Origin of the sequence: Tropicibacter naphthalenivorans (genome assembly GCF_900176475.1) — a bacterium.
GTDB classification, from domain to species: domain Bacteria; phylum Pseudomonadota; class Alphaproteobacteria; order Rhodobacterales; family Rhodobacteraceae; genus Tropicibacter; species Tropicibacter naphthalenivorans.
This window is the reverse complement of the sequence record NZ_FWXX01000018.1, coordinates 1-40,805: the sequence shown is the minus strand read 5'-3', so window position 1 is coordinate 40,805 and position 40,805 is coordinate 1. Positions and strand designations below refer to the sequence as shown.

Sequence of the window (40,805 nt, the reverse complement as noted above, 5' to 3'; positions counted from 1 at the left end):
GGGCAAAGTCCTTTTGTCGTCATCTTTAAAACGTTTTAACGGGTGGTCTCTGGGGCTTGTTGCAGCGCGTCCCCGGCCTCAGGCACGATCAGCGCCCCATTGCGGACGGGGCTGCGGCTTTCCCAGACGACCAGCGACAGCGCGCCCGCCTCGAGAAAGTCCTGCCCCACCGGGATGCGAAAACCGTGGTTTTCCAGACCCGGCGTGCGCCGCCCCAGCGCGGGCATATGCGTATCAGCCGTGACCATGAAAATCGGCACCCCGTCCCGCAGCACCGCCACATGCAGGGTGCGCTCGGGGTCGGTGCGGTCCCACGCCCAGCCGATCAACCAGCCGTTGTGCGCCCAGGCCTCGGCGGACTTGGCCGGGTTCAGGAAAGAGCGGATGTCGCCCTGATCCGAGGGCGCCGCGCCGGCATGTTTGTCGATCAAGGCGCTCGACCGGCTGCGCAGGCTTTGACGTTCCAGCCCGGCGCGGCCGGTGACTTGGGCCAGCGACAGCAGGTCGTCCAGATCGGTGCCCTTGTCCAGATCGGCCTTTTTCAGCGGCTTGGGCCGGGTCTCTTGCGGGGCCGGGTCAGAGCCTGTCATGGCCAAAAGCGCATCGATATCGGTGCTTTCGCTGGGCTGAGAGGTGGCCCCTGCGGCGTCGAGCACCGCCTGGGCCTGCGCGCCAAGCGCCGCTTCGATGCGGGCTGCTTCGCGTTGGCGGGCGATGATCTCTTGCAGCGCGCCCTTGGTCAGGATCGGGTTGCGAGCCGCCAGCGCAAAGGTGTTCTCGGAGATCTTGTTGATCCGCAGGAACTGGTTGCGCAGCTTGTGGTCGTTTTCATACAAGCCCCAGCTGATCGGATAAGAGGTGCCGACCTCCCACGCTGCGGGCAGCTCGTAACTGGAAAGGGTGACATGGTTCTCATCCTCGGGCGCGCCGTGGCTTTCGACCAGCGCGATGGTTTGCGCGGTATCGCGCAGCGACAGGCGGCGATCGCCTGCCCCGCGCGCATACAGCCACAGCGTATTGCTTGCCTCGTCCAGCGCCACGATCAGCGCGCGTTTCGACGGCTGGGTGATGTCGGTGCGGTTCCAGTCGACGGGCATCAGCCACAGCGGCTCTTCTTCGTCGCGGCCGCCATCGCGCAGCACTTTGTCGCCCAAGGCACCGCCCGAGCTGCGCACGTGGTGCAGCGCCGCGAGGGTGATTTTCCGCTGGGACAGAGACGATTTGTCGATCAAGGGCTTGGCCTTGAGGTAGGCGTAGACCGTGTCATCGGCCAACTCGCGCGCCTCGTCAAAGGCTTGCGGCCAGCTGAGCAATTCCTCGGGGTAGACCAGCAGATCGTCGGGCCCGGCTTCCACCGCGCGGGTGACGTATTCGTGCAGGATGCCCTGACGCACGTCATAGGGTTCAAAGGAGCCGATCCGCTCGTAGGTCTCGGTGCGCATGGCGAACAGCTCGGGGCCATAGGCGCGCGAGCTTAGGAAATGGCTCGCCACATCGCCGCCCATGGGCATCCCCAGCACGTCGTCCTGCGCCTCGAAGAAGGTGGTGAACAGACAGCCCGGGCGGTGGGTCAGCGCGGCGCGCGCGGCGGCGAAAAAGCCGGGCCGGGGCAGGGTGCCCGCGCCATGGGCAATCACCAGCGCATCCTCGCCATGGGCGCGCGCCAGCATGTTCAGCGCATCCCCCGCCGCCTGACCGATACAATCGAGCGTTACAGTCTCTATTCCGTGGGAACGCAGCGCATCTTCGGCGGTCTGGACGTCGGCGCGCAGGGCCGCTTCGGTAAAGCCCAGCACCACGCGGTCGGGGGCCTCGGCGCGCAACGCCGCGACCAGATCGGCCAGGGAATCGCCGCGGCGCACCAGCACCGCGAAAGAGATGGTTTTGACCGGCGTGCCCGGATGATCCATCCCGGCGGTGATCTGGGTGATGGCCTCGCGCCGGCCCAGCTGCGCAATCCGCTCGCCCACATGGGCGTGGAACCCGTACCAGACGCGCAGGTTTTCATCGTTGGAAAAGCTGGAATGCGCGATGGGTTGCCCCTCTTCCAGAGCGCGCTGAAGCTGGTCGGCCAGCGCCGTCGCCTTCGGCGCCACCAGACAGCGGTCGTGGTCGATGGGGTCGATCAGCTCGGGCGTGCCGCCCACGGCCGTCGCGATAAAGGGAATGTTGTTTTCCAGCGTCTCGTACACCGCCATGGTCGAGTTCTCGATCAAGGACGGCATCACCGCGATCATGTCGCGCGAACACATGTGGGACAGCGCCTCGGGCTGGTTCTTGTCGGTGATGTACTCGACCGGGAAATCCCAGTTCTCGGCCTTGGCGTTCAGGTAGTCTTCGACCTTCATGCCGCCTTGGGTGGCCAGCGGCGCGCCCCATTTGCCCATAAAGGTCATCCGAGACGGCGCGACCCCGCGTTCCTTGAGGATGTCGAGCGCGTTGCACATCAGCTCCACGCCCTTGCGCCCTTCGAGGCGGCCGAAAAAGATCACTTCCTGGGTGTGCATCACCTCGCCCGGGCCACGCGGCTGGCGTTGATCGGTGACGATCACCTTGGAGAAGTCGACGATGTTGGGCTGCACAAAGACGTTGGTGCCGGGCACCTTGTAGCCGATCTGCTCCATGAAGGTGATCAGATGGGCGCTGCCGCCGATCACCGCATCGGCCAGTTCGACACATTTCTGTTCGGCATAGGCGGCCAGCACCAGCTCGCGCCGCTCAATCGGCTGCATCTGGTAATGGCGGTTCCAGATGTGCGGCGACGAGGTTTTGACCAGAAACAGGGTCTCTTGGAACGCCAGACCCAGCCGTTTGGCCATAAGCGCATAGACCATGCCGCCGCGCCATTCCGAGGTGTGCACCACGTCGAACGTCTCTTGATCGCGCAGCCATTGATAGGCGGCGGCAAAGCGTTCCTGCCATTCGGTGGCCGCCGACCAGATCGGGCGCTCTGGCACCTGCAGGTAATGCAGCGTCACGCCGAACTCGGCAAAGTGTTGCACCCAATGCTCGGGCGTTTCGTCCTGCACCACCGGACCCTTGAGGAACAGCACATGCACGTCGTGGCCATGCGCGGCCAGCCCCTTGGACAGGTGATAATAGGTCGAGGCAATGCCGCCATTGCGCACCGGACCGATGATTTCCTCGGTCACGATGCAAACCCTCAGACGATGATCGGCGGTTGAAAGCCCCACCGTGTCAATGGCGGGAAAGGTCTTCACGTCGAAATCGTCTAATTGCATTCCGGTCTCCGGTTGCAGCCACGGGGGGCGCAAGTCTTGTCGTTATGCCGAGGCTGACACGCTCTCGCGGTGGCTGCAAGGGCGCAAACAAATCTCCTTTGGCAGGAAACTGCCTTGCCCCGAGATCCTTAACAATGTGTTAAAATTCGTTAACGCCACGATGAAATCTTGAGCTTGTAGATCCTGTGACAAAGATCACGAGGCTTGCCACAATTTTTGCACATTTCGCGAAAAACCCTCTATAATCCATGCGCAAGAGACGCTTTGTTGCGCAGGCGGAGATTGAGCAGCCAGAATGCACACCGTTTTTCCGACGGGACACAAGGGTAAACGTCGCTGATTTCCAGACGCTCCCCGCGCCCCGCCGCAGTCTTTGAAAGAGATCTGATATGCCAGTACCAACCCCTTTGGACGATATCCTGATTGGCACCCCCTTGGACGACGTGATCGAGCTGCTGGAAGGTGACGACATCTTTCAGGCGCTGGACGGCGATGACAGCGTTTCGGGCGATGCCGGGAACGACAATCTGACCGGCGGCACGGGGTATGACACGCTGCTGGGCGGCGCGGGCGAAGACACGCTGTACGGCCAAGCCGGCAATGACCTGCTCGAAGCGGGCGAGGACGACGACTTTTTGTCCGGTGGGGCGGGCCATGACAGCCTGCGCGGCGGCGCGGGTCAGGACGCCATGTACGGCAACGAAGGCCGCGACGAGATGTGCGGCGACGATGGCGACGATCTGCTGATGGCGGGCGACGATCATGACGTGGCCTGGGGCGGCAATGGCAACGACAGCATTTTCGGCGGCGACGGCAACGACACGCTGGGCGGCAACGCGGGCGACGACCTGATCCTGGGCGAGTTCGGCCATGACAGTCTCTATGGTGGCGACGGGAATGACACCATCGACGCGGGCAACGGGCACGACCGGGTCTATGGCGGCGCGGGCGACGACTGGCTCAAGGGCAGCTGGGGCTCGGATCACATCATGGGCGGCGAAGGGCACGACCGGATGCTGGGCGGCACGGGGCTGGACACGCTCTATGGCGGGACGGGCAACGACTCGCTCTTTGGCGACAGCAACGAAGACAGCCTGTCCGGCGGCGCGGGCAATGATTTCCTCAACGGCGGCGCAGGGGATGACACCGTGCTGGGCGGCGCGGGCAATGACCGCGGCCTTGGGGCCAACGGCAATGACCTGCTGCTGGGGGATGACGGCGACGACACGCTGATCGGCGGGCAGGGTGACGACACCGTGCGCGGCGGCACCGGCGCAGACCGGGTGATCGGCGGCTCTGGCCATGACACCGTGTCGGGGGGCGACGGCGATGACCGCGCCTTTGGCAACTCTGGAAATGACCTGCTTTTGGGCGGTTTGGGCAATGATAGTCTCTATGGCGGGATCGGCGACGACACGCTGGTGGCCAATGAGGGCGACGACCAGCTGCACGGCGGCGCGGGCGCGGATCTGTTCCGCATCACCGGCGGGGCGGACAACTGCATTCAGGATTTCGACCCCGAGATGGACGTGCTGAGCCTGTTTGGCCAAGGCGAAGTCACCCTGACCCAGGACGGCGCGCATCTGCTGGTTTCGGCGGCCTCTGGCGTCGCGGTTCTGGTCAAGAACACCGACATGGGCGACCTGATCCTTGGCGGCAACCTTGTGGCCGATAGCCTCTATGATCCGCCCAGCGGGCCGACCGAAGGCGACGACGACCTGACCGGCACGCCGCTGGACGACGTGATCGACGGGCTTGGCGGCAATGACACGATGTCGGGCGGCGACGGCGAAGACAGCCTGATCGGTGGGCTGGGCGACGACCTTATCTTTGGCGAGGCGCATAACGACACGCTCAGCGGCGGGGCCGGGGCCGATACCCTGGACGGCGGCACGGAAAACGACGTGCTCTATGGCGAAGACGGCGCTGACAGCTTGATCGGCGGAGAAGGCGAAGACAGCCTCGACGGCGGTCTGGGCAATGACACGCTCGAAGGCGGCGTTGGCGCGGATACGCTGTTCGGCGGCGAGGGCGACGATTCCCTGTCTGGCGGCGACACCGAAGACGCGCTGTTTGGCGATGAAGGCAACGACACGCTGGACGGCGGCGTCGGCGGCGACGTTCTGACCGGGGGCGCGGGCGACGATCTGCTGACCGGCGGCGATGACGCGGACACCTTTGTCTTTGCGCCCGGCGGCGGCATCGACACGATCACCGACTATGAGGACGGTCTGGACCAGTTCGACCTGACCGGCTTTGGGATCATCTCTTCGATCACCGTGAGCCTATCTGGCACCGGGGTGACGCTCAGCACCTTGGGCGAGACCTTTGCCTATGTCGAAGATATCGGCGTCGGGGCCTTCGACCTAAGCGACTTTATCGCGGACTTCGACTGACGCGGCATAAGCTTTGTTATGGTAAGAGCCGCGCGCCGGGAACCTTGGCGCGCGGCTTTTTCAAGCCGGACAGAGACGGTTTTCTTTGCACGTCAAAGGTTTAAACTACCCCGGTCTGTTCATCTTATAGTGAGTCGCGCCCATGAGTGCTTTGCTTTTGTTGTCCCTGCTGTTCGGTATGCCCTTTGTCATGGCCGGGATGGACACCTCGACGGGCAGTGACGACACCGAGACAGAGCCGGAACCCCAAGACAGCCTGATCGGCACCGACGGGGATGACACCATCGACGGCACCGAGGGCGATGATCTTATTCAGGCGCTTGGCGGCTTTGACATGGCCTTTGGCAATGGCGGGAACGACACCGTTCTGGGCGGCGCCGATGATGACCTTCTGGGCGGCGGCGAGGGCGACGATCAGGTCGATGGCGAGGATGGCTGGGACACCGTCTATGGCTGGACCGGCGATGATACCCTTGATGGCGGGGCGGACCAAGATCTGCTGTATGGCGATGACGGCGACGATCTGCTGTCGGGCGGCACGGGGAACGACACGCTCTACGGGGATGACGGGATCGACACGCTGCTGGGCGGCGACGGGGACGACCTGATGTATGATGCCAGCACCGCCTTTGACGATGGCCCCTATCACAGCGTGATGGACGGCGGCGCGGGCGATGACACGCTGTCTGCCCTTGGGGCCAGCACGCTGACCGGCGGCACGGGGGCGGATGTGCTCCGCTGGGAAAGCGTGCCGGGCGCGGGCCCGCTGGTGATCACCGACTTTGACCCCGCCGAGGACAGGCTTGATCTGGCGATCACGGTCGAGCCGGGCGAGACAGGCACCCTAAGCCTGACCGACTGGGACAACGGGCTTGGCGCGGATCTGTACCTTGGGGACACGCTGATGGCGCAGATCACCGGCGCGCAGGGTCTGAGCATCGACGATCTGGGCGTGACGCTGCTGCTGCAAGAAGACGGCGGCGACATGAGCTATACCGACGGCGACAGTGGCGTCACGATCCTTGGGAACTATGACGACAACACCATCAACGGTGGGGGCGGCGACGACCGGATCACCGTCGGCGAAAGCCTCTTTTATACCGCCACCTATCAGGACGGCGAGAACCTCGCGCAGGGGGGGGATGGCAACGATACGCTGATCGGCACCGGCGGCACAGAGTACAACTACACGCTGGGCGACGAAGATTTTTACGAGATGGACATCCATATCGACACGCTCGAGGGCGGTGCGGGCGATGATGTGCTCTTGTCGGTGAATCGCAACGTGATGACCGGCGGCACCGGGGCCGATACCTTTGGCCTGATCCACGAAGAGGCCGACGGCGAGCTGGGCTTTGAGGCGGCGGTCATCACCGACTTTGACCCCACTGAGGATCAGATCGCGGTGCAGGTCGGCCCGGTGGGCAACTACGCCGAGGTGACAAGCATCACCATCGAAGTCTGGGAAGACGGCCTCGGCGCCAATGTGCTGGTCGACGGGATGGTCGCCGCCGAGGTTGCGGGCGGGCAGGATTTGCAGGTCTCGGACATCGTGCAGGTGCAATGGCTGGGCGATCTGCTCGCCGCTTAACGGCGGTCACAGCTCGGTTCATCTTTCGTTAACCTTGCTTGCCAGCGCACGGTGGTCCCACCGCGCGTTAACCCCGGCCCGATACCCCATCGCTAAACCCCTGTTTGCGATGGAGCCGCCCTCATGTCCGATCTCTCTGCCCGGCTGTCCCTGCCCTATCTTGCGCCGTCCCAGGCGCAAAAGCACGTCACCCACAACGAAGCGCTGCAAATGCTCGATGCGCTGGTCCAGAGCGGGATCACCGAATTCGGCTCTAACACACCGCCACTCACGGCAACAGACGGCGCGATCTATGCGCTTGGCGCGGTGCCCACCGGCGAGTGGGCGGGACAGGCGGGCAAGCTGGCGCTGCGCGTGCCGAACGCCTGGATCTTTATCACGCCGCAGCCGGGCTGGCGGGCGTGGGACTTGGGCAACTCGCGGCTGATGGTCTTTGAGAACGATCTGTGGGGGCCGGTGCTGCCCGATCTGGACAACCTCGACGGGGTCGGTATCGGCACCAGCCATGACACCACCAACCGCCTTGCGGTCGCCGCCCCCGCCACCCTACTCACCCACGAAGGCGCGGGCCATCAGGTCAAGGTGAACAAGGCCGCCAGCGGCGATACCGCATCGCTTCTGTTCCAGACCAACTGGAGCGGGCGCGCGGAAATGGGCCTGAACGGGGACGATGACTTTGGCATCAAGGTCAGCGACGGCAGCACCTGGACCGAGGCGCTGAAGTTCGACGCCGCCACTGGCATCGCGCAGGGCGCGGCCATCCAGCAAAGCGCCACCGACGCGACGCCGGGCCGCCTGATGCGTGCCGATTACGGCTATGGGCCGGCGACGCTTCTGGGCGCGGTCAGCCAATCGGGCGGCACCCCCACCGGCGCTGTGATCGAGCGCGGCAGCAACGCCAACGGCAGCTATGTCCGCTGGGCCGACGGCACGCAGCTGTGCCTGAAAAAGGATTTCACCATCACCGCCGCCACCGCCGTGGTCTGCTACGAAGGCTGGACCTATCCGGCGGCCTTTGTCGAAGAGCCTGATTTCGTCGACATCAGCCTGTCGCTGAATTCCGCCGACTGGAGCAACGCCGGCCTGCGCGACGACGTCTCGACCACCGGGGTGATCGGCACGCTGACCGCCAGCCTCGCCAACCTTGGGTTCTATTCCTCGGCGGGCGCAGTGACCGTCACCGTCACCAATTGCCGCTGCATGGCCATCGGTCGGTGGTTCTGATGCGGCTGATCCTGTCGCCCACCCGCTCTGACGCCAAGCTGCGGCTGAAACGCCAAGGCGACAGCCTGATCGTCAATGGCAAGGCGCATGACTTTGCCGATCTGGCCATCGGGCAAAGCCGCCCTGCGGCGGGCTTGGGCGACTGGTGCGCCGCCGATCCCTACCGCGATGCGGATGGCACATTGGTGCTGACAGTGCGCCTGCCGCATGGGGCCAAGGCCAGCAAAAAGCGGCTCTATCCCAGCCCAATCGAGGTGACCAAGGACGGCGCGATCCGCCTGCCCCGATAGACCTACAGCACAGACGACAAGAAGGCGGGCATGGACCCGCCTTTTTCACGCGCCTCCAAAAAGGCGGCGGCGGCGTCCAAGGCTTCGCGGATGCACACATCCATATCGAGATAGCGATAGGTGCCAAGCCGCCCCACGAACGTCACGCCGCTCAACGCTTCGGCGGCGCGCACGTAATCGGACAGCAGCGCTTTTTCATCCACCAGACGGATCGGGTAATAGGGCGTGTCACCGTCGGCGGCGAGACGCGAATACTCGCGGCTGACCAGCGTCGCCTCATGGCTTTCCCACGGCGCGAAGTGCTTGTGCTCGGTGATGCGCGTCCAAGGCGTGTCCACATCACCATAGTTCATCACCGGACAGCCCTGGAAATCGCCCTGCCCGCGCAGGTGTTCGAAATCAAGCGTCCGGTACCCCAGCCGCCCCAGCTTCATCCCGAAGTACGCGTCCAAGGGGCCGGACCAGAACAGCTGTGCGCCGCTGGGAACCTGCGCCGGATCCAGCGGCGTCGACAGATGCACGGTAATGCCGGGGTGATCCAGCATCGCCGCGACCATCGGCGTGTAGCCGTCCTCGGGCATCCCCTGGAACGGGTGGTTGAAATAGCTGTCCTCGTAGGAAAACCGCAGCGGCAAACGCTTGAGGATCGAGGCCGGCAGATCGCGCGGCGAGCGCCCCCATTGTTTCTCTGTATAACCGCGAAAGAAGGCTTCATACAGCTCGCGCCCGATCATCGCCAGCGCCTGCTCTTCGAAATTGGCGGGCTCGGGGATGGACACCGCGCGGTCGGCCACAAAGGCGCGCGCCTGCGCAGGGGTCAGCGCCTGGCCAAAGAACTGATTGATCGTCGCCAGCGTGACTGGCATCGGGTAGACCTTGCCGCCCACCGTGGTCCAGACCCGGTGGCGATAGCTGTGAAAGCGCGTAAAGCGGTTCACGTAATCCCAGACCTGCGTATCGCCGGTGTGAAAGATATGCGGGCCGTAGTGATGCAGCATCACCCCGGTTTCCTCGTCGCGGGCGGTATAGCAGTTGCCCGCCACGTGATCGCGCGCCTCATAGACCTCGACGCGGTGGCCCGCTTCGGCCAACTCGCGCGCAATCACCGCACCTGACAGACCGGCACCGGCAACGAAAACAGTCTCTGTCACGGCCTTATCCTGCGTAATAGGCGTGGGTCGCCCGGATGCCATCCACCAAGGATGTGCGGTTCTCACCCAGCAGAACCGCCACATCGTCGGCATTGGCGATCACGTCGCGCGGCTCTGTTTTCAGCAGCTCTTCGGCGGGGACCTTGGTGTAGTTCAGCGACTTGCCCGAGGCCTCTTCGATCGCGGCCACCACATCCATCAGCGAGGTCGAGACCCCGGCCCCGATCATGTTGACCTTGTTCCAGTCCTCGCCCGCACGCACCCGGCGGGCTTGCTCGGCAATAGCGCGGCCCACATCCCCGGAAAAAATGAAATCGCGGCTCTGCTTGCCGTCCCCGTTGATGAACACATCGCCGTCTTCGATGATGGCACGGGTAAAGGCGTGGATCGCGCTTTTCTTCTTGTCGGAATAGACGCCGTAGACGTTGGTCATGCGAATGACGCTAAAGGTGCCGCCGCGCAGTTCCACCAGCTTTTCAAGGATCATCTCTTCGGCGGCCTTGGTCGCGCCGTAAAAGTTCTTGGGGCAATAGGCGCTGTCGGTGCGCACCTCGAAGGTGCCGTCAAACAGCGCCCCCGCGGTGGAAATCAGCAGGAAGTGGTCACCTTCACGCACGTTCTTCATCACGAAATCGGAGGGGGCGGTGATGTTCGCCTCGATGAAATCAAGCGGGCGGTCCTTGGATTCGGCCACCCGCGTCTCACCGGCGAGAAAGACAAAAATCCGCCCCCCGGTGTCTTCGATCTCTTCCAGAAAGCTGCCTGCGCCCTCTTCCTCGTAGCCCCCCTGATAGGACGGCACGTCCAGCGCCTCATAGCCTGGGGCTGCGTTGGACAGGTTGTCGATGACCGCAGGGGCCAGACCTTCGAAGGCGTCGTTTGTCCGAATGGCTTCAAGAATGTTCCGCCCGACGAAACCGAAACCGCCCACAAGTACCAAGGCCGATGAATTCTTCATAGCTGTCTGTCCCATGATCTGCATGTCGCTGACCTCTGGATAGCGAGGTAAGCGGGGGAATTCAAATCGCCTTAAACGGGCACCAAGCGGGATTGCCGCGTTGAAGACAGCCTGTTTTTATTGCAAGCAGTTTGCGACCGGTTTGAAACCAGAAAAGGCAGCAGTCGTTGAAGACAGGGACAGACCTGAGCGTAATCCTGACCGCCCACGATGAAACGCTGGTCAGCGGGCCGACGCTGGCGGCGGCGGATGCGGCGATTGCCTTGGCCGAGGCCGATGGCATCACCGTCGAGCGGATCATCACGCTGGACAATGCGACCCCTCAAACCAGAGCCTATTTCACCCAAGATCGCCTGTCCCACTGGACCAAGATCGACGCGCAAGAGGGCGATCTGGGCCGGGTGCGCAACCATATCGTGCCGCAGACACGCGGGCGCTATATCGCCTTTCTGGATGCGGATGACCTGTTTTCGGAAAACTGGCTGCGCGACGGGGTGCGGCGGCTGCGGGCGCTGGACAAGCAGGGCTACCGCGCCATTGCCCACCCCGAGCTGAACTGGCTGTTCGACGGCGCGCAGGCGGTGTTTCTGAAACCCGACCAGGACGACCCGCTGTTTTTGCCGCAGCATTTCTATTTCATGAACTACTATGACAGCCTGTGCATGGCCCCGCGCGAGGCGCATCTGGAACACCCCTATGTGCACCGCGACATTCCCGCCGGGCTCAGCTTTCAGGACTGGCAGTTTTCCATTGAAACCATGGCGGCGGGCTGGCGGCATGTGAATGCGCCGGACACCATCATCTTTAAACGCCGCCGCGACGAAAGCCTTGTGTCCCAAAGCCGCGCGCGCCGGGCCTTGGTGCGCTTTCAGGACGCCATGCGCATCGACCGGGTGACGGATCTGGCGCAGGTGGCGCCCCCGCGCCCCGGCCTGATCGCGCGGCTGTTCCCCCCCGCCGAAGCAGAGCCAGAGCAGCCCCCTGCCCCGGCCCCCGTGCCGCACTATGGGCCGGTCTTTGAGGCCCGCATCGAACGGGCGCAGGCCAAGCGCGGAAAAGTGCCCGATGACAGTCTCTATGACACCGTAAAAGCCGAATTCGACCACGCCTTTTACCTGTCGCAAAACCCCGATATCCGCGCCCTCGAAGAGGTCGATCCGGTGGCCCATTACCTGCGCGCAGGCTGGCGCGAGGGGCGCGATCCGGCGCCGTGGTTTGGCACCCGCGCCTATCTGACCCGCTACCCCGAGGTGGCCGAAAGCGGCGAGAACCCCTTTGTCCATTACCTGACCACCGGGCGCGAGGCGGGCAATCTCGCCGCGCCCTTTACCGGCTTGCGCGATCTGGCGGACGCCTACGGTCTGCCCCCGCTCGAGGCCGAAGCCGCTTGGCGCGACCGCTATGAAGAGCTGCGCAGGCGGCTGGAACGCGGCGCTTTGGGGCAAGAGGTCCGCAAGGTGGCGCGCTTTGAGCCCTTGGTCGAACAGGGCTGGGCCGAGGCGCTGGCGGTCAAGGTGCCACCCTTTCACAACGATCAGATCAGCTCTCGGACTGGGGCGATGTTGCGCCTGCAAAAGGCGGCCGCCCACACCCCTGCGCGCTTTGTCATCTGCGTGAACCGGGCGCGGTTTGGCGGCGCGCGGCGGGTCGAAGGCCATCTGGCCCACGCGCTGGCCGCCGAGCATGGCCCGGACGCGGTGCTTGTGATCACCACCGACCAACCCGGCGCGCTGCCTGCGTCGAAACTGCCCCAAGGCGTGCGGCATGTGGACTTTGCCGATCTGGCGCCCCTGCTGCGGGGCGACCCGCGCCAGCGCGTTCTGGCCGAGTTCCTGCGCAGCCTTGCGCCCGAGGCGGTGTTCAACATCAACTCGCGGCTGATGTGGGATATGCTGACGCCTTACGGCACGGCTTTGAGCGCGTCTATGCGGCTCTATGCTTGCCTGCTTTGCAATGAACAGACCGATATGGGGCACGCCACGGGCTATCCGCTGCGGCGCTTTTACCGGCACTTTGACCAGCTGTCCGGGGTGATGACCGACAGCGATTTCCTGACGGCAGAGCTCTGCGCGCGGCACATGCTGCCAGAGACGGACGCCGCCCACGTGGTCACGGTGCCCAACCCCGTTGACCCAGGCATCCCCGTGGCCCCGCGCCCCACAAGCAACGCCCGCCCGCAGATCTTTTGGGCCGGGCGGCTGGATGCGCAAAAGCGGGTGGATCTGGCCTTGGGCATTGCCCGCGCCCTGCCCGAGGCCGATTTCCGCATCTGGGGAGAGACCGTCATGGGCGGTGCCCCCCTGCCCCCGCTGCCGGACAACGTCACGCTGGAGGGCCGCTATGACCGCTTTGCCGATCTGCCGCTGCAAGAGTGTGACACGTGGCTGTATACCTCGGGCTGGGACGGGGTGCCGATGATGCTGCTCGAAGTGGCAATGACCGGCGTGCCCTTGGTCGGCTCGGACGTGGGCGGCACTGGCGAGGTGCTGCGGGACGGGCTGGCGCGCAAACTGCCGCCCGAAGCCACGCCAGAGGCATGGGCCGAGGCACTCCGCGCGGTGCTGGCTGCCCCCGATGAAGCGCGAAAACAGGCTCTGACCTTGCGCGAAACGCTGATGTCTGAGCGGGATGCGCGCGCCTATCGCGCCGCCCTTCACCGCCTGCTGGAGAGCAAACCATGACCCGCCTGCCCTCTTTCGTCGTGCTGGGTCAGGGCAAGGCCGGCACCTCGCTGATCTACCGCGTGCTGGAGCGCAACCCGGCCATCGGCCTGTCCCAGCCCAAGGAGCTGCACTATTTCTCGGGCCAATTCGCCAAGGGGCCGGATTGGTACGCGCAGCACTTTGCCCATATCGACGATGGCGCCATGGTGGGCGAGGTCTCGCCCTCTTATCTGGCACCGCACCCCGTGCGCCGCATCGCCGAGCATCTGGGCCGGGATACAAAGGTGATCTTTGTCCTGCGTCGCCCGATCGAACGGGCCTACTCGCGCTATCTGCAAAACATCTGCGCCAAGGAAGAGCCGGGCGGGTTTTGGGGCAAGGTCGAAAAGCTTGATGAGTTCCTCGCCCAGACCGAAGAGGCCATCGCCCGCTGTTACGATCTGTTCGGGGCAGACAACGTGCTGCCGATGATGTTCGAACGCGACATCGCCACCGAGGCCCCCGGCTTTGAGGCGCGCATTCTGTCGTTCCTTGGCCTGCCGCCCGAGGAATACGGCGCCCCCTTGCTGCAAGGCGGGCGGGTGAACCCCGGCGTGATGCCCCGCTACCTTTATGCGCAGGACAAGGCGACCATCCTGCGCCACGCGCAACAACGCTATATCGTGCCGAAACAGAGCCTGATGTTCTGCGCGCAGGAACGCAATTCGCGGATCATGCGCAACCCCGCGCCCCAGGATGTGGCCGAGGCCATGGCCCGCCAATCCAGCTGGACCACCCAAGTGACCAAGGCCGATTACGCCGCGCTGCAAACCCGCGCCGTGCTGCCCGCCGCAGACCGGCTCGAGGCGCGCTTTGGGCTGGATCTGTCCCACTGGCGCTGCGCCCCGCGGCAGATCGTCTATGCCCCGTCCATGCCGCCAGAGCGGTTCCGAAAGGATCTGACGTGACCAAACAGCGTACCACCCTGCCCCGCACCCTGCTGGCCCGGTCCGTGCATGTGGCCCGGCGGCTGGGGATCGTCTACATCAACAACCCCAAAGTGGCGTCTTCGACGATCAAGCTGGCCTTGCAGCGCGCCGAGATGGGCGATCCGGACTGGACCCCCGAAACCTCTGTGCATGATCGCAAGGCCACCGCCCTGCTGACCTACCCCGAGCTGAGCGTCGAAGACGCCCCCGCCGCGCTACGCGGGCGCTATGTGTTCAGCTTTGTGCGCAACCCCTACGTGCGCCTGCAATCGGCCTATATGAACAAGATCGTCTGGAACCATGCCCAGGGGCGGCTGCGCGAGGCGGCCGGCTTTGCCGCCGACACCTGCCCCAGCTTTGAAGATTTCGTGCTGGCGATCTGCGCCCAGCCCGATGCGCAGCACAATCCGCACTGGCGTTTGCAGGCAATCAACCTGTCCATGGACACGATTGCCTATGATTTCATCGGCAGGCTCGAAGATTTCGCCATGGATTGGGCCTGGATGGCCGGTCGGCTGGATCTGCCCTTTCGCCCAGAGCGCGCGGGAAAAGGCACCGGCCAGCAGTATAAGGAACAGCTTTGCTTTACCCCCGAAATGCAAGCCGCTGTTCTGGATAAATATTTACCTGATTTTAACCATTTTGGATACGCCCCCGACTCGCTGGGCTAGAGTGGCGACTTCTTGCCTCAGCGGCGACAATACACGCGACAGAAGAGCCTTTTGAGGGTTTTTCTTCTCCTTGAAAGCGGTCATAGCTTGGGCAAGACTAGGAACACTCAACGATCTGACAGGTAGAAGACCCATGAAAGTGATTATTCTCGGCGGCGACGGTTTCTGTGGCTGGCCCAATGCGCTGTATCTTTCTCGCCGCGGGCACGACGTAACGATTGTCGACAACCTGTCGCGCCGGAATATCGATATCGAGCTCGAAGTCGACAGCCTGACCCCGATCCGCCCCATCGGCGAGCGCATCCGCGTCTGGAAAGAGCTGACCGGCAACGAGATCAAGTATCACAACTTTACCGTGGGCGAGCATTACCACCGCCTGCTGACGCTGATCCAGGATGAAAAGCCCGACGCGATCATCCACTTTGCCGAACAGCGCGCCGCGCCCTACTCGATGAAGTCCAGCGCCCACAAGCGTTACACCGTGTCCAACAACCTCAACGCCACCAACGACGTGCTGGCGGCGATCGTCGAAAGCGGTCAGGACGTGCACCTGATCCACCTCGGCACCATGGGCGTTTACGGCTATGGCACCGCGGGCATGAAGATCCCCGAGGGGTACCTCAAGGTCAAGATCGAGACGCCCGAGGGCGAAACAGAGACTGAAATCCTGTATCCGACCAACCCCGGCTCGATCTACCACATGACCAAGTCGCAAGATCAGCTGCTGTTCGCGTTCTACAACAAGAACGACCAGGTCAAGGTCACCGACCTGCACCAGGGCATTGTCTGGGGCACGCAGACCGAAGAGACCAAGATGGACGAGCGTCTGATCAACCGTTTCGACTATGACGGCGATTACGGCACCGTTCTGAACCGCTTTATCATGCAGGCCGCCGTCGATTATCCGATGACCGTGCATGGCACCGGCGGCCAGACGCGTGCGTTCATCCACATTCAGGACACCTGCCGCTGCATCGAACTGGCGCTGAACAACCCGCCGGAAAAGGGCGAGCGCGTGAACATCCTCAACCAGATGACCGAAACCCACCGGGTGCGCGATCTGGCCGAGATGATCCACAGCATGATGGGCGCCGAAGTGGCCTATGTGGACAACCCGCGCAACGAAGCCGCCGAAAACGAGCTGCACGTGGCCAACGACCGCTTCCTTGGTCTGGGTCTGGAACCGATCAAGCTGGAAAGCGCCGAGGGCATCCTGCAAGAGGTCAAGGACATCGCGCAGAAATACGCCGAGCGCTGCGACAAGACAAAGATCCCCTGCATTTCCAAGTGGAAATAAGATGGGTCTTTTGACCCTCTGATCTGGACAACGAGCCTCGCCTTTCGGCGGGGCTTTTTTCTTGGGGCGCGTTCTGAAACCCATGCGACATTCAGAATTTGTTAACGAAATCAAGGGAATCGCGGAAAATTCGGGCAAAAGGCTGCTGATTTCACCTGCACGGCGCCGCTAGGCTTGCGCGAAAGAAAGGCACAGCTATAACGGGAATCAAGCACAGGAGACGTCCATGCGAGATACCTCTGCCCCGGTCCCCGGCCCGACCTATGAGACCAACCAACGGCTTGATCTGCGCGACCGCGCGGCGGGTCTTGGGCTGCGTTACAAGGGGCAGGCGGCGCAGGATGTCCTCGCCGGTGTCATCCGTCACGACTTTGCCGGCAAGATCGGGCTTGTGTCCTCCTTCGGGACCGAGGCCGCGGTGCTGCTGCATATGGTCAGCCGGATCGATCCCTATGTTCCGGTGATCTTTCTCGACACGGGCAAGCATTTTGCCGAAACGCTGGATTACCGCGAACGGCTGATTGCGCAGCTGGGGCTGTGCAATACGCAGCGGGTGCATCCCTCGCCCGCCGGGGTGGCCGCCGATGATCCCACCGGCGCGCTGCATGGCACAAACCCCGACCTGTGCTGCCACGTGCGCAAGACCCTGCCCATGCTGGCGGCCCTGCGCAGTCTTGGCTGTTGGATCACCGGGCGCAAGCGCGGGCAGGCCAGCACGCGGGCAGAGCTGCCCTTGTTCGAAACGCAGGACCGCTGGATCAAGGTGAACCCCTTGCGCGACTGGACCGCCGAGGACGTCAGCGATTATTTCGCCCAGCACGATCTGCCGCAACATCCCCTGATGGCCCAAGGCTATCTGTCGATCGGCTGCGCGCCCTGCACCCGCGCCGTCAAACCGGGCGAAGACCCGCGCGCCGGGCGTTGGGCCGACAGCGGCAAGACCGAATGCGGCATCCACTTTGAGAACGGCAAACTTGTGCGCAAAGGTCCTCAAAGCGGCTGACAGATGCCACGCCATGGCCGTAAACTCGGCTCTACCTAGCGTCATCGCCACAGGGAGGAGCCCCCATGATCACCACCGCAGAGCAGCAGTTGATGCTGGAACTGATCAACCGCGCCCGCGCCAATCCGGCGGGCGAGTTCGATCAGCTGATCCTGGATGCCAATAGCGGAACGACCGTTGCGGCCAATATCACTTCGGCGGTGACTTACTTTGGCGTCGACCTTGATGCCTTTGCGGACCAGTTGGCGGGGCTGCCCTCGGTGGCGCCTTTGGCGTGGAACTCTGCCTTGGCGCAATCGGCGGACACCCACACCGATCTGATGATCGCGCAGGACGAACAGTCGCATAACCTGGCCGGAGAGGCGTCCTTGCTGAACCGGATGCTGAATGCCGGCTACGAGGATCTGCGGCAGGTGGCCGAGAATATCTATGCCTATGCGGAGGATCCTTTGTATGCGCACGCGGGCTTTTACATCGACTGGGGCTATGACGCGGTCGACATCAGCGGCGGCACTCTGGTCAGCAACTGGCAAAGCACCGGCGACGGCATTCAGGACAATCCCGGCCACCGCAACAGCATCCTGAGCGCCACCTACACCGAAGTGGGCCTGTCCTGGACCCAAGACAGCGATCCCAGCACCGAGGTCGGCCCTTTCCTAACCACCCAGCATTTTGGCACCACATGGAGCTACGCGCCCAAGCTGCTGGGCGTGGTGATCGACGATGCGGACGGCGACGCCTTTTATGATGTGGGCGAAGGCCTTGGCGGCGTCACCGTTCAGGCGGTGGGCAGCGCGGGCACCTTTACCACCACCAGCTGGGCGGCGGGCGGTTACCAGATGGCGCTGCCGGACGGGGTCTATACGGTGACCTTTTCGGGCGGCGCGCTGCTGGGCGAGGTCACGCAAAGCGTCACCATCTCGGGCGAGAACGCCAAGCTGGACGCCCGCGCGCAGGACGCAGTGATCCTGACCGGGCAGACCCTGACGGGGGGCGATACGGATGATGTGCTCAGCGGCGGGCTGGGCAATGACACCGCTGATGCGGGGCGCGGCAATGACCTGCTGGATATGGGCGAGGGCGCTGACAACGTCTGGGCCGATGGCGGCGACGATACGGTCTATGGCGGCGCGGGCAACGACACGATCCGCGGCGGACGGGAAAGCGATCTGCTGTATGGCGACGCAGGCGATGACAGCATCGTCGGCCAGCGCAACGCCGATACCCTCCATGGCGGCGAAGGGGCCGATACGCTCAAGGGCGGCGGCGGCTCTGACCTGATGTCGGGTGAGGCGGGCGACGATTTCCTCAAGGGCGGCACCTACCGCGACACGGTTCTGGGCGGGGACGGGAACGACACGCTGGTGGGCAACCGCCACGACGACAGCCTGTCCGGTGGCGCGGGGGCCGACGATCTGAACGGTGGTGGCAACAACGATACGCTGATCGGCGGGGCGGATGACGACACGCTCAAGGGCGGCGCGGGGGCGGATGTCTTTGTCTTCGACCTTGATCACGGGGCCGACGTGATCCGGGATTTCGACCTGACCGAGGACCGGCTGGCGCTGACCTATTCCTTGATGGGCGGGCAAAGCGTGACCGACATCCTTGGCGCGGCAAGCATCAGCGCCACCGGGGTGCAGATCGACTTTGGCGCGGGCGATACGATCCTGTTCGAAGGGCTGTCCGGCACCATTGGGCTGGACGGGGCGATCGACTTGATCTGACGCCCCTGCCCTGTTGCGAAATCTTTCGCGCGCGAAAGGTCAGCCTTGCGCCTCCAGCCACGCCTTGAGCCGGTCCACCAGATCGGGCGTCAGACCCTTGCCGCTCAGCTCCAGCTTGCCCTTGGATTGCGACAGGGTCACGCCGCCAATTTCGACCCTATCCCGGCCTTTAGGCTCTGATTTTGCCGCCGTCTTGGCGGGCTTGTCCGCCGCGCTCAGAGCCTGCGTAAGACAGGTGGTTTCCTCTTCGGCGCTTTGCGGATCGGCGGCCTCTAGCGCTGCGCGCAGGGCCCCAGCGGCCTCAGCGTCCTCATCCAGACGCTTGGCCAGGGCCAGCCCCAGCCGCTCGGAAATCGCCGAGGGAAAGCGCACCACGCCATCCAGCGCCCGCACCACCGTGAGGAAGGATTTGATCTTGGACCGGCGCGCATAGGACGAGGCGGCAAACAGCCCCTGAAGCGCCGCCTTTTCCGTTTCGAACACGCCCGCTTCGAGCGCCTTCAGCACGATGCGCGCGCGCTCGTAATGGCTCAGATCGGCGCGGATCTCGTTTTCCTCGACCATGGCAACATAGGCGGCGGGGTCATCCTGCGGACGCCGCAAGAGGGCCTGCACCTGCCCGAACTCCCCCGTCTCGGCGTGCAAGCGGCGCAAAGCGGACAGACGCCGCCAGCCGGAAATCAAGCCGTACCGCCCCTGCCCCAGCTCGACCACCTCGATGGGGGTTTGCTGGCCGCGGGCGCGCAGGCTGTCGATCAGGCTTTGCATGGCCTCGTCGTCTTGGACTACGCGGTCGCGGACCAAATGCTCGGCCTCAACCTGATCCAAGGGCAGCGACAGCACCAGCCGCCCGTCATTGCGGGCCTTGTCCCATTCGTCGCGCATCTCGCCTAGGGCAGACACGGCAGCGGCTTCGCCCGCGACTTGCGCAATGGGCGGGCGCATGGGTGCGGCAGCCGGGGCAGGGGAAGCAGAGCTCATATCCGCGCCCAGCCCAAGCCCCTGCGCCGGGGACAATCGTTTACGTTTGGCCATCTCACATCCTCCGGGTTTGGGCAGGAATAGGGTCTATTTGAGCGGCAAAGCTTTCGCGCGCGAAAGGTATCATTCCGCCGCCTCCTGCCGCTGCAACTCCTCGCGGCGCCACACGCCGATCAGCAACCGCTTGAAGGCCGCATAGGTCGCGTCAAAGGTCTGGCGGCCACGGGCGTAGGTCTCGCGGTTGAAGTCGCGGTAGTCGGCCTCGTAGATGCCGCTCACCTGCTCACCGGCCTGACCGATCAGCGCGGTGAAATCCTGCCGGTGGGGCGACAGGGTTGGGCCAAGGTAGCTTTGCATCAAGGCGGCCATCTCGGCCTGCTGCGCGCCATCATAGCGCGTGATCAGCGCGCGCACCGCGTCCCATTCAAAGGCCATGCCTTCGCGCCCCAGCGCCCGCGCCGCCATGGTTTCCGCCTCTTCGATGCTGGCAAAAGTCGAATGCAGCATGTCAAAGAACCGCCCCGTGGAGTCGAACTCCAGGAAGGACGCGCCAAGCGGCACCAACAGCAGGTCCGCCGCCGACAGCCCGTTGATCGTCAGATAGCCAAGGGCAGGGGGGGTATCGAGGAAGATCAGGTCGTATTGATCAAGGATGCCGTCCTCTTCGAGGCCATCGAGCAGCGCATCCCACAGCTTCCAGCCGCGCCCCTGCATCCGCCAGACGGGGATCTGGAACTCGGCCCAGTAGAGGTTCAGCTGCGCGCCGATCAGGTCGATGTTCGGCCAATGGGTCGATTGGATCAGGTCCTGCGCCTTGGTGTCCAGCGCCTCGGTCAGGGTCTCATCCAGCGCGATGGGGTCGCTGCCCCGGTCGGCGCGGGCGCGGTTCTCGGCCTGAAGATGGCGGGCGTAGTGGCGCGCCAGCAGCGGAAAGACCGTGCCCCATTCGTCATCCACCTTGCCGCCGAAAATCGAGGTCATGGAGCCTTGGGAATCGAGATCGAGCACCAAGACCTTGTAGCCGTCGAGCGCCGCGCTCATGGCCAGATGCGCCGCCGTCGAGGTCTTGCCCACGCCGCCCTTGAAGTTCGCCACGGCAACCAGTTTCGCGGCCAGACCTTCGGGGCGGTAGGGGCGGTACTCCTTGGCCTTGGAGCCTTTGGTGCCGAAATGGGCGCGCAAGATCAGTACCTCGTCAAAGGTGAACCACTTGGCGCTGCCTTCCGAGGTGGAACTGCCCTGCGGCAACTCGGGGTTCTCGCGCAGCACCCGGCGGAAGTGGGCCGGGGCCACGGGGATCAGGTAGCGGGTGATTTCCCAAGTGGAGAATTTGCGCAGCGTTTTGGTGCCGCTCTCATCCATTCCGCGCCCGGCAAGGTCGGTGCGCCCGCGCCCGCAGGCCGCCGCGATGGCAGCAAAATCGGCACTGCCTGATGGCGCGCCAAGCTCGGCCAAAGCCTGATCGGGGTCGATGTTGAAATAGGGGGGGAGGGGGATATCATTGCCCATCTGCCCGTGTCCTTCCGCCTGATGTTATGCTTTTTCCTCAATATGCACGAAAAGGCGATACATGAAAGAGAAACCGTCACATCAGGTGATTTTCCTAGCAAATTCCGAGGGTTGATTCGGGCGCTTTGGGGGAAAAGGCGCGCTGCGGCTGGCGCCTTGGCTGGCTTGTTGCGTGTTAATTCTGGTTAGAGTCATGTTAAGGAAAAACGCTTGATCACCAAGCCTATGATTTTACAGGATGAATCGAGCCATTTTTACACACACCCGACTCTGAAACCACGCTCAGGCGATTCCGAAACCCCGACAAAGCGACTCTGAACCCCCGACGCGGTTGTCCCCAAGTCTGGACGGCGCGTGTGGATAACTTTAGGATGGGTGTCACTAAAACCACGATGGAAAGAGCCACAGGCAAAACGGCCGCCATCGCATGATAAAGGGGCCGGAGCAGTGGCCGAATTGACAGCGGGCGGGCTTGATCCTGTCCGGCATCCGACGGCGGATTTCTTTGTGTGCGACATCTTTGATGCGGCGCCCAAGGACGATATGGCCAGCATGGAACACCCGATGTTCAGCCTGTCCACCCGGCCCGACCGGCGCATCCTGGAATACGAACACAATGGCACCGCGATCACCGTGACCCCATCGGTCAAGGGGCTGGCGACGATCCACGACAAGGACATCCTGATCTTTTGCATCAGCCAGCTGATGGCGGGGATCAATGCCGGGCTGGCGGTCAGCCGCACCTTGCATCTGCGCGCCCATGACCTGCTGGTGGCGACCAACCGCGAGACCAGCGGCGACAGCTACCGGCGTCTGCGCGAAGCCTTTGAGCGGCTGGCAGGCACGCGCGTCACCACCAACTTTGAAACCGGCGGGAAGGAAGTGACCACCGGTTTTGGTCTGATCGAGAACTGGCAGATCGTGCGCGCCTCGCGCGGGGGCAAGATGGTGTCCGTGGCGGTGACCCTGTCGGAATGGCTGTTCCGCGCGGTGCTGTCGAAATCGGTGCTGACGCTGAGCCGCGATTATTTTCGCCTGCGCAAACCGCTGGAACGGCGCATCTACGAGCTGGCGCGCAAGCACTGCGGGCGGCAGACGGTTTGGGAAATCTCGATCGACACATTGCTGAAGAAGTCGGGCTCTGGCTCGCCCCGGCGGGTGTTTCGCAAGATGATCCGCGACATGATCGCCGCTGACCATCTGCCCGATTACCACCTCGCCGAGATCCCCGGTGACAAGCTGCAAGTGACGCCGCGCGCCGGAATGGTGATGCCGCTGGACGCGCCGCCCCCGGTGTCGGACAGCGCCCTTGAACAGGCGCGCGCGCTGGCCCCCGGACTGGACGTCTACGCCCTGCTGGCCGAATGGCACGGCGTCTGGCGGCGCACTGGCAAACAGACACTTCGCAGCCCGGACAAGGCCTTTGTCGGCTGGGTGCTTAAACGCGAAAACAGTCTCTAACGGCTGGGTTAGAGACTGTTTCACGACCTTTCGCACGCGAAAGATTTACAGTCCGGAGGAGGTTTGCGTGGCAGCAATCAGCGCGTCAATGTCGCTGAGCCCTTCAAGCAGCAGGTGCTCTCCGGTGTCAAAGCTCAGCGCGATCCCGGCGTTCGTGACCTGCGCGACCGAGGCCACGGCTTCGGCATCCGCCCAGCCAAAGAGGTTGTAGAGGATCAACAGGTCTTCGGCGGTGTCGAAGTCGGCGATGGTGTCCTGCCCGCCGTCCAAGGCGAACATGAACACATCGGCCCCGGAGCCGCCCTTGAGCCAATCGTTGCCCTCCTGGCCAAACAGGAAATCATCGTCGCCGCCGGCGTTCAGGCTGTCATCCCCCGCGCCGCCATAGAGCGAGTCGTTGTGACGGTTGCCGATCAGCGTGTCGTCGCCGTTGTCACCAAAGATCAGGTCCTGATAGGTGCCGCCCTTGAGGAAATCATCACCGTCATTGCCGTACAGACGGTCCTGCCCACCGCCGCCCTTGAGCGTATCGGCCCCATCGCCACCGCTGAGCGTGTCGCCGTCGCGCTGCCCCACAAGGCTGTCGTCGCCGCTGCCGCCATCAAGGTAATCGCTTCCGCGCCCGCCGCGCAGCGTGTCGTTGCCCGACCCACCGAGGACAAGATCATCGCCACCATCGGCCCAGATCGCGTCGTCGCCGCCAAGGCCGATGATCTCATCGTTGCCGCGCCCGGCGTCAAAGGTATCATGGCCCATATTGCCCGTCAGCGTGTCGTCGGCGTCATTGCTGCCCAGCAGCGTCTGGCCGGGGACGATATCGGCCACTGCTACTGTGCCATCGCTAAAGACGATCTGTTCCACGTCGATCAGAAGATCGGTGCCATGGGGGCTGGTGACCTCGACGCCGCCGCTGACTACGGTGAAGCTCGCCTGCGCTTGCTCAAGCGGGCTTTGGCTGCCAGAGGCGCCCTGATAGCTCATGTAAAAGGTGTCGACGCCGCCATTGCCGAGAAAGGTGTCATCGCCCATCTGGCCTTCGAACCCTTCATCGCGATGCGAACCCGTGACGATATCGTTGAAATAGCCGCCGCGGATGTTCAGCTGCCCGCCTTGGTCATCCACATAGAGCGCCTCGTTCGCGGTATCGATGTCCACCGTGCCGTCGCGGTAGACTTGGTTGTCCAGCAGGTCGACGCGGATGCCCGTGGTGCCCTCGTAAAAGGACAACCACAGATCGCCATACAGCATCAGCTCATAGCGGTCTTGGCCTTCCCAGCCGACGACCTCCCAATCGGCGCCTTTGGGGACGATCAGCGTAAAGATGTCGTCCTGCGGGGTGCCCCACAGCTGCAAGGCATTGTCGCCAAGGATCACTGCGTCAGTAAACTCTGCGCCGCTGATCTGGCCGTCGCCGTTGTGCCCGTTAAAGGCAAAGGTCAGCCCAGAGGTCAGGCCGCTGGTTTGCGAATAATAGACATAGGCGGTGCTGCCCGCCGTCATGTCCGACAGCAGGATAATGTCATCGCCAAGGGTGCCGGGGATCCATGCCTCGACGTCGCTGGACAGGGCGGTGAGCGTGTCGTTGCCGGGGGTGCCGATGTAATCTGCCATTCTGGTCTTTCAGGGTTTGATGCGATTTGGCGTCACGGTAGAAAAGCGCACGCCCTGCGGCAACCCCAAAGAAAAAGCCGGGCAGGGGGCCCGGCTTGGTCACTTGGTCTTGGGGGTTTTGGTCTGGCAGGTTGGCTCAGACGATGTCGATATCGGCGCTGAGGCCGGTGGTGCTGGTCAGGCCAGACAAAAGGATCGTATCGCCGCCGCCGAAATCCAGCACCAGCCCCGCGCCGGTGATGGTCGCGCCAGAGGCGATGGCCGCCGCCGTCATCCCACCCGCCAGAGCGGTGCTGATTTCCAGCGTATCAATGCCAATCTCAAAGTCGTCGATCACATCAGCGTCGTGGCCGGTGTCAAAGACAAAGACATCCGCCTCGGAGCCGCCGCGCATCCAGTCGTCGCCCGCCCCGCCGATCAGCGTGTCGTTGTCGCCGCCCGCGTTCAGGCTGTCGTTGCCCGCACCGCCGTCCAGCAGGTCGTCGTGGCGGTTGCCGATCAGCGTGTCGTCGCCCGCGCCGCCGTACATGGTGTCGGACCGGGTGCCACCGCGCAAGAAGTCGTTGCCCAGATCGCCGTGCATCTCATCGTTGCCGCCGCCGCCTTTGACGGTGTCATTGCCGTCGCCGCCAAACAGCGTGTCGCCGTGGCGCTGACCGGCCAGCGAGTCGTCGCCCGCCCCGCCGCTGAGCTCATCATTGCCGCGCCCGCCGCGCAGCGTGTCCGCCCCCGCATCGCCAAAGATCAGATCGTTGCCCGCGTTGCCCCAGACGTTATCGTCACCGCCCGCGCCATAGATGCTGTCATCGCCAAGGTTGCCGGTCAGCGTATTCGCCACCTGGTTGCCTTGCAGGATGTCGCAGCCGTCGCCGCCGATGGCGTGCTCGATCACCACGCCGTTGGCGATGGTGAACCCGCCAGAGATGTAATCGGCCGCCGACAGGAAACCACCGCCGCCGTGCTCTTCGTTCAGGGTGGCGGCGCGCAGGTCGATCACCGCGTCGTCGGTGCCGTCATAGCGGATGGTGTCTTGCCCGGCGTTGTCCCAGATCGACTGCCAATAGGTGCCGGCCATGTTCACTTCGGGCAGGTAATAGGTGTCATTGCCGCGCGCGGTGTCGGTGTTGGCGCCGTATTTCGCCTGAAGCACCGCGATGTCCAGCGCCATGGGGCCGACCTCATAGCCGTAGGTCTGCACGTCGCTGTCCGACAGCGCGCCCACATCGGTGATATGCAGGCCGGTGTTGTAGGACATGGTGGTGTAGACACCCTGGTTCAGGTCGTAGACCCCAAAGGAATCGAAGGGATCAATGACCTCCGGCAGGATGGTCGACGCGCCGCCGTCGTCATGGGGGTGGGCCAGGCCCAGCCCGTGCAGCAGCTCGTGCACGATTGTCACGTAGTTGTAGCCGCCCCACTCCAGATCGCCATCCGCGCCGGACCGGTCCCAGCTGTCCACCGCAAAGGCGCCCACACCTTCGTTTTCATAGCCCGGAGGCGAGAAATAGCCCAAAGCCCCCTGACCAGAGACCTCGCCATCGGCATCGGCAATCAGGATCAGATCGGCCAGACGCGGCTTGGTGATGACGTTGAACTCGATGTTGATGATCGATTCAATGTAGTCAAAGGCCAGCTGGAACTGCTGCTTTTCGTAGATCGTCCAGTCTTCGGCAGTCAGCGAGGTCAGGTCTTCGTAGTTGTAGACCGAATAGCCCGCTCTGGCGAAGGCCACGTCGATGGTCGAGCCAGAGAAATCCACCTGCGTGCCCCAGTCGAGCACCTTGAACAGCTCGAACGGATCGGGGGTGGCGTCGGTCACATAAGTCGCGCTGAGGACGTAGCCGCCGATCTCATTGCCGTCAAAGCTGTCCGCCTCGAGGTAGTAGGTCCCGGTGATCTCGACGTCGAACTCGATGGCTGAGGTCATCGAGCCGGTCGAGGCGTCGTCGTTGTACATCAGCTCGACGCCCGCGGCGTCGTAGAGCGTCAGCCACGGGTCTTCGATCCCGCCGCCGCCCAGGGTGGGGGCCAGCGTGAACAGGATCGTGTCGCCCTCTTGCAGGTCGATGGCCACCCAATCGGTGTCGCCCGCATAGTCGAGCGTGCCGTTAAAGATGTCGCCCACCTCCATGACGTTTGTGGTGTCGGCGCTGTCCGGGGCCACGTCATCGTTGTTGATGACCAGACCGATCGGGCTGAAGGCGGTGGCAGACATGAAGAACCTCTTGCTATGCACACATCAAACGCCGGTATAGGCGCGGGGGCTTTCCAAAAGGTCTATTTGAAAGCCCCGCTTTCGGGCAAGCGCCGTGATGGCTTGGGGTGGTGCGGTCCTGAGGAAACTCTGCCTGTGCGACAAATATCAAACATTACATGACATTATCCTGCCACATTCATGTATCGCCTTAAAGAATTTCGATGTCTGCGCTGAGGCCCGAGGCGCTGGTCAGACCGGCCAGCAGGATCTCGTCGCCGCCGCCAAAGTCCAGCAGCAGGCCATCGGCGATGACCTGAGCCCCGGCCGCGATCTGCGCCGCGCTCTGGCCGCCGGTCAGGCCGCTGTCCAGTTGCAGCGTGTCGATGCCGATTTCAAAGTCTTCGATCTGGTCGCGATCGTGGCCAGAGGCAAAGACAAAGACATCCGCGCCGTCGCCGCCCTTGATGGTGTCATCGCCCGACCCGCCGATCAGGCTGTCGTTGTCGCCGCCGCCGTTCAGCAGGTCCGCGCCTGCGCCGCCGTCCAGCGTGTCGTCGTGGCGGTTGCCCGCAAGGGTGTCATTGTCCGCGCCCCCTTCGATCAGGTCGGCCTTGGTGCCGCCCTTGAGGAAATCATGGCCGCTGTCGCCGAACAGCGCGTCGCCGCCGCCGCCGCCCTTGATGGTGTCGTTGCCGGTGCCGCCGTCGATGGTGTCGCGGTTGCGCTGGCCAACCACCGAGTCGTCGCCTGCACCTGCGTTGATCAGATCGTCCTCGCGGCCGCCCTTGATGGTGTCATTGCCGCTCCCGCCGTTCAGCGTGTCGTTGCCGCCCAGACCCATCAGCACATCGTCACCCGCGCCGCCGTCCAGCAGGTCTTCGCCGCGCCCTGCGGACAGGGTGTCGTGGCCGGTGCCGCCGTTCAGGATGTCGTTGAAGTTGCCCGAGGTCAGCACATCGTTGCCGTCATGGCCCATCAGCTCGACGGCTTCTGCGTCAAAGCTGAGGATGTCATTGCCAGAGCCGCCTTCGACCAAGGTGGGGGAGCTCAGCGCCGAGAGCTGCGCAAGGCTGAGGGTGCCGTTGGTGAACTCGAACTCCTCGATCCCGTCGATCAGGTCGACGCCTTCGCCAGAGACCAGCGTGACGTTGCTGCCGTCCACGGTCACGCGCGCCAGATCGTCACTGTTCAGGCCGAAAACCGCGCAATCGGTGCCCGCACCGCCGGACAGGGTGTCGTCGCCAAGACCGCCCAGCAGGGTGTCGTTGCCCGCTTCGCCCGACAGAGTGTCATTGCCCCAGCTGCCTTCGAGGAACTCGTCGCTGCTGGTGCCCATGCGCGCCAGTTGCGGCGGCAGGAAGGCGCGGTTCACGGTCAGGTCCACGGCGGCGCGCAGCTCTGCCTCGCCCAGCGGGCTGTAATCGTGAGAGACGATCAGCACACGCTCGCCGCGCGCCGACAGGACCGCGCCGGTCGAGGTGCGGGTCACGGTGATGTCCGCCACATCATAGAGCAGCGGCCAGGACGACAGGTCCAGCCGGTCCTGCGCCGGGTCAAAGCCAAAGATCTGGTCGATATGGCCATCGGCGGACAGGGCAAAGATATCCGCCCCCGCGCCGCCGGTCAGCGTATCCAGCCCGGCGCCATCGCTGAGGATGTCATCGCCCGCGCCGCCAGTGATCACCTCGCCGCCATCGGCTGCGCAATAGCTCTGGCCAAGGGTCGACAGATCGGCGCGCAGCACGGTGACGCCCGCATCGGCGCCCGAGGTGGCAAAGATTTGCAGCTCGGTGCCCAGCACCACCATCTCCAGCGCGGTCACGCCGGTCAGGCCGGTGGTGTTGGTGTCGGCAAAGCTATCGAGATGCACGATCTGGCCGCGCGCCGTCAGCGCCATCAAGGTCACGCCATCGTCGCCGCCGCCCGCCGCCACCAGCGTCATGCCGTTGTGCTCGGCCACGGCAAGGGTCTGCACCTGGCCAAAGCGGCTGTCGCGGGTGTCCATCACATGATCGGTCGGGGTCAGCTGACCGCCAACGCCCAGTTCCAGCACCGAGATCGCGCCAACCGCGCCGCCGCCGCTGGGGGCCGAGGCCACCAGAACAAAGGTCGTGCCGTCCACGGTGGCGGTTTTCACATCGGTGGGGGTCATGATGCCCAGACCATCGTCCGGGCCAACACGGCCACGGCTGCGCACATCAAGGCCGTTGACCTCAAGGACGCTGACGCCCTGCTCGGAGGCGCTGGCCACAATCAGAAAGTCGTGGCTGCCAATTGTGGCCGAAGCCATGGCGCTGATCTGGTCGGCAAACAGCGTGCCATTGTCCGACATGGTGCGCAGATGGCTCAGCGCGCCGCCCGCTTGCTGCTGGTACAGGCTGACGCCCGCCCCCGAAGCATCTGCCAGCGCAAGGATATTTTCACCAACCAGCGCGCCCACCGACCAGCTGTCATAGCCGGCCGCGGTCTGCGCAGGCCAGGACAGCACGCCGGTCACAGAGGTTTCGATATAGCTGACGCCGCCATGATCGAGACCCACAATTGCCACATTTTCGCCCATGTTCAGCAGCGACGGCCCCGTACCGGTCACCGTATCGGCCACCGTGCCGCGCCATGTCACCACCTCGGGCAGCGCCCCAAAGCCAAGGTCATAGCAGACCAGACCGCCGGCGTGTCCGGCCACGGAAACCAGCTGGGCACCTGCGTTATTATGCAGGATAATCAAGTCAGTAATGCCTGTATCGAAGGTGGCGTTGCCCGTCCCGACCAGTCCTGAAATCTGCATCTGTAGCATGGTGAATCCCTCACGGTGTGTGAGGGCAAACTGCTGGTCGCTGCGGACATTCCGGGGGAGTAAATTAGTCTAAAAGGTGAACATTCACTAAGATTAATATCGACTTGAAAAAGTCGATTGTGACTTTCGGATCGAAGACAGGTGAATTTTTGCGCGAAGCTTTGGAAAATTCGGGTCTTAACCGTTCAGCTTGAGATGCCGGTCGATGGCCGCTTCGAGGTCGTCGAAATATTCCAGCTTGCCGCGGTTCAACACGATGCCGCTGTCGCAAAAGGCGCGCACGGTGTTCATCTGGTGGCTGACCACGATCGAAGACGCCCCGCGCATCCGTTCATGGAACACCGCGCGGCTCTTGCGGTTAAAGCGCGCGTCGCCCACGGCGGTGGTCTCGTCGATCAGGTAGGTGTCGAACTTGATCCCCATGGACAGGCCAAAGCCAAGGCGCGCCTTCATCCCGGCCGAGTAGGTCTTGACCGGGTTATAGAACTGCGGGCCCAGCTCGGCGAAGGTCTTGACGAAATGCAGCAGGCTTTCGGTGTCGACGCCGTAGACCCGCGCCACAAAGCGCACGTTCTGCGCCCCGGTCATCTGCGGGTGAAACGAGCCCCCCAGACCCACCGGCCAAGAGATCGTCCCGTCCGAGATCACCCGCCCGGTATCGGCGGGCAGGGCACCGGCGATGATCGACAGCAAGGTCGACTTGCCCGCGCCATTGCGCCCCAGCAAGGCCAAGGACCGCCCCGTGGGCAGCGTCAGGTCAAGGTGGTCGATCACCACCTTTTGCCGCCCGCGCACCCAAAAGCTTTTGGACAGGTTTTCAAAGCGGATCACGGCGGCCCCTCTTAGCGGCTGTCGCGGATCGAGTAATAGACGAGGGCCATGATCGCCCAGGCCAGCATCGCAAAGAGCCCGGTCAGCCCGAACAGGACCCAGCGGCGGGGGTATTCGGCCGATTGCGGCAGGGTCGGCGCGATATAGGTGGCCAGGTAGCGGGTCTGCCGCGAGGCATTGGCCCGCGCCACATCCAGCGCCGTCAGCGCCGCGCGCCATGTTTCCTCGGCGAACTCGCGGTCGGCCAAAAGCGATTCATATTCCGCCAGAAGGGTGGGGTAGTCTTCGCCGCTGCTGGCGCTGGCGCCCGAGGCCACGTTGGTGCGCTCGGCCTCGATGCGGGTGCGGATCACCTCGATCTTGCGGCGGGCCTGCACCACGCGCGGGTCGCTGTCATTGGTCGATTGCGCCAGCAGGTCCAGCTCGATCAAGGCTTCGGCCAGCTGCTGTTGCAGGGTGTTGACCACGCCCATGCGCCCTTGCAGGTCGGTTTCGGGGTCCACCAGCTGGGTGCGGGTGCGGAACAGGATGAGGGCAGAGCGGGCCTCGCGCAGGCGGGTCTGGGCCTCTGCCAGATCGCTTTCGGCGTAGCGGATGGTGTCGGCGCGCGCCTGGGCGTTCAGCTCGTTGATCAGGGTCTGGCTTTGGCGCAGCACCTCCTGGCCGATCTGTTGGGCCAGCTGCGGATCAAAGGCGCGGATCTCCAGCTCGATCAGCTGGCTGCTTTCGTCATAGGCGATGCGCAGGATGCGTTGCCAATAGTCCACGAGATCTTCGAGCGAGGCATCGGGGCGCAGGGCAAAGACCGGGTCCAGCTGCCATTGTTCGGAATAAAGGCTTCGCAGGTCGAACTTGGCGTCGATCTGTGCCACGAGGCTTTGGCTTTGGATGAACTCATAAAGAATGTCGGTGTCGGCGCGCCCAGAGCCCCCCGCCACCTGCGCGGCCAAGCCCCCCAGCAGACCCGCGGCGCTGCCGCCCTCTTCTTGGCGGATGGTAAAGCCCACGGTCGAGGCATATTGGTCAACCGCCCGCGTCCACAGGTAGACGCCTGCGCCGGCCAGCGGCATCAGCACAAAGATCACAAAGGAAAACAGCACCGCCCAATGGCGCCGCCGCATCCGGGCGGGCTGGGCGATGGGGGCGACCTCGATGACCTTGGGGCCCTTGTTGTTGCCCTGGTTGTTGCCCTGGTTCTTGGGTTGGTTTTTGGGCTGGGCATTGCCCTGACCTTGGCCGGGTTTTTTACCGCCCTGTCCGCCACCCTGTCCGCCGCCTTGCGCAGGCTTGGGGGCAGGTTTGGGCGCGGGCGGGTTTTGCGGCGATGCCTTGGGATCCTGAGTCTTGGGCGACGGGGCCTTGGAGGACGGAGTATCTGTCACGGGGGCTTGCCTGCCTGAGCTTTTGCGTTTTGTTTGCCGAGTCTACATACTTGGGTTGTCCAAGACCAGAGGCACCAGAGGCGCGCGCACCCGTGACCGAGACCGCAGATATTCCGCCCCCCTTGCCCATGCGCGCGCCCACGGCCCGCAAATGGGGCCACGCACGCACCACGCTGGCGCTAATCCTGCGCGAGATGTCCGCACGCTATGGGCGAAGCCCCGGCGGCTATGTCTGGGCCGTGTTCGAGCCGTTGGGCATGATCTTGTTCCTTGCTCTGGGGTTTTCGCTGCTGCTGCGCACGCCGCCCTTGGGCAATAACTTCTTGTTGTTCTACGCCACGGGCTATCTGGCCTACGGCCTGTTCCAAAAGAACGCCCGCTTTGTCATGCACGCGCTGAATTTCTCGCGCAATCTGCTGCGCTATCCGGCGGTGACGTGGATCGACGCGGTGATGGGGCGGTGGATCTTGAACTCGCTGACCGAATTCCTCGTGGCCTTTATCCTGTTTGCCGGGATTTTGGCGGTGCTGGACACGGCGGTGTCGCTGATCTTTGGGCCGATCCTGCTGGGCTTTGCGCTGGCCAGTCTGCTGGGGGGCGGGATCGGGTTGATCAACTGCGTGGTGCAGGGGGTCTTTCCGGTGTGGGGCACGATCTGGGGGATCGTCACGCGACCGCTGTTCCTGGGGTCGGGGGTGATCTGGCTGTATCGCGATCTGCCCACGGGGGCGCAGGATATCCTGTGGTGGAACCCCTTGCTGCATATCACGGGCTTGGTGCGGTCGGGGTTTTATCCCACCTACGAGCCGCATTACGTGTCGGTTCTGTATGTGCTGGGCTGGGGGATGGTGACCACGGCGCTGGGGCTGCTGTTGCTGCGGCGCTACCACCTGGAGATCTTGGCGCGGCGCTAAAACAGGCTCTGTTCCGGCGCAAAACGCGTGACACGGCCCTAGTCCTGCGCCATCTCCAGCACCCTCTCGCGGGGCCTGGAGGTGTCGCGGAGCAAACCGTCGCGCAGGGCGGCGCGGATCAGCCGCAGGTAGGCGCGCCGCTGCGGCCCATAGGCCGCCGCCCGCCGCCACCACGACAGCGCCTTGAGCGCCAGCACTGGCCAGAACAGCACCGGCCCCGCGGCACGGCGGTAGACCAGCACTTGGTTGCGGTGAAAGTAATAGACCTTCCACAGGGGGAACATCACCGGGGACGGCCCGCCCGACAGCGTGGCGCAATCGTGCTCGAAGGCAATGTTCGGGTCGAATCCGATGCGCCCGCCCGCCTGGGACAGCCCCAGCGTATACAGCACGTCATCGCCGTACAGGAACAATCGCCCATCAGGGTAGCCCACCCGCTCGATCGCCGCCCGCGCCACGAACAGCCCGACAAAAGAGCCGCCGTCGATGTCGCGGGTCTGATCGCTTTGGTAGTCTTCTTCGTTCAGGTGAAAGCCGTCGCGGCCATGGCGCAGCGAATGCAGCAGATCCGCCCCCGAACGGAAGGGATTGATCCAAGGCCGGTTCATGTCGCAGGCCCGCCCGTCGGGGTAATACACGGCGGCGGCCCAGGCCTCTTGCGGGGTGCGCGGGACGGCGTGAAACGTCTCTAATGCACCGCGAACAGGGCGCGCGTCGTCATCCATCAGGACCATCCAATCGGGGTCAAACCGCTCATGGGCGGCGCGCATGGCGGCCTCAAAGCCGCCCGCCCCCCCGAGGTTGGCAGGGCTGGTGATCACATGCAGGCGCCCGTCTTCATCTCCGGCGTCTTGCCGCGCGAGACACTCGGCCAGAAACGCCCCCGTGCCATCATCAGAGGCATTGTCGAACACGACCACCGCGCTCAAGTGCTGCGGCGCGCTGCTTAGCAGGCGGTCCAGCGTCACCTTGAGCTGCGCAAGGCGGTTGTAGGTCACCACCACGGCCACCAGCGTCGGCTGTGTCATCTGCTGCCCCTTGCGTCTTGGATGCGGCGGTGCGTTGCCGCCCTGTCCTCTCTGCCTCTAGACCATTTTTGGGTGATGCTCTACAGCATACCCCTATAAGAAGAGCGCCCGCGCCCCGCCGCGCTGGCCCCGGCAAAGACCGGGAAACACGAGGAAGAGTACAGTAGATGACTGCCGCGATTTATACGGCCTACCACCAGCCGGCCCCGCGTATTTCCTCGGACCAGATTCATCCCATCCACGTTGGCCGCGCCGGTGCCGCCGCCCCCTTGCCGGGGATGATCGGCGATGACACCGGCACGCATATCTCGGAGCGCAACGGCGCCTATTGCGAGCTGACCGCGCTGTATTGGGCGTGGCAGAACCCCTCCGAGGCGAGCCACGTGGGCCTCATGCACTATCGTCGCCTGCTGGATTTCACCGGTCGCTGCCCCACTGGCCCGGTCGAGGCGCGCCTTGAGCTGTTCGACATCCCGCAATGGCTGGACGAGGCCGAAGACTGGCTGACCACCCAAAGCGACGCCTGGGACATCGTGCTGCCGCGCCTGCACACCATGGGCCGCACCGTCGAGGCCAACTACAAGGCCGGGCACGCGCCGGATGATTTCGACCTGCTGCGCGAGATCATCACCCGCGATCACCCCGCGTACGCCGACAGCTTTGAAGAGGTCGCGCGCAGCCGTACCGTGCGTCTGGGCAATATGGCTTTGATGCGCCGGGCGCTGTTCGATCGCTACTGCGCGTGGCTGTTCGACATCCTTTTCAAGGTCGAGGCGGTGCCCGCCGACCGCCGGTTCTATACCGCCTATCAAGCGCGCTACCTGGGCTTTCTGGCGGAACGCCTGCTGACCGTCTGGGTGCACCACGAGCAAAAGGTCAATCCGTCTCTAACCCTGCGCGAAACCAGCATTTTGAACCTGTCCGAAGCGCTTGTCTCGCCGCAGATCGCCAAGGGTGACCCGGTCGAAGAGAACGCCGTGCATCTGGCCATGGCCTCGGACCGGGCCTATCTGCCCCATGCGGCGGCGATGCTGCGATCCTTGATCGACCACGCCGACCCGGCCCGCCCGCTGCGGCTGTATTTCCTGCACTCAGGGATTGCGCCGCGCCAGTTGGACATGCTGCGCGAAGTGCTGGCCGATCACCCCGATGCGCAGATGCTGGCGATCAACTCTGGCAAGGCGCTGGAAAAGGGCTATCGCTCGACCAGCCGCGCACCCTCGAACGCCACCTACAACCGCTTTTTGCTGTTCTCGCTGCTGCCGGGGCTGGACCGGCTGCTGTATCTGGACGCCGATACGATCCTGCGCGCCGATGTCTGCGCGCTGTACGACACCGATATGGGCGATGCGCAGATCGCCGCTGTGCCCGACTGGATCATGACGCGCACCCTGTCCGGCCCGGTCAAGACCATCGACCCCGAGGTGCCGGATCTGTCGGTCTATCACCGCGAGGTCTTGGGCCTGAGCGACGAGCAGATCGCGCGCTATTTCAACGCCGGGGTGCTGCTGTTCAACTTTGCCGCCATGGGCGATTTGCCGGCCTTGGGGCGTGAATTGATGCGCGAAGCGCTGGAGGGGCGGTACCTGTTCCGCGATCAGGACATCCTGAACAAGACGTTCAAACAGTCTCTGTTCCTGCTTGATCCGCGGTGGAACGTGTTCAACTCCGGGCCCGCTTCTTATGGCCGTGTGCCGGTGGGCAACCAGCGCCAAGCCATGGCCGCCAAGAAAGACCCTTGGCTGATCCACTATGCCGACCGCGATTACAAACCGTGGAAGGCCGGCGCGCTGCCCTGGTCGCAATACTACTGGAGCGCGCTGATCCGCACGCCGTTCTACAGCGAGGTGCTGGCTGGCCTGGTGCAACCCAAGATTCAGCTGACCCGCTCCAAAAGCCCGGTGGTCCGCTGGGGCCGGGAACTGGCGGAACGGGTGCCGATCCTCAAGGGGCCGCTGCTGCGGCTCTATGCCTGGCTCAAAGGCAACGGGCGCTGACCCATGGTGTTGCGGCGCACGCTGGCCAAGAGGTGGATCAAGAACGGCGAGATCACCCGCCCGGTCCACATCGTGTGCTCGCCCTACAAGACCGGCACGACCTCGGTGGGCCATGCGCTTTTGGCGCTGGGGGTGGGGACCCGCGCCATGAAACACAACCGGGTGCTGTTGCAGAAAATCCAGCCCGCGCTGCGCGACCTGCAAAAGCTGGCGGATAAATCCCAAGGGTTTCGTGCCTTTCACGCCGAGCACGCCGACCGCGTCAAGGACGAGCTGGCCGAGCTGGTGTCCTGTATCGCCCCCTATGACGTGTTTCAGGACGCGCCCTTTGGGCACACGCAAATCCATCCCTTTATCCGCAAGGTGCTGGCCCCGCAGGCGCGCTTTATCTGGATCAACCGGGCACGCAAGGATTGGATGGCCAGCGTGCAGCACTGGGAAGAGACCCACCCCGAGATCTACCCCGACCATACCGAATGGGCGACCAACGCCAGCGCCCGCCGCAAAAAGATGCACAAGTTCTGGCGCCGCCAGTATCGCAACTTTAAACGCGTGCGCCGATCCGGGCCGCAGCAGTGCCTGGAACTGGAATGGGACGATCTGAACGACTGGACCGCGCTGGCCGCGTTTTACGGCGTCGAGGCGCCGCAGATCGACTTCCCCAAAAGCAACGTCTCGCGCGGGGAAAGCCCAGAGTGACGCAATCGCGGTAAACGCTTCGGATACCAAGCCTGTGCTACAGCAGGGCCATGACGTTCCAGGCGATCACCACGCACCAGTCGAGCACATATCTGATTCAGGACAACAATTACTTTGTCCTGATCCCGGATATCTATGTGCGCTCGTCGGGGGACGGGTTCAGGGGCAGCCCGACCCGCAGTGATCTGCAACTGACCGGGGCGACGCTGACCGTGCTGGGCACCGTCGCGGCGGGGGAAACCGGGGTCGACTTCTTTTCCCTGTCCACCAGCGCTGTGCAATGCACCATCCTCGTCGGCAGCAGTGGCGCGGTCCACGCCGCCCTGGGCGGGATCATCGTCGATGCGGGCAACGGCAACAGCATCGTCAACTATGGTGAGGTCGCCTCAGGTGGGTATGCGCTGTACCTGGGGGGCGGGGGCACCGGCAACCGCATGGAAAACCACGGCCAGATCACCCTGACCGGCAGCGCCCCGCAAAGCGCGCTTTGGGTGGGGGCGGGGGCCTCGCCGGTGTTCATGGTCAACAGCGGCATCATCTCGGGCCTCCCCGGCGCAGGCCGCGCGCTGGTCGAAAGCCTCTCTCCCATGAGCTTCAGCAACACCGGCAGCATTCTGGCACAGGGCAATGTGGCGATCCAGGGATCGGTGACTTATGCCGATACAGTAACGAATTCCGGCATGATCCAAGGGGATACATACCTTGGCGATGGCGATGATCGGCTGTTCAACAGCGGCATGATCCTGGGCAAGGTCTCACTGGAGGAGGGGGCCGATTACTATCGCGCGCTGGGGGACAGCGCCGCGACCGAGTTCGTGACCGGCGGGTCGGGCAGCGACACCTTGCAGGGGGGCAACCTCAGCGATCAGCTGTCGGGCGACGCCGAAGACGATCTGGTGCGCGGGCTGGGCGGCGATGATGTGCTGTATGGCGGATCGGGCAATGACACGGTCAACGGCGGCGAAGACAACGACACCATTCGCGGCGGGTCAGGCAACGATCGGCTGACCGGCGACAATGGCGATGACGACATCAACGGCGATGCCGGGGCAGACGACATCTTTGGCGGGAATGGTGACGATACGTTGCGCGGGGGCGATGACGCCGACCGGCTGTTCGGCGGGGCTGGACAGAACGATCTGTACGGGCAGGGCGGGCGCGACGTGATCTATGCCCAGTCCGGCGAGGACACGATCATCTTTCAGAGCGTCTCGGACAGTGCCGTCGGGGCGCAGCGTGACGTGATCCGCGGCTTTACGCCGGGACAGGATCTGATCGATCTCGCCTCGGTCGCGCCGGGCATCCTGAGCTATATCGGGGCCAGCGCCTTTAGCGGCGCGGCCCGCGAGGTGCGGGTGCTGGAACTGTCCACCGGATCGAGCCTGATACAGGTCGATACCGATGGCGATGGCACGGGCGACACGGAAATCCTCACGGCCCTGACCCATGGTCTGACCGAGGCGGATTTCATCCTGTAAGGCGCGGCGCAGATGCCGGGTCAGGCGTCGTCCTGATCCTTGAGCGCCAGCAATTCCTTGCGCTTGTGGATGATGGCAATCTCGGCCTCGATGATGCGCAGGCGCGCTTCGGCATCCTTGGCGCGCAGCTCGTTGCGGGTGGTTTTTTCCTGAAGCGCTTCAAGATCGTCTAGCATGAAAGGTCTCCTTGGATCGAAAGCGGTGGGATCACCACCGGCACACTGGGGTTGTAATAACGCGGTGCCCAAAGGCCCCACGGGGGGGCATCCCTAGCCCTCAGCCAAAGCTTTTGGGCGCGCGATGCAAAAAACGACGTTGGTCTTCAATTCCCGTTCGGTCAGATCGGGCACGGATTGGCGGACACGGTCCAGAATTTCGGGCGTGAGCCGCTCTAGCGTGGCCTGAGAAGAGGGGATCTCGTCCCAGACCTCGATGTCGAAATACTTCTCTGTGATGGCGCGGATTTCATCCAACCGGATCTGGTTTAGATGGGTGGTGAAATAGTGATCATCCGGCAGGCCCGCGGCATGCAGGTCGATGTGGCGCCAGTCGTAAACCTCAAGGTGCTTGGGGTTGTCCAAGTCCAGCTGGTGCGGCTGGTTGGGGGCAAAGTGGTGCCCGTTCCAGCAGAAAAAGTTGTGGTGCAGGTAGATCACCCGCGTGTCCGGCTTGCACAGCTTGACCAGCCCGGAAAACACCAGGTCAAGCTGGATCAGGTGTTCGGTCACATTGTGCAGCGCCACCGTGTCAAAGGTTTCCTCGACCGGCATGTCCTCGGCGATACATTCGAACAGGCGGATGGCGGGCAGGGCGTCTGCGACCTCGCGCGGGGTGACGCCCATATCCGACCAGGTGCGGGTGCGCTTGTTCTTGGCGCGGGTGCTGTCGAGCTTCATCACCGGATCGAGCCCGGCGTAATCCACCGCCCCCGCCACCAAAAAGCCCATGCCGTAGCCGCCAAAGCCGCAGCCCACGTCGATCACCGATTTGCCGCGCACGTGATCCTGAATCCGCTTGGGCCAGGTGATGTAATCAAAGCGGGTCGAGACGTCGATCAGATGCGGATCGTAGTTACGTAGAGCCTGTTTGAGGTCCGGGGCAAAGTGGAAATAGGCGATTTTCGCCTGTTCAGTGTCGTTGTTCCAATTGGGGCCAGGGGGCAGGTCGGCCAGCCCTTGCGCGGCGGCGATCAAGGCCTCGCTCGGGCCGGTGTCGCGCGCGGCGAGGTAGTCGGCATCCACCACCGCGATGAATTGGCGCGCTTGGATCATCACCCGCTCTTGGCGGATCTGGTCCAGCAGGCGCGTCGCCGGAGTGAGCTCGGGGTTGAGCTCTATGGCACGCAGGACTGCGGCCTCGGCGGCGTCCAGATCGTCCAGCGCCAAAAAGATGCGCCCTTGCAGCAGGTGCCCGCCGGCATGGTCCGGGTTTTTCTCGAGGAAGGGGGCCAACATCCCCAGCGCCTCGTCCGGCTTGCCCTGTTCGTGCTGCACCCGCGCCAGAAAAAACCGTACGACACCGCTGGGCCGTTGCGCCAAAAGCTGGGTCAGCAGGTCGTGTGCTTCGGGCCAATCACTGCGCTGGATGGCCTGTTTGGCATCCACGAGAAGGTCGTCAGGCATGTCATTCTTGGCCATCAGGACACCTTGAAGATATTGCCGTTGGAAATCTGCCGCACCGCGCGATCCAGCCGGAACTGGTTGCCGCGCGGGTTTTCCTCGAGATCGCCAAGGATGTCGGCGTAATCGTCCTGCACCGCGCGCAGATGCCCCAGCGCGTCGTCCTTGCGGTGCTTAAGCGCCATCAGGTAGCCGCGCGAGAGCGCAAGGAAGAACTGCCACTTGCGCTCGATGCCGGGGAACTCGACCGCGTCGTGATAGGCAAGGCATTCCTCATAGGAGGCTTCGGTATAGGGGTCGTAATCGGCCACATCCTGCGGCACCGCCTTGACGCTGGAGTAAATCGACGAGGTAAAGACCTGGCCTTCCCAGCGGTAGTAGTCCTTGAGATAGCCCATGGTGACCTTGACCCACGGCAGGCGGTCAAAGAAGAAATCCTGGTTGATCAGGGTCGAATTGCCGGGGATCATCGCCGGGTAGAACTGGGTCGAGACATGGGCGTTCAGCCGCGCGGTCTTGCACACGTCGATAAAGGCGATCTCGATCGGCGATCCGTCCCAGCGTTCCTCGTTGAGGTCGCCGATATGCAGGTCGATCAGGTCATTGTAGGGCGCGATATTGTCCTGAAGGATCGGCACAAAGCTGTCGCCGAGCTTGTACTTTACCCCGCCGAATTCGCGGTGCGGGTCGACCTTGTCGCTGCCCGGCGCGGGCAAAAAGCCCAGCTCGTAGCCGTGCACCGGCTTGCCGCCGGGAAAGCGCGTCATGTCCACGCCCGCCGTCACCGGATTGGCGCGCAGCCCGCTGGCCGTCGCCACGAGGGACGAGCCGAAAAAGCTGCCGCCGTCGATGATCGTCCCATCGCCGCGCCACGTCCGCGCCGCCAAGGCGTGCAGCATAGAGCGTTCCCAAAAGGACAGCATCCCCGGCAGGGTGCCGGTGGCGCGCTGGTGCTTGATCTCGGTCTTCAGATCCAGATTTTGCAGCATCGGGCTGCCGACGACGCTTCGGGCGATAGGGGTGATCATGGGCAAAGTCCTTTTGTCGTCATCTTTAAAACGTTTTAACGGGTGGTCTCTGGGGCTTGTTGCAGCGCGTCCCCGGCCTCAGGCACGATCAGCGC

At 63.8% G+C, this 40,805-nt stretch carries 29 protein-coding genes; 15 read left to right on the top strand and 14 right to left on the bottom strand.

What is annotated here, in order from left to right; translation table 11 throughout:
* Nucleotides 1–35: 35 nt before the first annotated feature.
* Entirely contained in the window at nucleotides 36–3,242 is a 3,207-nt protein-coding gene (locus B9A11_RS20040; RefSeq protein WP_058249500.1) for a glycosyltransferase family 4 protein, read from the bottom strand.
* A 389-nt stretch (nucleotides 3,243–3,631) separates the two neighbouring features.
* Between B9A11_RS20040 and B9A11_RS22375 the strand changes: the two genes are divergently transcribed.
* The 4 genes from B9A11_RS22375 to B9A11_RS20020 all read left to right on the top strand — a co-directional run bounded on the left by B9A11_RS22375 (nucleotide 3,632) and on the right by B9A11_RS20020 (nucleotide 8,743).
* A complete protein-coding gene (locus B9A11_RS22375; RefSeq protein WP_084662840.1) occupies nucleotides 3,632–5,638 on the top strand; it encodes a calcium-binding protein in 2,007 nt (668 codons plus the stop codon).
* 142 nt (nucleotides 5,639–5,780) lie between these two features.
* On the top strand, nucleotides 5,781–7,229 hold the full coding sequence (locus B9A11_RS20030; protein WP_058249525.1) for a calcium-binding protein: 1,449 nt from the start codon (nucleotides 5,781–5,783) through the stop codon (nucleotides 7,227–7,229).
* A 123-nt stretch (nucleotides 7,230–7,352) separates the two neighbouring features.
* The gene (locus tag B9A11_RS20025) at nucleotides 7,353–8,453 is read left to right on the top strand and encodes a DUF2793 domain-containing protein (protein ID WP_058249524.1); all 1,101 of its coding nucleotides are present in this window, start codon (nucleotides 7,353–7,355) and stop codon (nucleotides 8,451–8,453) included.
* Nucleotides 8,453–8,743: a hypothetical protein gene (locus B9A11_RS20020; protein ID WP_058249523.1), complete on the top strand. Its 291-nt coding sequence runs from the start codon at nucleotides 8,453–8,455 to the stop codon at nucleotides 8,741–8,743. The genes B9A11_RS20025 and B9A11_RS20020 overlap by 1 nt, the downstream gene beginning before the upstream one ends.
* 2 nt (nucleotides 8,744–8,745) lie before the next feature.
* Here B9A11_RS20020 and glf read toward each other — a convergent pair whose 3' ends face one another.
* Together glf and B9A11_RS20010 are read right to left on the bottom strand one after the other, a co-directional pair.
* Entirely contained in the window at nucleotides 8,746–9,894 is a 1,149-nt protein-coding gene (gene glf, locus B9A11_RS20015; protein WP_234988916.1) for a UDP-galactopyranose mutase, read from the bottom strand.
* Nucleotides 9,895–9,898: 4 nt separating this feature from the next.
* Entirely contained in the window at nucleotides 9,899–10,852 is a 954-nt protein-coding gene (locus B9A11_RS20010) for an NAD-dependent epimerase/dehydratase family protein (RefSeq protein ID WP_058249521.1), read from the bottom strand.
* 167 nt (nucleotides 10,853–11,019) lie between these two features.
* On the opposite strand from B9A11_RS20010, the gene B9A11_RS20005 reads away from it, so the two are divergent.
* The 6 genes from B9A11_RS20005 (at nucleotide 11,020) to B9A11_RS19985 (ending at nucleotide 19,181) form a co-directional block, all read left to right on the top strand.
* Nucleotides 11,020–13,533, top strand: a complete 2,514-nt coding sequence (locus B9A11_RS20005) for a glycosyltransferase (protein ID WP_058249520.1) — start codon at nucleotides 11,020–11,022, stop codon at nucleotides 13,531–13,533.
* Nucleotides 13,530–14,462, top strand: a complete 933-nt coding sequence (locus B9A11_RS21255) for a sulfotransferase family protein (RefSeq protein WP_058249519.1) — start codon at nucleotides 13,530–13,532, stop codon at nucleotides 14,460–14,462. The genes B9A11_RS20005 and B9A11_RS21255 overlap by 4 nt, the downstream gene beginning before the upstream one ends.
* Nucleotides 14,459–15,154: a sulfotransferase family protein gene (locus B9A11_RS21520; protein WP_058249518.1), complete on the top strand. Its 696-nt coding sequence runs from the start codon at nucleotides 14,459–14,461 to the stop codon at nucleotides 15,152–15,154. Before B9A11_RS21255 ends, B9A11_RS21520 begins: the two co-directional genes overlap by 4 nt.
* A 133-nt stretch (nucleotides 15,155–15,287) precedes the next feature.
* Nucleotides 15,288–16,451 (top strand): NAD-dependent epimerase/dehydratase family protein, encoded by a 1,164-nt coding sequence (locus B9A11_RS19995; RefSeq protein ID WP_058249517.1) that lies wholly within the window; start codon nucleotides 15,288–15,290, stop codon nucleotides 16,449–16,451.
* A 226-nt stretch (nucleotides 16,452–16,677) separates the two neighbouring features.
* Nucleotides 16,678–17,454, top strand: a complete 777-nt coding sequence (locus tag B9A11_RS19990; protein WP_058249516.1) for a phosphoadenylyl-sulfate reductase — start codon at nucleotides 16,678–16,680, stop codon at nucleotides 17,452–17,454.
* Between the two features lie 65 nt (nucleotides 17,455–17,519).
* Nucleotides 17,520–19,181, top strand: coding sequence for a CAP domain-containing protein (locus B9A11_RS19985; protein WP_058249515.1), 1,662 nt, complete (start codon nucleotides 17,520–17,522; stop codon nucleotides 19,179–19,181).
* 39 nt (nucleotides 19,182–19,220) lie between these two features.
* Here B9A11_RS19985 and B9A11_RS19980 read toward each other — a convergent pair whose 3' ends face one another.
* The gene (locus B9A11_RS19980) at nucleotides 19,221–20,216 is read right to left on the bottom strand and encodes a ParB/RepB/Spo0J family partition protein (protein ID WP_058249514.1); all 996 of its coding nucleotides are present in this window, start codon (nucleotides 20,214–20,216) and stop codon (nucleotides 19,221–19,223) included.
* Nucleotides 20,217–20,285: 69 nt separating this feature from the next.
* Complete coding sequence (locus B9A11_RS19975; RefSeq protein WP_058249513.1) at nucleotides 20,286–21,671, bottom strand: AAA family ATPase; 1,386 nt, start codon at nucleotides 21,669–21,671, stop codon at nucleotides 20,286–20,288.
* A 447-nt stretch (nucleotides 21,672–22,118) separates the two neighbouring features.
* Between B9A11_RS19975 and B9A11_RS19970 the strand changes: the two genes are divergently transcribed.
* Complete coding sequence (locus B9A11_RS19970; protein WP_058249512.1) at nucleotides 22,119–23,132, top strand: replication initiator protein A; 1,014 nt, start codon at nucleotides 22,119–22,121, stop codon at nucleotides 23,130–23,132.
* 45 nt (nucleotides 23,133–23,177) lie between these two features.
* Here B9A11_RS19970 and B9A11_RS19965 read toward each other — a convergent pair whose 3' ends face one another.
* The 5 genes from B9A11_RS19965 to B9A11_RS19945 all read right to left on the bottom strand — a co-directional run bounded on the left by B9A11_RS19965 (nucleotide 23,178) and on the right by B9A11_RS19945 (nucleotide 31,947).
* Nucleotides 23,178–24,743, bottom strand: coding sequence for a calcium-binding protein (locus tag B9A11_RS19965; protein WP_058249511.1), 1,566 nt, complete (start codon nucleotides 24,741–24,743; stop codon nucleotides 23,178–23,180).
* Between the two features lie 136 nt (nucleotides 24,744–24,879).
* Complete coding sequence (locus B9A11_RS19960) at nucleotides 24,880–26,958, bottom strand: M10 family metallopeptidase (protein WP_058249510.1); 2,079 nt, start codon at nucleotides 26,956–26,958, stop codon at nucleotides 24,880–24,882.
* Between the two features lie 190 nt (nucleotides 26,959–27,148).
* Nucleotides 27,149–29,734: a calcium-binding protein gene (locus B9A11_RS19955; protein ID WP_058249509.1), complete on the bottom strand. Its 2,586-nt coding sequence runs from the start codon at nucleotides 29,732–29,734 to the stop codon at nucleotides 27,149–27,151.
* 177 nt (nucleotides 29,735–29,911) lie between these two features.
* The gene (locus B9A11_RS19950) at nucleotides 29,912–30,565 is read right to left on the bottom strand and encodes an ABC transporter ATP-binding protein (RefSeq protein ID WP_058249508.1); all 654 of its coding nucleotides are present in this window, start codon (nucleotides 30,563–30,565) and stop codon (nucleotides 29,912–29,914) included.
* A gap of 11 nt (nucleotides 30,566–30,576) precedes the next feature.
* Nucleotides 30,577–31,947: a KpsE/RkpR family capsule polysaccharide export protein gene (locus tag B9A11_RS19945; protein ID WP_058249507.1), complete on the bottom strand. Its 1,371-nt coding sequence runs from the start codon at nucleotides 31,945–31,947 to the stop codon at nucleotides 30,577–30,579.
* A 92-nt stretch (nucleotides 31,948–32,039) separates the two neighbouring features.
* On the opposite strand from B9A11_RS19945, the gene B9A11_RS19940 reads away from it, so the two are divergent.
* Entirely contained in the window at nucleotides 32,040–32,861 is an 822-nt protein-coding gene (locus B9A11_RS19940) for an ABC transporter permease (RefSeq protein WP_234988915.1), read from the top strand.
* Nucleotides 32,862–32,899: 38 nt separating this feature from the next.
* Here the strand turns inward: B9A11_RS19940 and B9A11_RS19935 are convergent, their stop codons facing one another.
* Complete coding sequence (locus B9A11_RS19935; RefSeq protein ID WP_058249506.1) at nucleotides 32,900–33,889, bottom strand: glycosyltransferase; 990 nt, start codon at nucleotides 33,887–33,889, stop codon at nucleotides 32,900–32,902.
* Between the two features lie 167 nt (nucleotides 33,890–34,056).
* Between B9A11_RS19935 and B9A11_RS19930 the strand changes: the two genes are divergently transcribed.
* From B9A11_RS19930 to B9A11_RS19920, 3 genes are read left to right on the top strand one after another with little or no spacing between them, the layout of a single operon-like run.
* Nucleotides 34,057–35,886 (top strand): DUF4422 domain-containing protein, encoded by a 1,830-nt coding sequence (locus B9A11_RS19930; protein WP_058249505.1) that lies wholly within the window; start codon nucleotides 34,057–34,059, stop codon nucleotides 35,884–35,886.
* Between the two features lie 3 nt (nucleotides 35,887–35,889).
* On the top strand, nucleotides 35,890–36,585 hold the full coding sequence (locus B9A11_RS19925) for a sulfotransferase (protein ID WP_058249504.1): 696 nt from the start codon (nucleotides 35,890–35,892) through the stop codon (nucleotides 36,583–36,585).
* Between the two features lie 50 nt (nucleotides 36,586–36,635).
* Nucleotides 36,636–38,063 carry a calcium-binding protein gene (locus tag B9A11_RS19920; RefSeq protein ID WP_058249503.1) on the top strand — a complete coding sequence of 476 codons (1,428 nt, stop codon included), beginning with the start codon at nucleotides 36,636–36,638 and terminating at the stop codon, nucleotides 38,061–38,063.
* Nucleotides 38,064–38,083: 20 nt separating this feature from the next.
* Here B9A11_RS19920 and B9A11_RS21515 read toward each other — a convergent pair whose 3' ends face one another.
* From B9A11_RS21515 to B9A11_RS19910, 3 genes are all read right to left on the bottom strand, one after another.
* Nucleotides 38,084–38,239, bottom strand: coding sequence for a hypothetical protein (locus B9A11_RS21515; RefSeq protein WP_159452538.1), 156 nt, complete (start codon nucleotides 38,237–38,239; stop codon nucleotides 38,084–38,086).
* A gap of 93 nt (nucleotides 38,240–38,332) precedes the next feature.
* Nucleotides 38,333–39,700: a tetratricopeptide repeat protein gene (locus B9A11_RS19915; protein ID WP_058249502.1), complete on the bottom strand. Its 1,368-nt coding sequence runs from the start codon at nucleotides 39,698–39,700 to the stop codon at nucleotides 38,333–38,335.
* On the bottom strand, nucleotides 39,700–40,710 hold the full coding sequence (locus B9A11_RS19910; RefSeq protein ID WP_058249501.1) for a hypothetical protein: 1,011 nt from the start codon (nucleotides 40,708–40,710) through the stop codon (nucleotides 39,700–39,702). The genes B9A11_RS19915 and B9A11_RS19910 overlap by 1 nt, the downstream gene beginning before the upstream one ends.
* Between the last annotated feature and the right edge of the window lie 95 nt (nucleotides 40,711–40,805).

Bases quoted from the DNA above. Each gene is read 5' to 3' on its own strand.
- B9A11_RS20040 (WP_058249500.1), bottom strand. From the start codon at position 3,242: ATGCAATTAGACGATTTCGACGTGAAGACCTTTCCCGCCATTGACACG.
- B9A11_RS22375 (WP_084662840.1), top strand. From the start codon at position 3,632: ATGCCAGTACCAACCCCTTTGGACGATATCCTGATTGGCACCCCCTTG.
- B9A11_RS20030 (WP_058249525.1), top strand. From the start codon at position 5,781: ATGAGTGCTTTGCTTTTGTTGTCCCTGCTGTTCGGTATGCCCTTTGTC.
- B9A11_RS20025 (WP_058249524.1), top strand. From the start codon at position 7,353: ATGTCCGATCTCTCTGCCCGGCTGTCCCTGCCCTATCTTGCGCCGTCC.
- B9A11_RS20020 (WP_058249523.1), top strand. From the start codon at position 8,453: ATGCGGCTGATCCTGTCGCCCACCCGCTCTGACGCCAAGCTGCGGCTG.
- B9A11_RS20010 (WP_058249521.1), bottom strand. From the start codon at position 10,852: ATGAAGAATTCATCGGCCTTGGTACTTGTGGGCGGTTTCGGTTTCGTC.
- B9A11_RS21255 (WP_058249519.1), top strand. From the start codon at position 13,530: ATGACCCGCCTGCCCTCTTTCGTCGTGCTGGGTCAGGGCAAGGCCGGC.
- B9A11_RS19995 (WP_058249517.1), top strand. From the start codon at position 15,288: ATGAAAGTGATTATTCTCGGCGGCGACGGTTTCTGTGGCTGGCCCAAT.
- B9A11_RS19990 (WP_058249516.1), top strand. From the start codon at position 16,678: ATGCGAGATACCTCTGCCCCGGTCCCCGGCCCGACCTATGAGACCAAC.
- B9A11_RS19985 (WP_058249515.1), top strand. From the start codon at position 17,520: ATGATCACCACCGCAGAGCAGCAGTTGATGCTGGAACTGATCAACCGC.
- B9A11_RS19980 (WP_058249514.1), bottom strand. From the start codon at position 20,216: ATGGCCAAACGTAAACGATTGTCCCCGGCGCAGGGGCTTGGGCTGGGC.
- B9A11_RS19975 (WP_058249513.1), bottom strand. From the start codon at position 21,671: ATGGGCAATGATATCCCCCTCCCCCCCTATTTCAACATCGACCCCGAT.
- B9A11_RS19965 (WP_058249511.1), bottom strand. From the start codon at position 24,743: ATGGCAGATTACATCGGCACCCCCGGCAACGACACGCTCACCGCCCTG.
- B9A11_RS19960 (WP_058249510.1), bottom strand. From the start codon at position 26,958: ATGTCTGCCACCGCCTTCAGCCCGATCGGTCTGGTCATCAACAACGAT.
- B9A11_RS19955 (WP_058249509.1), bottom strand. From the start codon at position 29,734: ATGCTACAGATGCAGATTTCAGGACTGGTCGGGACGGGCAACGCCACC.
- B9A11_RS19935 (WP_058249506.1), bottom strand. From the start codon at position 33,889: ATGACACAGCCGACGCTGGTGGCCGTGGTGGTGACCTACAACCGCCTT.
- B9A11_RS19930 (WP_058249505.1), top strand. From the start codon at position 34,057: ATGACTGCCGCGATTTATACGGCCTACCACCAGCCGGCCCCGCGTATT.
- B9A11_RS19925 (WP_058249504.1), top strand. From the start codon at position 35,890: ATGGTGTTGCGGCGCACGCTGGCCAAGAGGTGGATCAAGAACGGCGAG.
- B9A11_RS19920 (WP_058249503.1), top strand. From the start codon at position 36,636: ATGACGTTCCAGGCGATCACCACGCACCAGTCGAGCACATATCTGATT.
- B9A11_RS21515 (WP_159452538.1), bottom strand. From the start codon at position 38,239: ATGCTAGACGATCTTGAAGCGCTTCAGGAAAAAACCACCCGCAACGAG.
- B9A11_RS19915 (WP_058249502.1), bottom strand. From the start codon at position 39,700: ATGGCCAAGAATGACATGCCTGACGACCTTCTCGTGGATGCCAAACAG.
- B9A11_RS19910 (WP_058249501.1), bottom strand. From the start codon at position 40,710: ATGATCACCCCTATCGCCCGAAGCGTCGTCGGCAGCCCGATGCTGCAA.